The organism is Klebsiella sp. GW_Kp182 (assembly GCF_040062275.1).
Taxonomy (GTDB): domain Bacteria; phylum Pseudomonadota; class Gammaproteobacteria; order Enterobacterales; family Enterobacteriaceae; genus Klebsiella; species Klebsiella michiganensis.
This window is the reverse complement of record NZ_JBEAFQ010000010.1, coordinates 57,672-115,342: the sequence shown is the minus strand read 5'-3', so window position 1 is coordinate 115,342 and position 57,671 is coordinate 57,672. Positions and strand designations below refer to the sequence as shown.

42 protein-coding genes, 1 tRNA gene and 3 pseudogenes (2 of these 46 cut by a window edge) are annotated in these 57,671 nt (G+C 50.3%); 31 read left to right on the top strand and 15 right to left on the bottom strand.

The window, feature by feature from the left end; genetic code table 11:
- The 3 genes and pseudogenes from ABLU88_RS12410 to arsH form a co-directional block, all read right to left on the bottom strand.
- Positions 1–147: the 5' portion of a DUF3916 domain-containing protein gene (locus tag ABLU88_RS12410; RefSeq protein ID WP_348836638.1), read on the bottom strand. Its footprint begins 396 nt before the window's first position; the window shows 147 of its 543 coding nt (coding positions 1–147); the start codon lies at positions 145–147; the stop codon falls past the left edge of the window.
- 348 nt (positions 148–495) lie between these two features.
- Positions 496–714, bottom strand: a complete 219-nt coding sequence (locus tag ABLU88_RS12405) for a hypothetical protein (protein ID WP_023329307.1) — start codon at positions 712–714, stop codon at positions 496–498.
- Positions 715–1,014: 300 nt separating this feature from the next.
- Positions 1,015–1,714 (bottom strand): annotated as a pseudogene (gene arsH / locus ABLU88_RS12400) (arsenical resistance protein ArsH).
- A gap of 85 nt (positions 1,715–1,799) precedes the next feature.
- Between arsH and ABLU88_RS12395 the strand changes: the two are divergent.
- Genes ABLU88_RS12395 through arsC form a run of 3 tightly spaced genes read left to right on the top strand, consistent with a single transcriptional unit; the run spans position 1,800 to position 3,892 of the window.
- Positions 1,800–2,120 (top strand): metalloregulator ArsR/SmtB family transcription factor, encoded by a 321-nt coding sequence (locus ABLU88_RS12395; protein WP_032938043.1) that lies wholly within the window; start codon positions 1,800–1,802, stop codon positions 2,118–2,120.
- A 44-nt stretch (positions 2,121–2,164) separates the two neighbouring features.
- Positions 2,165–3,454: an arsenic transporter gene (locus ABLU88_RS12390; protein WP_024274589.1), complete on the top strand. Its 1,290-nt coding sequence runs from the start codon at positions 2,165–2,167 to the stop codon at positions 3,452–3,454.
- A gap of 12 nt (positions 3,455–3,466) precedes the next feature.
- On the top strand, positions 3,467–3,892 hold the full coding sequence (gene arsC, locus ABLU88_RS12385) for a glutaredoxin-dependent arsenate reductase (RefSeq protein WP_024274588.1): 426 nt from the start codon (positions 3,467–3,469) through the stop codon (positions 3,890–3,892).
- A gap of 303 nt (positions 3,893–4,195) precedes the next feature.
- Here the strand turns inward: arsC and ABLU88_RS12380 are convergent, their stop codons facing one another.
- The 3 genes from ABLU88_RS12380 to ABLU88_RS12370 form a co-directional block, all read right to left on the bottom strand.
- Positions 4,196–4,600 carry an H-NS family nucleoid-associated regulatory protein gene (locus ABLU88_RS12380; RefSeq protein WP_024274587.1) on the bottom strand — a complete coding sequence of 135 codons (405 nt, stop codon included), beginning with the start codon at positions 4,598–4,600 and terminating at the stop codon, positions 4,196–4,198.
- Positions 4,601–5,163: 563 nt separating this feature from the next.
- Entirely contained in the window at positions 5,164–5,391 is a 228-nt protein-coding gene (locus tag ABLU88_RS12375) for a hypothetical protein (RefSeq protein ID WP_010434226.1), read from the bottom strand.
- Between the two features lie 268 nt (positions 5,392–5,659).
- Positions 5,660–5,878, bottom strand: a complete 219-nt coding sequence (locus ABLU88_RS12370; RefSeq protein WP_012543040.1) for a cold-shock protein — start codon at positions 5,876–5,878, stop codon at positions 5,660–5,662.
- 278 nt (positions 5,879–6,156) lie between these two features.
- On the opposite strand from ABLU88_RS12370, the pseudogene cspF reads away from it, so the two are divergent.
- From cspF to ABLU88_RS12355, 3 genes and pseudogenes are all read left to right on the top strand, one after another.
- Positions 6,157–6,369, top strand: a pseudogene (gene cspF, locus ABLU88_RS12365) (cold shock-like protein CspF).
- Positions 6,370–6,444: 75 nt separating this feature from the next.
- Entirely contained in the window at positions 6,445–6,615 is a 171-nt protein-coding gene (locus ABLU88_RS12360; protein ID WP_305955329.1) for a YnfU family zinc-binding protein, read from the top strand.
- A 155-nt stretch (positions 6,616–6,770) separates the two neighbouring features.
- Positions 6,771–15,353, top strand: a complete 8,583-nt coding sequence (locus tag ABLU88_RS12355; RefSeq protein WP_348836635.1) for a glucoamylase family protein — start codon at positions 6,771–6,773, stop codon at positions 15,351–15,353.
- A gap of 19 nt (positions 15,354–15,372) precedes the next feature.
- Here the strand turns inward: ABLU88_RS12355 and ABLU88_RS12350 are convergent, their stop codons facing one another.
- Positions 15,373–15,606 (bottom strand): hypothetical protein, encoded by a 234-nt coding sequence (locus tag ABLU88_RS12350; RefSeq protein WP_004132711.1) that lies wholly within the window; start codon positions 15,604–15,606, stop codon positions 15,373–15,375.
- 409 nt (positions 15,607–16,015) lie between these two features.
- On the opposite strand from ABLU88_RS12350, the gene ABLU88_RS12345 reads away from it, so the two are divergent.
- Together ABLU88_RS12345 and lpxP are read left to right on the top strand one after the other, a co-directional pair.
- Positions 16,016–16,288, top strand: a complete 273-nt coding sequence (locus ABLU88_RS12345) for a hypothetical protein (protein ID WP_016247220.1) — start codon at positions 16,016–16,018, stop codon at positions 16,286–16,288.
- A gap of 202 nt (positions 16,289–16,490) precedes the next feature.
- Positions 16,491–17,399: a kdo(2)-lipid IV(A) palmitoleoyltransferase gene (gene lpxP / locus ABLU88_RS12340; RefSeq protein WP_348836634.1), complete on the top strand. Its 909-nt coding sequence runs from the start codon at positions 16,491–16,493 to the stop codon at positions 17,397–17,399.
- A 362-nt stretch (positions 17,400–17,761) separates the two neighbouring features.
- On the opposite strand, the gene ABLU88_RS12335 is transcribed toward lpxP, so the two are convergent.
- Positions 17,762–18,679: a hypothetical protein gene (locus ABLU88_RS12335; RefSeq protein ID WP_319840794.1), complete on the bottom strand. Its 918-nt coding sequence runs from the start codon at positions 18,677–18,679 to the stop codon at positions 17,762–17,764.
- 415 nt (positions 18,680–19,094) lie between these two features.
- Between ABLU88_RS12335 and ABLU88_RS12330 the strand changes: the two genes are divergently transcribed.
- The 15 genes and pseudogenes from ABLU88_RS12330 to brxL all read left to right on the top strand — a co-directional run bounded on the left by ABLU88_RS12330 (position 19,095) and on the right by brxL (position 41,906).
- Entirely contained in the window at positions 19,095–19,673 is a 579-nt protein-coding gene (locus ABLU88_RS12330; RefSeq protein WP_348836633.1) for an inovirus-type Gp2 protein, read from the top strand.
- Between the two features lie 107 nt (positions 19,674–19,780).
- Positions 19,781–19,987: an AlpA family transcriptional regulator gene (locus tag ABLU88_RS12325; protein ID WP_348836656.1), complete on the top strand. Its 207-nt coding sequence runs from the start codon at positions 19,781–19,783 to the stop codon at positions 19,985–19,987.
- A 95-nt stretch (positions 19,988–20,082) separates the two neighbouring features.
- Positions 20,083–20,676, top strand: coding sequence for a hypothetical protein (locus tag ABLU88_RS12320; protein ID WP_348836631.1), 594 nt, complete (start codon positions 20,083–20,085; stop codon positions 20,674–20,676).
- 565 nt (positions 20,677–21,241) lie between these two features.
- A complete protein-coding gene (locus tag ABLU88_RS12315) occupies positions 21,242–21,811 on the top strand; it encodes an inovirus-type Gp2 protein (protein ID WP_062933987.1) in 570 nt (189 codons plus the stop codon).
- Positions 21,812–21,950: 139 nt separating this feature from the next.
- A pseudogene (locus ABLU88_RS12310) lies at positions 21,951–22,163 on the top strand (hypothetical protein); the annotation flags it as partial.
- A 386-nt stretch (positions 22,164–22,549) separates the two neighbouring features.
- On the top strand, positions 22,550–23,149 hold the full coding sequence (locus ABLU88_RS12305; RefSeq protein ID WP_062933985.1) for a DUF1819 family protein: 600 nt from the start codon (positions 22,550–22,552) through the stop codon (positions 23,147–23,149).
- On the top strand, positions 23,146–23,760 hold the full coding sequence (locus tag ABLU88_RS12300) for a DUF1788 domain-containing protein (protein WP_001201808.1): 615 nt from the start codon (positions 23,146–23,148) through the stop codon (positions 23,758–23,760). Before ABLU88_RS12305 ends, ABLU88_RS12300 begins: the two co-directional genes overlap by 4 nt.
- A 101-nt stretch (positions 23,761–23,861) precedes the next feature.
- A complete protein-coding gene (gene brxC / locus ABLU88_RS12295; RefSeq protein WP_348836628.1) occupies positions 23,862–27,581 on the top strand; it encodes a BREX system P-loop protein BrxC in 3,720 nt (1,239 codons plus the stop codon).
- A gap of 101 nt (positions 27,582–27,682) precedes the next feature.
- Entirely contained in the window at positions 27,683–29,437 is a 1,755-nt protein-coding gene (locus ABLU88_RS12290) for a DUF262 domain-containing protein (RefSeq protein ID WP_348836627.1), read from the top strand.
- An 85-nt stretch (positions 29,438–29,522) separates the two neighbouring features.
- A complete protein-coding gene (pglX, locus tag ABLU88_RS12285) occupies positions 29,523–31,496 on the top strand; it encodes a BREX-1 system adenine-specific DNA-methyltransferase PglX (RefSeq protein ID WP_348836625.1) in 1,974 nt (657 codons plus the stop codon).
- Positions 31,497–31,529: 33 nt separating this feature from the next.
- The gene (locus tag ABLU88_RS12280; protein ID WP_085831733.1) at positions 31,530–32,018 is read left to right on the top strand and encodes a hypothetical protein; all 489 of its coding nucleotides are present in this window, start codon (positions 31,530–31,532) and stop codon (positions 32,016–32,018) included.
- Positions 32,015–35,017, top strand: coding sequence for a reverse transcriptase domain-containing protein (locus tag ABLU88_RS12275; protein WP_348836624.1), 3,003 nt, complete (start codon positions 32,015–32,017; stop codon positions 35,015–35,017). The genes ABLU88_RS12280 and ABLU88_RS12275 overlap by 4 nt, the downstream gene beginning before the upstream one ends.
- The gene (pglX, locus tag ABLU88_RS12270; RefSeq protein WP_348836623.1) at positions 35,017–36,768 is read left to right on the top strand and encodes a BREX-1 system adenine-specific DNA-methyltransferase PglX; all 1,752 of its coding nucleotides are present in this window, start codon (positions 35,017–35,019) and stop codon (positions 36,766–36,768) included. Before ABLU88_RS12275 ends, pglX (ABLU88_RS12270) begins: the two co-directional genes overlap by 1 nt.
- A 217-nt stretch (positions 36,769–36,985) precedes the next feature.
- The gene (gene pglZ / locus ABLU88_RS12265; RefSeq protein WP_348836621.1) at positions 36,986–39,589 is read left to right on the top strand and encodes a BREX-1 system phosphatase PglZ type A; all 2,604 of its coding nucleotides are present in this window, start codon (positions 36,986–36,988) and stop codon (positions 39,587–39,589) included.
- Between the two features lie 256 nt (positions 39,590–39,845).
- Positions 39,846–41,906, top strand: a complete 2,061-nt coding sequence (brxL, locus tag ABLU88_RS12260) for a protease Lon-related BREX system protein BrxL (protein WP_348836655.1) — start codon at positions 39,846–39,848, stop codon at positions 41,904–41,906.
- 109 nt (positions 41,907–42,015) lie between these two features.
- On the opposite strand, the gene ABLU88_RS12255 is transcribed toward brxL, so the two are convergent.
- Entirely contained in the window at positions 42,016–43,266 is a 1,251-nt protein-coding gene (locus ABLU88_RS12255; RefSeq protein ID WP_348836620.1) for an integrase arm-type DNA-binding domain-containing protein, read from the bottom strand.
- Positions 43,267–43,464: 198 nt separating this feature from the next.
- Positions 43,465–43,549, bottom strand: a tRNA-Leu gene (locus ABLU88_RS12250).
- A gap of 307 nt (positions 43,550–43,856) precedes the next feature.
- On the opposite strand from ABLU88_RS12250, the gene ABLU88_RS12245 reads away from it, so the two are divergent.
- The 8 genes from ABLU88_RS12245 (at position 43,857) to ABLU88_RS12210 (ending at position 51,754) form a co-directional block, all read left to right on the top strand.
- Positions 43,857–44,870 (top strand): HNH endonuclease domain-containing protein, encoded by a 1,014-nt coding sequence (locus ABLU88_RS12245; protein ID WP_348836619.1) that lies wholly within the window; start codon positions 43,857–43,859, stop codon positions 44,868–44,870.
- Positions 44,870–45,448 (top strand): class I SAM-dependent methyltransferase, encoded by a 579-nt coding sequence (locus ABLU88_RS12240; RefSeq protein WP_348836618.1) that lies wholly within the window; start codon positions 44,870–44,872, stop codon positions 45,446–45,448. Before ABLU88_RS12245 ends, ABLU88_RS12240 begins: the two co-directional genes overlap by 1 nt.
- 129 nt (positions 45,449–45,577) lie before the next feature.
- Entirely contained in the window at positions 45,578–46,597 is a 1,020-nt protein-coding gene (locus tag ABLU88_RS12235) for an NAD(P)-dependent alcohol dehydrogenase (protein WP_004128305.1), read from the top strand.
- 190 nt (positions 46,598–46,787) lie between these two features.
- Positions 46,788–47,660 carry a sugar ABC transporter permease gene (locus tag ABLU88_RS12230; RefSeq protein WP_025107468.1) on the top strand — a complete coding sequence of 291 codons (873 nt, stop codon included), beginning with the start codon at positions 46,788–46,790 and terminating at the stop codon, positions 47,658–47,660.
- Positions 47,650–48,537, top strand: coding sequence for a carbohydrate ABC transporter permease (locus ABLU88_RS12225; protein WP_348836616.1), 888 nt, complete (start codon positions 47,650–47,652; stop codon positions 48,535–48,537). Before ABLU88_RS12230 ends, ABLU88_RS12225 begins: the two co-directional genes overlap by 11 nt.
- Positions 48,538–48,547: 10 nt before the next feature.
- Complete coding sequence (locus ABLU88_RS12220; protein ID WP_219677756.1) at positions 48,548–49,372, top strand: phosphodiesterase; 825 nt, start codon at positions 48,548–48,550, stop codon at positions 49,370–49,372.
- A 5-nt stretch (positions 49,373–49,377) separates the two neighbouring features.
- Positions 49,378–50,451 carry an ABC transporter ATP-binding protein gene (locus tag ABLU88_RS12215; RefSeq protein WP_224266027.1) on the top strand — a complete coding sequence of 358 codons (1,074 nt, stop codon included), beginning with the start codon at positions 49,378–49,380 and terminating at the stop codon, positions 50,449–50,451.
- The gene (locus ABLU88_RS12210) at positions 50,444–51,754 is read left to right on the top strand and encodes an ABC transporter substrate-binding protein (RefSeq protein WP_279908820.1); all 1,311 of its coding nucleotides are present in this window, start codon (positions 50,444–50,446) and stop codon (positions 51,752–51,754) included. Before ABLU88_RS12215 ends, ABLU88_RS12210 begins: the two co-directional genes overlap by 8 nt.
- Positions 51,755–51,930: 176 nt before the next feature.
- Here ABLU88_RS12210 and ABLU88_RS12205 read toward each other — a convergent pair whose 3' ends face one another.
- The 5 genes from ABLU88_RS12205 to iolD all read right to left on the bottom strand — a co-directional run.
- The gene (locus ABLU88_RS12205) at positions 51,931–53,430 is read right to left on the bottom strand and encodes a sugar porter family MFS transporter (protein ID WP_014837228.1); all 1,500 of its coding nucleotides are present in this window, start codon (positions 53,428–53,430) and stop codon (positions 51,931–51,933) included.
- A gap of 168 nt (positions 53,431–53,598) precedes the next feature.
- Complete coding sequence (gene iolE / locus ABLU88_RS12200) at positions 53,599–54,498, bottom strand: myo-inosose-2 dehydratase (protein WP_004098147.1); 900 nt, start codon at positions 54,496–54,498, stop codon at positions 53,599–53,601.
- 25 nt (positions 54,499–54,523) lie between these two features.
- Positions 54,524–55,408 (bottom strand): sugar phosphate isomerase/epimerase, encoded by an 885-nt coding sequence (locus tag ABLU88_RS12195; RefSeq protein WP_004098146.1) that lies wholly within the window; start codon positions 55,406–55,408, stop codon positions 54,524–54,526.
- Between the two features lie 41 nt (positions 55,409–55,449).
- The gene (locus tag ABLU88_RS12190) at positions 55,450–56,463 is read right to left on the bottom strand and encodes a Gfo/Idh/MocA family oxidoreductase (RefSeq protein ID WP_004098145.1); all 1,014 of its coding nucleotides are present in this window, start codon (positions 56,461–56,463) and stop codon (positions 55,450–55,452) included.
- A gap of 48 nt (positions 56,464–56,511) precedes the next feature.
- Positions 56,512–57,671: the 3' portion of a 3D-(3,5/4)-trihydroxycyclohexane-1,2-dione acylhydrolase (decyclizing) gene (iolD, locus tag ABLU88_RS12185; RefSeq protein WP_014227682.1), read on the bottom strand. It continues 781 nt past the right edge of the window; the window shows 1,160 of its 1,941 coding nt (coding positions 782–1,941); its start codon lies off the right edge, out of view; it ends in the stop codon at positions 56,512–56,514.

Genomic DNA, 57,671 nt, shown 5'->3' with positions numbered 1-57,671 from the left:
GATTTTGAAATTCCAGTAATGCTCATCCTTTGAAAACACGCTTCGTTGAGGGTTATGAAATGTACCAGCCCAACGGTTAAGAGCTTTCAAGCGGCGTGGAATATTTCTGACTTTGGTTCGATGATCTCTGTTAAGCCGTCTGCTCATGATTATTTTAATTTTCACCCTTTTAAATGATTTAGGCTGTGTACAGCTAATCGTTAAGCATTAATGTAACTCACCTTTCTCGATTTGAAACGCCTTATGGCCGCTCCTCGCTCATAGCGGACAGTTTCATCCCTCTGTGCTCCCATTAGCCTTCATTGGCTCATATGTGGCTTTCGAGAGCTCCGCTGGTGCCGGCCTGTCAGCGATACTTGCGCAGCAAACGCGCCGCGCATATACGGTTTGGGCTTACCTTTTATCAAACGCTTAGACTACTATTCGCCTGCGAAATTTTTTGGATAAAAGTCATCATCACCAATGCAACATAGAAAAATGCTTAATTAAAAGTGCTCACGCCTGCATCCCCTTACCCCGTGCCAGGTTAATTCTTTCAACGCATTCCTTAAACGCTTTGAGTTGCTCCGTAGAGAGTTCAGATTCATCGATTTTGACCAGAAGAACGTTGAGAGAGCGTTCAATATCATTTTTAATTAACCGTAAGCAGATAACCTTAACCCAACGTGGAGAGAACTTACTGAGGCCAATTGCTCTTGTGATTTGAAATTTCATGCGATGCCTCTCAAGCGCCAGTGTGCCGGTTTTCAACCTCGGTTATAACACGCAATGGACAGGACGTCTGTTATTCCTTCGCCTAAAATTTAGCATGAAGCGCTTAGCTTGGGTGCAACCAGGATTTCATTAAACATCAAAATTAGTTTCGCATCATGACGCGCAAGCGCCACGTCATAAACAGAGTTACTAGCTCACCTTAAGGTAGTTTTTCATATTCTGACACAGGATGGGATATCTCCTTTATGCCATAGCGGATGTTATTAATCTCATGCAGAATGGATTCATGAAAAACATACGTTAAATTTTGTCCTGATTGACACGGGATGAAAGCTCCTGATAGCTCTCTTTTCTCTCGCTGTAACGATCTGCAAGATAACCAGTTTGTCCCTTAAGCAGCACAGTGATTTTAAACAGCTCCTCGGCTAGATCGACGATACGGTCATACCATGACGAAGGTTTCATTCGGCCGTTTTCGTCGAACTCTTGCCATGCCTTAGCAATGGATGACTGGTTGGGGATAGTGAACATCCTCATCCATCGGCCCAGAATGCGCATTTGGTTCACCGCATTAAAGGACTGCGAACCACCGCAGACCTGCATCACTGCAAGTGTTTTGCCCTGTGAAGGACGAACCGCGCCTTCACTTAAGGGTATCCAGTCGATCTGCGCCTTCATAACTGCGCTCATAGCCCCGTGCCGTTCCGGAGAACTCCACACCATCCCGTCACACCATCTGACCAGACCGCGTAGCTCGGTGACTTTAGGATGCGTGTCCGGAGCATCATCCGGCAGGGGTAAACCGGAGGGGTTAAAAGAGTTTTACCTCCGCGCCCATCGCCGTCAGCAGGCGACCAGCTTCTTCCGCGGCAAAGCGGCTGTACGAACGCTCTCTTACTGAGCCATACAGGATTAGAATCCGTGGCGGCTCCTGCAGGTGCAGGCGTTCAGCGATGTGTAGATCAAAGCATTCGGTGTTCAGGGCAGGAAATTGTTCCATTTTTCTCCTTCGGAGAGAACAGATGATTTCAAAGTCAATATATATGATTTAACATATGTATATTCTAAAGGGAATGGAGTGATAAATGCTACAACCTGTTCAGCTTTTCAAAATCCTGTCGGATGAAACTCGGCTCGCCATCGTCATGATTCTCCGGGAGTCAGGAGAACTGTGCGTTTGTGATATCTGCGCAGCCATTTCCGAATCACAACCCAAAGTCTCGCGACATATGGCTATCCTTCGTGAGGCCGGGCTGGTTCTGGACCGTCGTGAAGGCAAATGGATCCACTATCGTCTGTCACCCCACATACCGGCATGGGCAGCTGAGACAATCACGACGTCCTGGCAGTGTATGCGGGAGGATTTGTGTAAATGGCTGGATAAATCAGCCTGCACCTCCTGCTGAGAAAAGAAAACAAATTCACATAATCATATATAACGGAGTCTGAGATGCTTTTGGCGGGGAGTATATTTTTACTGACGTTGATACTGGTGATCTGGCAACCCGGAGGCCTGAGTATTGGCTGGAGTGCGAGTATCGGGGCTGTGCTGGCGCTGGTAACTGGAGTCATCCATATCGCTGATATTCCCGTTGTCTGGAATATCGTCTGGAACGCGACAGCGGCATTTATTGCGGTCATCATCATCAGCCTGCTGCTCGATGAGTCCGGCTTCTTTGAATGGGCCGCACTGCACGTCTCCCGCTGGGGTAACGGACGTGGCCGCCTTTTGTTTAGCTGGATAGTCTTGCTTGGGGCTGCTGTTGCTACACTGTTTGCCAATGACGGAGCCGCACTGATCCTGACGCCGATCGTAATTGCGATGCTGCTCGCACTGGGATTCAGTCAGGGCACGACACTGGCCTTTGTCATGGCCGCAGGATTTATTGCAGATACGGCCAGCCTGCCGCTCATTGTTTCTAACCTGGTGAATATCGTCTCGGCGGACTTTTTCGGTCTGGGCTTTACGCAGTATGCCTCCGTGATGATCCCCGTAGATGTGGCCGCGATTACGGCCACGCTGGTCATGCTGCATCTCTTCTTCCGCAGGGATATTCCGGTGACGTATGACGTTTCGCTGCTGAAGACGCCTGCCAGTGTGATAAAGGATCCGGCAACGTTCAGGGCGGGCTGGATTGTCCTGTTTTTGCTGCTTGTCGGTTTCTTTGTTCTGGAACCTCTTGGGATCCCGATAAGTGCGATAGCCGCTACTGGCGCAGCAGTACTGTTCATAGTGGCGAAAAGAGGTCACGCCATCAACACAGGAAAAGTCCTGCGCGATGCACCATGGCAGATAGTTATTTTTTCACTGGGCATGTACCTGGTGGTCTATGGCCTGCGCAATGCAGGGCTCACGGAGTCTCTGTCTGACGTGCTAAACCTGCTGGCAGAAAAGGGGTTATGGGCAGCAACGTTCGGCACCGGCTTCCTGACCGCGTTCCTGTCGTCGGTAATGAATAACATGCCGACGGTGCTGATTGGTGCGCTGTCGATTGACGGAAGTACGGCGACAGGCGTCGTCAAAGAGGCAATGATTTATGCCAACGTGATTGGCTGCGATTTAGGCCCGAAAATCACTCCGATTGGCAGTCTGGCAACCCTGCTGTGGCTACATGTGCTGGCACAGAAAAACATGACCATCACCTGGGGATATTACTTCCGCACCGGCATAATCATGACCCTGCCCGTGCTTTTCGTCACTCTGGCTGTGCTGGCGTGGCGGCTCTCTGTCACCTTGTAGCGAGATATTGATATGAGCAATATTACCATCTATCACAACCCGGCCTGTGGCACCTCACGTAACACGCTGGAGATGATCCGCAACAGCGGCAACGAACCGACAATAATTTATTATCTCGATACTCCCCCGACCCGTGATGAGCTTATTAAACTTATTTCAGATATGGGGATTACAGTGCGCGCCTTGCTGCGTAAAAACGCTGAACCTTATGAACGCCTGGGTCTTGATGAAGAGAAATTTAGTGATGAGCAGTTGATTGATTTCATGCTTCAAGATCCAATCCTGATTAATCGGCCGGTAGTCGTTACGCCGCTCGGTACTCGTCTTTGCCGCCCTTCGGAAATAGTGCTGGATATTCTTCCGGAAGGTCAGAAAGGAGCGTTTACCAAAGAGGATGGCGAGAAGGTCATTGACGAAACGGGAAAGCGGGTTAGGTAATCTGTCCACTTCAAGATATCGGACGCCTGTTTAATCTACGAGGGCGTCCGCTTGCCGTTCACTAAAGACCTCCAGCCTACTAACCCCGTCCGCATTATGCTATGAGAGGAAAAACTGTGGTGTTGGCTGCATTACAACTGCGTAATGTCACCATTAATACCTTCTTTACCCAGTTTATAGCGCAACATAATCTCTTCATGAAACACCTTGTTGAAGCCGGTTACGAACCAGATGCTTCTCGACGATCCTCTAAGGATGGTTGTGGGCTATCCGTAAAAAGAGCCGGGTATGCCCGGCTCTTTTTTAGCTGATTTCGAAATCTTTTAATTCTCCACCTTCAGCAATCAGATTTGAGATCCGCTTCGGCATTCGCCCCTGACCTGACCATGTTTTTGACTCTCCAGTTTCGTCAGTATATCGATACTTCGCGGGGCGGGGGGAGCGCGTCCTTTTAGCCTTACCCGGAGAGCCAATAGCAGCTAAAAGTTCGGAGGGGTCGATACCCTCATCAAGCATCATCTGACGAAGTGTTTCCAGTTTATCGCGGCGCTGACTTTCATTTGCAAGACGTAATGTCTCTTCTTCTCGTCGTTCTATAAGAATAATTTTAAACTTTTCCAGAACATCTTCCAGTACATCTAATGACATTTCACGAGTCTGAGAACGTAAGGTACGGATATTGTTTAACTGTGTAAGAGCATCTGACATAAAGAGACCTTATAAAGTTTTTTCGTTGTTCAGCAAATACCAATGTCGACGGTTGCTCATCAATCCGATTTTTCTTACTGAGCATTTTAATCCGATTGGTACATATTGTTATTAACGAGGTTTAGACTACTTATATAAATCTCTTATCGCAAGACAAAATTAAGAAGAATGTGCAAGAACTAAATTACAACTCCTACGAAATGTCCATGCATTTTTGAAGGTACTTAAAACTATGATGCCAGGAGTCATCCGGAGAGCCTTTTTATACCCTCATAACTTATTGCTTCAGTCACACCTGATGAGATTTAAAATGAGGAGAGACAGCGCCGCCACTTAGCAAGGTTTTCACAAATGGCAAGATGGCACGCAGGGGGGAGACACCTGCATTTTGTCAGAGGGTAGCGAATTACTCTCTCTTTATAGAGACGTTTCTAAAAAAGTGTAATGTAAAAAAAAAGCCTGCTGTTAGCAGGCCATAAATGCTTTTAACTCATTTTTTGTTCGATTCTGATAAATAGGGTAAGCATGCAATTAAACGTGGAGCAGAGAGCATGACAAAAATTCTATAAATATTTCCTGGCCGCATCAAGTATCTCCTGTGACGTTAACTCCCTGTCAGTAGCCACGTAAACAATACCATGATCGCCAGTTAAGGAAGGAAAACCTGCAGACATAATCCGAAGATGTGTTTCTTCACCGTTTGGATATTCCTGCCTGATAGAGGATATACCTTCCAGAACGGTCATGACTTTACAGGATTCAGCATTAAAGAAAACAAGGACTTTAATCATATTCTATTACCCTGTTCTCTCGTGGATATTAACTGGCAGATGCCATTAAGGTCAAAGCCATTACGCACTTCTTATTTAACATGTGGTTAGCTTGTGCTTTTAGACTTTTTATGCAGTAGTACTGCACTTCATCACATCGCTTAGCATACTCATAATTTTGAAAAATATGCTGATCAGATATTAAGAATAAACGACTTTCATCTGATTTAAGTTATGGATCTGTCTACTCAGGAATAATCCTTCATCGTTATCGCAGGCCCACAATGATTTATTTATCGCAAAGTGTTACATTTGCAGCAGCAGGACCCTTGTCTCCGCGGTGAATGGCGAATTCAACTTTCTGACCTTCAAATAAAGTTTTAAAGTTGTCGCCATTAAGTGCAGACAAATGGACAAAGATATCTTTGCTGCCATCAAGAGGAGAGATGAAGCCAAAACCTTTGTCTTCGTTAAACCATTTAACCAGGCCCATAATTCTCGAGGTCATACTGACTCCGTTATACATGATTGTATTGATAGTAAACGTATAAGATTAAACGTATGGACTCAAAAGAGGGGATATCAACGATAGCGCCTGGTAATGAGAACTGCCCGGAAAATTTCTAACTTTCATTAGTACATCGAACTGATGGGATTCATTAAGACACAGGGAATCGATATAAGCAAATTATCTTTTAGCCGTCCAGAGGTCCTGTAGGGAAAATAAAAGTGGCTGAATGCCATTTTCAATGTATAGTCTTTACGTGTTTTCAATAAGGAATTGACTTGTCCCATAAAATGACAGGAATTGTCAAAAGCTTTGATATTCTTAGTGGTAAAGGCCTCATCATCCCATCTGATGGACGAAAAGACGTTCTGCTTCACATTTCAGCCGTTAACTCTCGCTAATCAGAATTACTCATCCCTGGAAGCCGCATAGAGTCTTGCCGGATAAACGGTCTCAGGGGGCCTGTGGCTGCGAACATTTATCTTTCCTGATTTTCAGTATGTCAAAATAGATAGATTAAAACTTAACCACATGTGGTACGGTGAAGCTCATTCATTGAAAGGTTAATGGTTATGTCTGTTATCAATTACGCAATGAAATTCTTCAGCAGTGCGTCTACTGCCACTGCTGCCTGTCCTGTTTGTGGCTTAAAATCAGTACAACCGTTGTCAAAAATCCGGCTCAACCAAACCATGCTTTGCCCCGGATGTAAGGCTCTGTTTATCTCCCGACGCTAGCTCGACCAAAATCGCAGAACAGAGCTCATGTCCTATACTTATGTTAGATTCCGGCAGCTGTTAAATCCCTGATGCCTGACGCCCATCCTGAGAGAACGTTTCTGAACTGATTTCGCAACTGCTCCTGCGCGCTAACGTCGCATCAGAGCAATGCTATGAAAATGATCCCCAGAGCGTGGTTTAACCGCTCCCGTATTCTGATGAATGCTGCCGAAAACATAACGTTTTCGGCGAACGATCCTGCCGGTGAAAGCTCACCGCGGTCAGAACTCTTTTCGACCGTCCAGATGGAACGCTACGGCCAGAAGCTGGCGCGGACTCATAAAGTATCACCGGATAGGCATCCTTATTATCTTCTGAAACGGCTTGGCGACAATGAGGCCGTCATTACCCAAAACTGCTATGAGCTTAACGCGGGTAAAAAGACCAGTATCATGCCCGCCGGTGAATGGCTGCTGGACAATTATTATCTGATTGAGGAACAAATCCGCACTGTCCGCCAGCATCTGCCGAAAAGCTTTGGCAAAGGTCTTCCGTCGCTGGTATCGCCGTTGAATTGCCCACGAATTTATCATATCGCATCAGAGGCCATTGCTCACGGCGATGGCCGCTGGGATGCCGCCAGCCTGACCAGCTATCTCACTGCCTATCAGCAGGTGACGCCGCTGACGCTGGGTGAAGTCTGGGCGTTACCGGGAATGCTGCGCCTTGCGCTGATTGAAAATCTTCGTCGTATCAGTATGGAAGTGATAAAAGCGCAGCAGGACAGAAACCTTGCTGATACGTGGATAACAAGGATTGTCGAATGTGCAGAGAGTGCGCCTGGTGATTTAATCATGGTGGTTGCCGATATGGCGCGCTCCCGACCTCCGTTAACCAGTGCGTTTGTCGCAGAGCTGGTGCGGCGCCTGCAGGGGCATGGCAACGCGCTGTCGTTACCTCTGACCTGGGTTGATCAGTGCCTTCGGGAACAGGGGATCACCACTGACGTTCTCATACATAGTTTCAATCAGCAGCTTGCCGCCAGCCAGCTGTCCGTCAGTAACAGCATCGCGGGCCTGCGTTTATTGAGTGAAACGGACTGGGCTGATTTCGCCGAAACGATAAGCGTTGTCGAACAGGCATTACGCAATGATCCTGCCGGCATCTATCCCCGGATGCATTTCAATACCCGGGATCATTACCGGCACGTAGTTGAGGTTCTGGCCAGAGACAGCGGTCTCAGCGAGCCTGAGGTTGCTGAGAAGGCGCTGGCGTTTTCAGAGGAAAAAGCGCCTGATACACCGGAACATCATGTTGGTTATTATCTTGCGGGCGAAGGTCGACAGGCGCTGGATATTCATCTCCTGGCAGACGCCTCAAGGCTCATACGCTTGCGGCACAGTTTCAACAGAATAACCCTGCTGTCATGGCTTGGAAGCCTGGCGTTGCTGACAACCGCAGCGACCGCAGCAATATTGCACGAAACCGCCATGCAGGGCGCAGACTGGCTATTGATCGCGGTGATATTACCTCTGATTATCGCATTAACTCAGTTAATGAGCGATTTGCTCAGTGATGCAACCACCCGTTTTCGCGTTCCTCGACCCTTGCCGGGGATGGATTTTTCAGCCGGTATTCCCGCTGACAGTGCCACCATGTTAGTCATTCCCTGCATGTTGACCAGCCACGAAAGTTTCAGCCAGCTCCTCACCAGTCTTGAAGTCTGCTGGTTGGGGAATGAAAACGAAAATCTCAGGTTCGCGCTGCTCACTGATTTTGCTGATTCTGAAAATGAACCCTCGCCGGAAAGTCACGCACTGCTCAGACAGGCTATCGCCGATACGCAGGCGCTTAATCGCCGCTACCCCTCCGGCCGACCACGTTTTTATCTGTTACATCGCCAGCCTGAATGGAACCCCTCGGAAGGCGCGTGGATGGGCTATGAACGCAAGCGGGGAAAACTGGCGTTACTGAACAGCTGGTTGCGCCATCCCGGAACGCAATTCGTCAGCGTTGCAGAGATGCCTGCCCACCTTTTACCGGGTCACATAAAATACGTCATTACCCTGGACAGCGATACGGTGCTCCCGCGCGATACGGCACACAAACTCGTCGCGACGATGGCGCATCCGCTGAATACGCCTGAGTATGATCCGGTACGCCAGAGGGTTGTCAAAGGATTCGGTATTTTACAGCCCGGTCTTGCGGAGGAGATACCACGCAACGGTCAGGGGCGTTACGCAGCCCTGCGCAGCAGCGTACCGGGCAATAACCCTTATTCGATGATGTCTTCGGATATTTATCAGGATCTCTTTGGGGAAGGCTCGTTTGTGGGCAAAGGGATTTACGATGTTGATATTTTTATGCAGGCCACTACGAACATCTGCCCGGAAAATCTGGTACTCAGCCACGATCTGCTTGAAGGATGCTATGCACGTTCGGGTCTGCTGAGCGAGGTGTTACTGTACGAACAGTACCCTAATAATTATCTGTCGGATGTTGCACGACGTTCACGCTGGATCCGGGGTGACTGGCAACTGCTTAACTGGCTAAAACCACGCGTCAGAAAAGCCGATGGAACCCGGGTCAGGAATCCGCTGACCGCGCTTTCTTACTGGAAATTACTCGATAATCTACGTCGCAGTCTGGTCGCCCCCTCCTTACTGATATTGCTGTTCTTCACTCTGCTTTGGGTACCCAATCCGGTTTACTGGCTGGGCATACTGTTGCTGATATGGTTGTTGCCAGCCATCCTCTGCATTAGCCACGACCTTCTGCATAAACCTCTGCGTCGCCGCGTGAAGTCGCATCTGTTACTGGTGGGGGCGGGCGCGCTAAAGCGTCTGTCAGGTATCAGCCTTAATTTTGCGATACTGCCGCACGAAGCCGGATATTCGCTGAAAGCGATCGCCGTGACGCTATGGCGACTGGGGATAAGCAGGCGTCACCTCAGCCAGTGGGTCAGCCACAGCCAGGACAGCAGTCAGGCCAGACCCACTGTTGCACGTTTTTATCAGGCGATGTGGCTGAACGCTGCCGGTGGCGTGGCGCTGACAATACTGACCGGACAATTTGCCCCACAGCTGCTGGGGATTGCGTTACCGATCGGTTTGGTATGGTGTGTGGCACCGCTGCTGATGAGCTGGCTGAGTCGCCAGCCCGTGCGAAAGGTTTTTTCGCCTAATCAGGAACAAAAACAGCTGTTACGCCAGACAAGCCGTGAAATCTGGGCTTTTTTTGAAACATTTGCCACAGCAAAAGAGAACTGGCTTCCGCCTGATAATTATCAGGAAATACCACAACCGACGGTGGCACACCGAACTTCTCCTACCAATATTGGTCTTTCACTTATGGCTAACCTGACGGCATGGGACTTTGGCTACCTGCCTGGCGGAGAGGTGCTCCGGCGCGTGTCGCTCACGCTCGACACGATGGATAAAATGGAACACTACCGGGGCCATCTCTACAACTGGTATGACACCCGTTCGCTGGTCCCCCTCAGTCCACGCTATATCTCCAGCGTCGACAGCGGCAATATGGCCGGGCATTTATTGACCCTGCGTGCAGGCCTGTCCGCCATGCGTCATCAGCCTGTTTTAAGCAACCAACAGATACTGGCAGGACTGAACGATACGCTGGATATTCTGGAAAAACAGTGGGGTAAGAACCCACCTGACAGCCTGAGACTGCTGCGCAAGCATTGCCTGAACGCGGTGTCGCTCTCTCCGCAGGCGCTTTTCAGCGAACTGAAAAGCATGCGCACCCAGTGCAACCATCTGACCAGCGCATGTCATCAGGGATCTCCTCTTCAGATGCGCTGGGCTGGACATCTGGAGCATCAACTGGTTCAGCTTTGCCATGAGTGGTCTCTGTTGCTTGGCTGGTTGCCTGCATCCTGGAATGAACAGACGCTGCCGACGCTGAGCGAGCTTGCCCGTCCGACATTAACCGGTACAGGAACGCCTCCGGCGTCAGTGGCGGAGCAGGCCCGAATGCGACTCAATATTATCACCGAGCTGGAACAGCGGCTGGATGAGCATGCCCGGATGGATTTCGCCTTTCTGTACAGTGAAGCAACCAGTCTGCTCAGCGTCGGTTATAACTGTGACACCAATATGCCTGACAAGAGCCACTACGATCTCCTGCCGTCTGAAATCCGCCTGACCAGTTTTCTTGCCATTGCGACTAATCAGCTGCCTCTTAAAAGCTGGTACGCGCTGGGTCGATTGTTTACCACGATTGATAATGAAACTGCCCTGATGTCATGGAGCGGATCCATGTTTGAATATCTGATGCCGAATCTGGTGATGCCCACCTGGCCCGGCAGCCTGCTCGATGAAATGAGTCAGTCGGCGGTTATGCGCCAGATTCACTGGGGGAAAGAACGCGGGGTACCATGGGGTGTTTCAGAGTCTGGCTATCATGCTTTTGATGTTCAGCATAATTATCAGTATCAGGCATTTGGCGTACCGGGGCTCGGTCTACGCAGGGGACTTGCCGATGACATGGTTGTCGCTCCTTACGCCACGCTGCTGGCGCTGATGGTTTCCCCGCAGAAAGCTTGTGAGAACCTGTTCAGGCTGCAAAAAAATGGTGCACGCGGAGAATACGGTTTTTATGAAGCGCTGGACTATACCCCCTCACGTCTTGCAACCGGTCAGCTCTATGCGGTGGTACAGTCCTGGATGGCGCATCACCAGGGTATGGCATTTCAGGCGCTGGCTCATGTGCTGCTTGATGCCCCCATGACTGAACGCTTTATGTCCAGTACGGTATTCCGGTCAGCGAGTCTGCTGTTACAGGAGCGCGTGCCGGATGCGGTCGATCTGTACAGTCCGCGCCGTCATTTTGAATCTCATGAGGGCATGGTCAAACCCGTTCGCTATGAACCCCGTATTTTCTATAGCGTGGATACCCCCGCCCCGGATATTCAACTCCTGTCCAACGGCCATTATCATCTGATGTTGACCGCGGGCGGCGGCGGTTACAGTCGCTGGAATGATATTGCACTAACGCGCTGGCGCAGTGATACCACCCGTGATAACTGGGGAGCATTCTGCTACATCCGCGATACCCAGACGGGAGATGTGTGGAGCAATACCTGGCAACCAACAGGCTACACCAGCGGACAAGACGAGGAAGTGTTGTTCACCGATGCGGGGGCAGAATTCAGACGCAGCTTAGGGGGACTCAGCGTCAAAACTCAGGTGGTGATCTCTCCGGAGGATGATGTTGAATTGCGACGGCTCACACTGATTCATCGTGGTCGCAAGCCTCGCTCTCTGGAGCTGACAACCTATGCTGAAGTGGTACTGGCACCTGATGCCAGCGATCTGGCACACCCGGCATTCAGCAATTTGTTTATTCAGACTGAGCTGGCTCCTGAGCGTGACGCTATTCTTTGCCACCGGCGCCCGCGCTCACCGGATGAACCGGGCCCTTGCCTGTTTCACATGATGGTGGTGCACGGCGATAACCGACATAACGTGTCGTTTGAAACGGACAGGGCAAGGTTTATTGGACGTGGCAGAAACCCTGCGAATGCACAGGCAATAGAGACGGGAGGGATGCTAGGCAACACGTCGGGCTCGGTGCTGGATCCGATACTGGCAATTCGCAACGTCCTCATTCTGCAGCCGGGGCAGCCGGTTACGATTGATATCATTTATGGCATCAGCGAGACCCGTCAGCAGAGCCTGGCGTTGCTGGAGAAATATCGCGATTACCCTATCGCCGATCGCGTCTTTGAACTGGCCAGGTCTCACAGTCTGGTGGTATTGCGCCAGATGAACGCCAGTGAAGATGATGCCACGTTGTTCAATAGTCTCGCCAGCGCTGTGCTTTACCCTGTCCAGGAGCTGCGCGCCGAAGGCCAGGCGATCGGCCGCAACCGGCGTGGCCAGTCCGGACTGTGGGGCTGGGCAATTTCAGGGGATCTGCCGATAGTGCTGCTGAGTATAACCAGCGAGGAAAGTATCACCTCAGTGACCACACTGATTCAGGCACACCGTTACTGGAGACAGAAAGGGCTGGATGTTGATTTAGTTATCCTGAATAACAGCCCCGGCGGCTACCAGCAGGGATTACAAAATCAGATTATGGAGTTAATTTATGCCGGGTCTGAAGCCAGTCTGCTGGATAAAAAGGGCGGGCTTTTTGTCCGCAACGGTGAGCATCTCTCCGCTGAGGATAAGTTGCTTTTGATGAGCGTGGCCTGTCTTTATCTTGATGACCGCGCAGGGGGGATTAATGAGCAGCTTAACCAGCGTATTCATACCCTGAAATCGCCGGCAAGGGCATTCATTCCGCGTGCTGTGCGCGAGCGTAATCAACATACGGACTGGAGCCTTGATACCAGTCAGTTATGCCATTTCAATGGGTACGGTGGATTTTCTCAGGATGGGCGGGAGTATCAGATCGTCCTTCGTGAAAATGCGCTTACACCGGCTCCCTGGTCGAACATACTGGCAAATTCTCGTTTTGGCAGTGTGATCTCAGAGGCAGGGCAGGCCTATACCTGGTATGAGAATGCCCATGAATACCGGTTGACGCCGTGGGAGAACGATCCGGTGAGCGATCGCAGCGGCGAGGCATTTTACCTGCGCGATGAAGAGAGCGGGGAGTGCTGGTCGCCGACGGCTTTACCTGTTCGCGGACACGGTGATTACCTGACCCGCCATGGTTTTGGCTACAGCGTTTTTGCCCATCGTGAGAGTGGTATAGACAGCGAGTTGACGGTCCTGGTTGCTGAAGAAGATCCGGTTAAACTGGTGCTCCTGACGCTCAGTAACTCTTCGGGACGGACACGTCAACTTTCCGTCACAGGCTATGTAGAGTGGACGCTCGGAGAAACACGAACGCGCTCAGCCCCTCACATTGTGACACATGTGGCCAGAACGCCCGGCGGCTGCGGGGTGCTTGCGAATAACTTTTATGGTGATAATGGTGGCGGCCGAACTGCATTTTTTGCCGTCAGCGGTAATGACTGTTCTCTGACAGGGGATCGCCGGGAGTTTATTGGCCGTAATGGTTCCCTTCACGCCCCTTCGGCCATGAAACTGCAAAAGCTTTCTGGTAAGACGGGGGCCGGTCTGGATCCCTGCGGAGCGGTGCAATCGGCGGTTACATTAATTGACGGGGACCAGAGGACGTTTATTTTTATCCTCGGCGCAGAGGAGAATGATGTTTGTGCTCAGGAGACGCTGGCCCGCTACATGAACGAGGATACGGTCCGCCAGGAGCTGAACCGGATTCATAATCACTGGCACAATGTTCTCGATAAAATCGTAGTTAACACCCCCGACACGTCCGTAAATTTACTGGTTAATGGCTGGCTGTTGTATCAGACGGTCGCCTGCCGTCTTATGGCCCGGAGTGGCTACTATCAGTCTGGCGGTGCATTTGGTTTTCGCGATCAGCTGCAGGATACGCTGGCTCTGAGCCACGCTGCTCCGGACCGGATGCGTGAACAGATAATACTCTGTGCATCACGGCAGTTTATCGAGGGGGATGTGCAGCACTGGTGGCACCCGCCACACGGCAACGGTGTGCGTACCCGCTGTTCCGATGACTATCTTTGGCTGCCGCTTGCTGTTTGCCACTATGTTGAAACGACGGGGGATATGGATGCACTGGAAATACGCATTCCTTATCTGGAGGGACGCTCGCTTCAGCCTGGTGAAGAGTCTGTCTATGACACGCCGGTCATCAGCGGCACCGAAGAGACACTCTGGTTACACTGCGTCAAAGCTATTCACTATGGACTTCGCTTCGGTGAGCATGGCCTGCCGCTGATGGGGGCTGGTGACTGGAATGACGGGATGAACCGGGTGGGTATCGGAGGCAAAGGTGAAAGCGTCTGGCTGGGCTTCTTCCTGTACGACATTTTGCAGCGGTTTGCAGCGCTGGCGGAGCGCAGGCTGGATGAAAGCGTCGCCGCGATGTGCCGTTCACAGGCTCTGCGCCTGCAAAGTAATCTCGAAGCCCACGCCTGGGATGGGGAATGGTACCGGCGCGGGTATTTTGACGATGGTACTCCCCTGGGATCGAAAACCTCACAGGACTGCCGGATTGATGCGATTGCGCAGAGCTGGTCTGTATTGTCCGGCGCCGCGAGCCCGGGACGGTGCGCAAAGGCCATGCAGGCGCTGGATAAGCACCTTGTGGATAACGAAGGAGGGCTGATCAAACTGTTAACGCCTCCTTTCGACGGACACGGTCCAAATCCGGGCTACATACAGGGGTACCTGCCCGGCGTGCGGGAAAACGGAGGGCAGTATACGCATGGCGCCATCTGGGCAGTGATGGCCTTTGCCCGAATGGGGAATGCCGGACGAGCCTGGCAACTCTGGTCAATGCTCAACCCTATAAATCATACCCTGAATGCGGACTCTGTCGGGATTTATAAAGCTGAGCCTTATGTCATGAGTGCTGATGTCTACAGCGTCGCTCCCCATACCGGACGTGCAGGGTGGAGCTGGTATACCGGTTCAGCAGCCTGGGCCTGGCGTTTACTTACCGAAGAATTACTGGGGATAAAACGTTCCGGCACTGACTTTAGTGTTCATGCCAGGTTACCGGATGAGTGGTCGTCTTTTTCTATGGCATATCAATATGGTGAAAGCCATTATCAGATTAGTGTTTCACGCGGCGATGCAGAATATTGCGTGACGCTGGATGGTGTTCTCCTCCCTGATGACAGAATACCGCTGAAGGATGATGGACAAAACCATACGGTTGAGATCATTCAGAACTGACACTGATCCCGGAGGTGCATTAACGTCTGCCGTTAATGCGCTGATTATCCCTGAGAACATCAATCGCAGTCTGCATGGCGATTTTGTCATCCCGCCTTTTTTGTTTGTCCTGCATGACCTGAAGGTATTCCAGCAAGGTGCGGGTATTAATCGGTCGGCCCTGTTTACCCACAGCCAGCACGGCTTCTCCAAGAATAATTTTCACAGGCGGTAATTGTGCCGGATACCAGTCAAGGGTGTCTTCTGATTTCATCTTAAATTTCTCACGGAAGGGTAGTGTATCATAAATAAGACGTTCAATTTTCAATATCTGATATCCTGATTCAGACACAACTTAACATAACTTATGCCAGTTATTTTTATATTAAAGCGTATAATAATCACTCTATTCCTCAGAGAATTATTTATGTCTTATACAAATGGGCTCAGGTATTTTAAAGAAAGACCGGTTCATGTTGCCTGCCCGGTATGTGCACACAGAGCCGATCAGAAAGCAGGTAAACTAAGAAAAGATGCGGTTCTTGAGTGCCCTGCCTGCGGACTGTTGTTCAGACCTTCAGAATGCTGGTGTATCGGCGGCTGATCAGCTTCTGCCACTTAACGTCAGTGATGTCGGAAAATGACAACATTCCTCCTGTACTGCTGTTGTCGAGGGTATGATAATGAAATCTAAAAAATCTGTTTTTATTGAAGGGCATATCATGTCGAACAGCTGTCACGGACAGCCTGGCCAACCTTTCTGTATTCACCGGGTCAGGTTTAGTAATGGTAAATATGCGATTATTCGGGTGGCATCCGGGATATGTTTCAAACCAGGCGAAATTATTCAACGAAACGATTGTGAGTGGTTTTATAAACTTACCAAAATTCGGCTTCTTTCTTTTGAGTACCTTGATGATGATGAATCAAGAAGACAATTTCTTGAGTATCAATGATAAAACATGGATTTATAACAGAATAACTTTGCTGGCTTTCAATTCATTCCTGACTCTTTAAATTCTTTACCAGTCATTGCAAAGCTATTTTTTTCTGAATTTAGATGACTTTAAATTGTCTAAAACAAAATGTATCGCTAAAGACGAATTGCTTCATTGTTTTCCTTTTGCATTATAACCTTCATTAGCATTAAGGAAATTTATGGCACAGACTTTTACTCATAATTTACTTCATCCTCGCCACTGGCTTACCTGGTTTGGTTTGGGTCTGCTGTGGCTTCTCGTTCAACTTCCTTACCCGGTTTTACATACTCTGGGCTCTGGCCTTGGAAAAATATCCAGACCCTTTCTGAAACGCCGGGAAGGAATTGCGATTAGAAATATCGAACTGTGCTTTCCCGAGATGACACCGTTTGCCCGGAGCCAGATGGTCAATAAAAACTTTGTTTCTCTCGGGCTGGGCCTGATGGAAACAGGAATGGCCTGGTTCTGGAGCGATGCGAGAGTCAAAAAATGGTTTGATGTCGAAGGGCTTGAAAACCTGACCGGCGCGACAAAAGGAGTAATGGTTGTCGGGATTCATTTTATGTCCCTTGAGTTGTGTGGAAGAGTAATGGGGTTATGCCATCCTATGATGGCAACGTATCGCCCACACAATGATCCATTAATGGAATGGGTACAGACAAAAGGGCGTATGCGTTCAAATAAGGCTATGATTAATCGACGTAATTTATCAGGTTTTGTTCATGCGCTAAAAGCAGGTGAAGCCGTTTGGTTTGCACCAGACCAGGATTATGGGTCTAAGGGAAGCGTTTTTGCACCTTTTTTCTCGGTAAAAAAAGCAGCCACGACGAACGGAACGTATGCTCTGTCAAAACTCGCTGGTGCACACTTGATAACACTTAGCATGGTTCGACGTAGCGATAAAAAAGGTTATCACATGTATATCAGCAATCCGTTGGCAGGTTATCCAGGGGAAGATAAGGTCGCCGCAGCGGCTTATATGAACAAGATTATCGAGCGTGAAATTCTCCGTGCTCCTGAGCAATACCTGTGGATGCATCGCAGGTTCAAAACGCGTCCTGAAGGCGAAGTCTCTTTATACAAATGAACAACTCTACTTGTCATGAGCCAGAATCTATCTTTCTTGCCACTGCGTTTTTGTAAAAAATGGGGCTGGGGATTATTCGATCGGCTTCATGTTAACGATGGCGTAACTGACAACCAAGGTTAATCAATTGAACCTGTTCGGATTTGAAGGTCCGCTTCTCGCTCATAGCGGACCTTCAGATCAGCTAGCTTGCACGCTTCGAGCCAGAAGTAAACGTTCTAATTTTCATACCTCGACTATGTGCTCTGTACGTAACGGGACAAGGAGGAGATAGTGAGAGGACCCTGGATCGACTCAAAGGGTCGACTCAGATTCATCACTACAATGAGAAATCAGACGCAGAAACCACTGGGATCACAACGCTATTTAGCAGATCGCCGATAAGATTTCGCCGCTTGCCAGGCATGTTTCATCTTCTCAATAAACTCCAGTTTCTCTTCAGGTTGGATGTTCCACACATCCATAGCCGCAATAATCATGTCATAACGCATAGACGTATTATAAGGGCGAAGATAGCCCGCTATTCGTCCTTTTCCTTTGAGATAGTCCCAGAGATAAACTAACTGAGTTTCATCATCACGTGAAATCCAGTCAAAATCTGTCAGAAAAAAATCATATTGCTCAAGCCAACGATCATGCAGTTTTCTGAAATAAGAGATCTTATCTCCAAGTGAGCATGGAGCTTCATCAATGTATCTCATCACACCGTTGATCAGTTCACGCTCAGTTACCGGAGTGGGGTTGTACAGATCGGTACTTGCTCCCGCGTTCAGATAAAATCGAGAGAAAAGACGTTTCGTTTTTTTCGAAGCAGTCGCCTGTGGATTAGTTATCAAGTCCCAATCAATATCGTCCAAATCGATATTCAAATTAGAGAAATCAATATTGGTGAAGATATTATCGTCCATTAAAAGGGAATTAAAATCACTAGAACAACCGACGTCATTCCCCAACCCACCAAGCGTCAACCCTGCAGATTTTACTGGGTATTCAAAAATGTAATGGTGAGCAAACCACGATGCTCTTGGTGTACCTTTGAAACATTCAAAATAGTCTTTATCAATCAGTTGCAGGTCAGCCCATTCTTTAAGAGTTTTCCGGCCAACTTTGATACTGTCCTGATCGCCCAAGAAATACCGCTCAAGGATCTGAGAGATCAAACGTCGAAACTGATCCGGCGTTTCATAAGTACTGCACAGTAACGAGTGATCTGAATCGAAAAACCTATCCAACATTTTAAGGTACATTATCTCGTAACGGATCATATCGTAATGCAACATCGTCTCTTCCCTCTAACTCTGGCTCCTGAACACAGATTAGCATGAGCATCTTTTAGGTAGAGGGAGGCGGGTCACAGGCTGAGGAATGGCTGATTTTTTACTGATATCCTACTGATTTTATTGTGATAAAAGCCTGACATTTTACTGCATTATTCCTGTTATTTTCACTCTATGACCCTCCTCTTTTCACCTCATTAGAATCGTTCAACAGCAGATATGAACATTTGGGTTTTTAGTATAATTAAGGGGCACTCCCTGTTTCTATACCACCCTGTTCACAGCTCCTTCCCCCAATCATTAACCCTGCCTGTATTCCCCTGGATACATAGTTCCCTGTATCTGCCGTATCCCTGCTTCTCTTAAAAATTACATCTTATCCCAATCCTTTGTACTCCACCTGACAAAGGATAAATCAATGCACACACCTTACCCTTTCAATTCCAGATACACGATGAACTGGTTTCTACTGTCTCTACTCAATGACCACCTGAATCAGCTACTGAACCGATACTCGCGAATACAGGCACTCAGACTCGACCTGTTCTATCAGAAAGGTACAGAGCGTTATAAACGTCATTCATGGAATGAAACCGAGCGAGAAGTGCGCATGCTGGTTGAACGTACCCTGCAGCACACAAATCTGGCTGGGTATTTCTGGGTACTCGAGAATTCTGTAGACCACGGCTGCCATGCCCATATCGTGTTCTATCTCGACAGGCACCTTAATCAGGCTATCTACCCAATAGCTGAGAGAGTTGGAACAATATGGAGGGGAATAACGCAACGAGAAGGCTATTACAACCGCTGCGAATACAAGTCCACTTATGAAGTCAGTATTGATAGGCCGGTGAACTACGGTGATACCGAAGCCATCGATAACCTGCGCTACATCATCAGCTATCTCGCCAAAGAAGAGCAAAAGCACGGTCACTATCACTACGGAGCCAGTGAGGTACAGTCCCCCAGTGGACTGGGGCGTCCTCGCACTTTGTAACTTACGTTCTGCATTTTTTTACGTATCAATCCATTGATGTGGAAGGGCTGGTAGTAACGAGCAATCAACCACCAGCTCAGGATAATCCCACAATGGAAGAAAACATCATGACAGAACAAATTTCTTTGCTTGATGACCAACTGGTGGATATGCGGTTCATCACGAAGCTTACAGGGCTTACGGACAAGTGGTTCTACAAACTGATAAAAGATGGCCTGTTCCCGAGACCAATTAAGTTGGGCCGAAGCTCCCGATGGTTAAAAAGCGAAGTCGAAAACTGGCTACAGGAACGAATCGATCAGTCCCGTAAATAACCGCCCACCAGACTAAACCCTCAGCAGAATAATGACTATCCGGTTGCTCCGGAGGTTTTCTGCTGTCTGTCATTTAAGCCAGAAGGAATATGAACATGAAAGATTACAAGCCTCGTTACGAAGAACTTTATAAATGTTACCAGACCTGGCTGACCGATTTTACGAAGCTGACGGTCAGATCGGGTATGTGCCACCAGAATATATATCATCACCATACCCTGACGGTTGGTAGCCTTAAGTTTCCGGGAGAGGAAGAGGTTATTGCTGTTGTTCCCCAGTGTCTGCACCGGATTATTTATGGCAGAGCAGCAGCCCCACTGACTGTTAATGATGACCTGAGCGTCAGTTTATTTACTCAGGAACATCTGCTGGCTCACCATCCCATGCTGGAAGGTATTCTGCTGTCTGAGTGCGTGCGGTTAAAACAGCGTCCTGTGGCAAATAAACTCATCAGTTTGTTTCGGCAGTTCAGCGGTAGCGAGCTGCGTCTGAAGCTGGTCTGGCTGTGCTGGTACGATTTGATGCTGGGGAATAGTCTGGATGACTGGACTGACAATCTCAGATTCATAAAAGACCAGGAAATGGAGCTCTGGATCAATAACCGGCAGGAAGAAAACCCTGCGCTAACGAGTATGATGGACGAGTACGTCTGCTTTGCGTGGCGAACGACAGCTGAACCACTAAATTAAACTCCGATAGCTGACAGTAAATCCGGCTTCTGCAGGGTAAAACAATAGTCATTTCTGCAGAAGCTACCTTTGGAGTGGTTTTTGTTCAAAAAACACTCTGCGAAGCTGCATGCAACAAGGCTTTGTCAGTCGTTAGTGATGCTGGCTTAAGCATCAGCTGATGTCATCAGAAATGAATAATTAAGGTTAATTAATATTATTTATAGAAGTCAGTAAGTTATGTCTGTCTTATGTCTCACTGCATACCTGTTTCACTGTACAGCTCATTGATGTAGTTCCGTCAGCCCGGTAGTCGTGATCCAGCCAGTCACCATTGTAGCTGTCTGATAACAACCCGCTCATATCAAGAAGCCACTCCTGCTCTGTGAATGCTGCTGCCAGCGTATTTGCACGAGATAGCTCACCCATCTGTGAAAACGTGATTAACAACGGGCCGGGATACGTTGTCCCCATATGTCCTCTGTGGCGTGATTTCCGCTGTTGTTACCACCCGATACACCTGCACCGTGGGCTGTTCATAAATTACGTCACACCCATTTCCTTTGACTCAACACGAGGAATTCCAATGAAGCCTTACAACGCCAATCCTAACTACTTAATGAACAGTCAGATCCTGGAGGACATAAACGCCCACATGGAAGCGATGTTTCAGCGTTTCGCTAAGCTGTTACCCTTCCGGATTGATTTTGCTTACCGGAGAAACACTGCCAGTTTCGGGCATGCCTGTAAACACACTATGTGTACAGAAATCCGTCACCTGCTTGCCGAAACAGAAAACGCTCTGGCAGGTTTTTACTGGGTGATGGAATACACGCCGAAGAAAGGTCTGCATATCCATTTACTCGGTTATCTGAACGGGCAATATCACCAGAACCCTTACCTGCTCTCCCGAACGATGGGGGATATCTGGAAAAGGGCAACCGAAGGAGACGGATACCACTACCTGTGCCGTAAGAAAGAGAATTACCCGGTCCGGATCGACCAGGTTATCCACTATACCGATACCCCAGCAATTAAAGCCCTGCGCTATGCCATCAGCTATCTCGCGAAAGTTAAACAGAAAGAGAATGGCATGATTCTGGGGCGAAGTACGGTACCGGAGAAAAGTAACAGGGGCAGGCCGCGACAAGGCTGAATGACCGGGATTTACCCGTACCCGCTCAGCAACGCCACCGGAACGATGGTTGACTGCTCTGTCAGAGCTATACCACGGTATACCAGCGACAGGATCACAGCCATCCGGCAAGGGATCTTCTGCTGTTGATGGACAGCCCAATGGCTGGTTGCACCGGCGTGAGTTTAAAGAGCATTACGAGGTCAATATCAACATTCCGGTACGTTACAGCGACCCGGACAGTATCGACAACATCCGTCAGGTACTGGCGTATATGACCAAAATTCAACAAAAAGAGGGGCTGCCGTTGTTTGGTTGCAATGAGGTCCCTGAGCGACCAGCAACCGGACGACCACGTAAGACTGACTTCTGAGTAAGGCAGTTTTTTACGCCAGCAATTCATAGTGTGACAACCACACCGCTATTTCCCCCGCAACACCTTTAAACCTTCCAACCGCATGGCTTATGTCCGCCCTTCAGGGATGGCTTATGCCTGCGTGTTGGCTGGATCCAACAATATGTTTGCCAAATCCTTTCTCGCTCTCGAAGGTAACGGTGGTCTGAGCGATGCCCTTACAGCCCCTTATGATCGCTACACCTGCAAGTGTGCGGCAATATCCGTGGCAATTTATATTGCGCCTCTGAAGCGGAAAAATCACGCTGGTCGATAGCAAAGGCAAAATGTGTTTTGTCATAAGGCCATATGCTCCAATTTCGCGTATCATAACGGAGTTTTTAAACCCTGACCGTGGAGCCATTATGACCGCCAAAGAATATCTGGGTGACATCATTGGTGGCAGCCTGATGTTGCGTGAGAGCAGAGTCATCGCGGAGCTGCTGATATCCTCACCAAATGATGATCAATGGCATAATGCTATTGTAAATGACAATGTGCTGCAGAAGACCTCAGTGCACAGTGTTAAACGCATGGCTTCAACCCTGCGTAAAAGAATTCAACCGATGGGTGAGGCATTCTGGACTGAGCTACTAAAGGCCCCTGATGATGCAGCCAGACAAATGTTGCTAATGGCGACAATGTGCCAATCCCCAGTGCTGACCGATTTCATGGCAACGACACTGTCTGATGCCCGACAGATGTTTCGTGAATCATTGCGCAGCGAAGACTGGCAGGAATTTATTCTATCCCGCCAGCGTGCCATTGTCGGCTTGGATCAATATTCCGAAAGCTCAATCCAGAAAATGGGCAACAATGTATTTAAAATCCTCGCAGATAGCGGGTATCTGGAATCAGGCCGCAGTAAAAAGCTGAAAAATGTCTTCCTACTACCCCAGATAAGAGAGTGGGCAAACAGTCTCGACTGCCAAAAAGTCTACGATGTGATGGAGTCAGTCAGATGAGAGCGAAACTGGACAGTAAGCCGCAATTGTCAGCTCGTCTGGAACAAATCGAAGACCGGCTTAAAAGTGAAGGCTTCCTGAAGAACCAAGAGCTCGGTGGTGAGATCGGTTTTTATATCTTTGATTACCCACCTCAATTTGAACTTACCGTACGGGAATATCTGAGATTGACTCTGCCTCGCCTAGCTCGGCAGGGGCTGAATTTCGCTCATCTCAATCTGTTCGAAGAGGTACTGGCAATTTTGCAAGAGCGTAAATTGTTAGATAAAGCTTTTGATCTGGAACGCAAAAAAGGTACCGATGAGCTAGCCAAAGCACTTAAAGGACCTCTTGAACAAGGTCGAATTGCTAAGCATCTGATAGATAAAGTGCTTCCGGCCTCGCCTCAATTTGTATTGTTATCAGGTCTTGGCCAATGCTGGCCATTGCTACGTGGCCATAGTTTGCTTAATGCATTACATGCCCATATGGGGGCAATACCATTGGTATTGTTTTATCCGGGCAGTTACAACGGCCTCGAACTTTATCCTTTTGATCTGGACAGCGCAGAAGTGGCAACAGCCAACTACTACCGAGCTTTCCAACTGGTGCCTCACGCATCTAAGTACTGAAATTTAAACTGCTGCCGTAGCTTGTTTTTTGAGAGAATTCAAACCACTAACTTGGCCGCGAAAGAGTCATCACGTTATAGCGAGCAGAAGAGTCTCGCTGAATGATAGAGACGGAATTTTTAATGCAGATAAGAGAGCTGTTTACCAAACAACTGGATCGCCCAATCAATGGTGTGGTGAAAGCCGAGCAGCTGGATGAGCAAATCATCTGGACTGAGCTTGACGAGTATGTGGTGACCCGTGAACTTGACCGCCACCTTCGTCACTTTTTTGAGACCTACCTGCCTGGTGTCAGCCATCCAGATGATCCTAGTGTGGCGGGTAAAATTGGGATTTGGGTATCGGGTTATTTCGGTTCCGGTAAATCTCACTTTATAAAGATCCTCTCTTACCTGCTAGGTAACAAGAAAGCTGTTAACAATGGCCAAACAAAAGCTGCCATCGAGTTTTTCAAAGAGAAAATCAGCGATCCCCTTCTTTACGGTGATATCCACGCTGCAGTTAACCGCAATACTGAAGTAATTCTCTTTAATATCGACAGCCGCGCAGATACTGAAGACAAAGAAGATGCCATTCTCAAAGTTTTCTTGCGCGTCTTCAATGAGCGCCTGGGATATTGCGCTGACCATCCTCATATCGCACACTTGGAACGTGAGTTAGATTCCCGTGGCCAATACGAGCCATTCAAAGCAAAATTTGCTGAACTCACGGGCTCAAGCTGGGAAGAACAGCGTGATGCCTATGGTTTCTGTCGTGATGAAATGGCAAAAGCCTGGGCCTATGCTACCGGCCAGTCAGATGCCTCATCGGTGCAGAGTATGGAAAATCTCGAATCCATGTTTACTCTCGACATTGCCAACTTCTGTAAATGGGTGCGGGAGTATCTCGATCGTAGCGATCCATCTGGCGACAGTAAACGCATGGTCTTTCTGGTAGATGAGGTCGGACAGTTTATCGGCAACAACACCCAGATGATGCTCAAACTGCAGACGATAACAGAAAATATCGGTACCGCTTGTGGAGGCAGAGCTTGGGTAATCGTCACTTCACAAGAAGATATCGATGCCGTACTAGGAGATCTTAGCGCTAAAAAAGGCCAAGACTTCTCCAAGATCCAAGGGCGTTTTCACACAAGGATTTCCCTCTCCTCGTCCAATACCAATGAGGTAATACAGAAACGTCTGCTCGAAAAAAGTGAAAACGCTAAAAACTGCCTGGCAGAATTGTTCAGTCAAAAAGGCGACATTCTTCGCAACCAGTTGACCTTTGATACCAGCACTACAGCTGAGCTTGCTAACTACAGTGATAATGTTGAGTTTGTTGATCACTACCCTTTTATTCCCTATCAGTATCTGCTGGTACAAAAGGTCTTCGAAGCAATCCGCAAAGTGGGGGCTACCGGTAAACATCTCTCCCGTGGTGAACGTTCTCTGCTGGATGCATTCCAGAATGCCGCACGCCAGCAGATGAACAAAGATATCGGTGTATTGGTGCCTTTCCATGCCTTTTATCCGGCAATCGAATCTTTCCTCGATACCAACGTTAAACGCATCTTCGAACAAGCGGCTGAGAAAGCAAGCCTCGATCCTTACGACATTAATATTCTTAAATCGCTGTTTTTGATCCGCTATGTCGATCTGGTCAAATCCACCATTGATAATCTGGTCACACTCTCTATTGAAGAAATAGATACCGATAAAGTGGCACTGAAAAGCCGAATCGTAGCCAGTCTACAGCGTCTTGAAAACCAGCTATTGATTGTCAGAAATGGCGATGAATACGTATTCCTGACTAACGAAGAAAAAGAAGTCGAGCAGGAGATCAAACACACTCAGGTTGAAGCAACTGAAGAGAACCGGCAACTGGCCCGGTTGGTGTTTGAAGAGGTAATGGGCAATCGCCGTCAGTATCGCTATCCGGTAAACAAGCAGGATTACCCTCTGACTCGCTTTTGTAACGGCCACTCTATAGACGGCAGCCAACAAACAGATCTGGTGCTCAAAGTCATTTCCCCACTGGATGCCAATTTTGACAGTTATAACGAACAATCCTACAAGGCACTGAGCCAAGAAGGGAATGGTTGTATTCTGGTACGCCTGTCGAGTGAGAAGCGGATCTGGGCTGAATTTGATACGTGGTTGAAAACCGAGAAATTCCTAGCAGGGATACGAGGTAAACGACCTGAGCAAGAGAAATTGCTAGCAGAAAAAGCACTCGAAAACACCCAGCGTCGCAGCCGTCTGAAATTACTATTCGATGATCTGGTGAAACAAGCACAGATATTCGCACTCGGTAATGAGCTGCAAAGTAAATCGGCTAGTGTCAGCAATATGCTTGATGAAGCTTGTGCCTACGTAATCGAAAACTCATTCCAAAAGCTCTCTTTACTACAAAGCTGTGGTAACAACCCGGTGCAAGAGCTGAAGTCGGTGATCATGGCCGATGACATGGCACAGCTAAATGTAAATCTCGGTGAACAAGACCCCAATGCTGCTGCAAAAAAGGAGATTGAACTCTTTTTAAATGTCGCAGATGAAAAAAATCAGCCGGTCTACCTTAAAGAATTGTTAGAGCGATTCAGTGCTCGTCCCTTCGGCTGGAACCGTGACGAAGTAATGCTACAGGTGACTCATCTGGTCTTGCTTGGTAAGGCTGCGCTATCTACACCGAATGGTGATTTGCCCCTCAAACGCAGCTACGAACATTTTACCTCGGTACGTAGCCACAGCACACTGCGTATTCGTCGAGTACGTCAGCATACAGAACAGCAAGTAGCTAAAGCGGCTAAACTGGCGAAAGATATTTTTAATAAACCCTTCGAGAGCAGCGAAAAAGAGCTGGCGAATAAGCTTCTTGACGTACTAGGCGAGTGGCAGCGGTTAATTAAAGAATTTGATTTTAAAGCTAAAGATGGGAATTGCCCTGGCAAAAGCACCCTGCTTACCGGCAGTCGATTAATCGCCAGCCTGCTTGAGCTGGGCAACAACAGTTATGCCCTAATCGATGGACTCTGCCAGCAGAGCAACGAATGGCAAGATTTTGCCGAAGATTTTGAAGAGGTCGAGGAGTTTTTCACTCGTCAGTTTGATATCTGGCAACAGTTGCGTCGAGCCCTCAACGATCAATTCAAATCCAATCGCCATGCACTGGAGCAAAACCCAGAAGCGGCTAAAGCATTAGCTGCATTGCAGGCTATCTACGATAACAAATCCCCGTATAGCAAACTGCGCCAGGTGGGATCGTTAATTGATCAACTCATCGCCATTAACCTGCAACTGGTAGAACAGAAACGTGCCACAGCTTTGGAAGCGATCAATGCGACCCAGCAAGGGGTTGCACCGCTGGTTGCTGACTTACCAGCTGAGTTACAAAACCAGGCAATGCGTCCCTTTAACCTGTTAAAAGAACGGGTCAGTAACAGCTTATCCTTACATGAGATTGTTAGCCTGCAACAAGAGGCTGATGATGAAGAAGATAAGGTCTTAGAACTGATCAACCGCTATAGCGCCGAACTTCAAGCTCGTCTGGAAGCGGAGCAAGCCGCACGGAAAAAAGCGGCTGAACCGCCTAATAGCGATGCTGGTACTTTGCGAGAACCGGATCCATCAGACTCGCCAACTACTATTGCGAATAACTCTGCTGCGACAGTGGTTAGCCACAAACTAATACCTAAACCTATCGAACTGGTTTCACCCGCAGAATTACTCGGTGCCAGCCATATCTTTATAGAAACGGAGCAGGATATCGACACCTATCTCGCGACACTTCGCAGCCGTTTACAACAGGCAATAGGTCAGGGTAAACGAGTGCGGATCAAATAGTGTTGCGCCCAAAAGCAAGGATGTAAAACGCTCGGCCCCTTTTCTCATCAAAAGGGGCGTAAAGAGTGCTTCGAACACAACCATACGGGAAGAGATAAAACATGTACCAAACCGGTGGCACCATCGAAACGCTGCTGAACAAAGTTGAACAGCATGAATATATTTTGCCTGCAATCCAGAGAGAATTTGTCTGGCGGCCAGATCAAATCTGCCAGCTGTTTGACTCTCTACTACAAGGCTACCCGTTTGGTACCTTCCTGTTTTGGAAAATTAAAACTGAGAATCTGCGTCAGTATCAATTTTATGATTTTATGCGTGACTACCACCAGCGTGATCAAGTCCACTGTAAAAAACTAGATATCATCGGTGAAAATGATCGCATCGCGGTTCTAGATGGCCAGCAGCGAATGACGGCACTAAACATCGGGTTACGCGGTTCCTATAGTTGGAAAACTCAGGGTAAATGGTGGTCCAGTGCAGACGCCTTTATCGAACGTCGCCTCTATCTCAATCTTTTTGAATGCACAGACCCTGACAGCGGAACTCGTTATGAGTTCGAGTTCTTGAGTGAGGATGAGGCAAGCCACTACGATGACCAACACCATTGGTTTTTAGTCTCCCGTATTCTCGGTATGAATGCCTATGACGTAATGATGTCAGTCATGGAAATGAAAATGCCTGATGAACGCAAACCAGCAGCAGGTAAAGTGATTTCCCGTTTTCATGACATCATTCACAATAAACCTTTGATCAGTTACTACCTGGAAGAAGGTCAGGAGCTATCCAAGGTTCTCAATATCTTTATCCGTATGAATAGTGGCGGAACAACACTCTCCTATTCAGATCTACTGCTCTCCATCGCCGTAACGCAATGGAGCACGCTGGATGCGCGTGATGAGATTCACAAGCTAGTAGATGAAATGAACCAAATAGGTAATGGTTTTTCCTTTAGCAAGGACCTGGTGCTCAAAGCAGGTCTGATGCTGAGTGATATCGGCAACGTTGGGTTTAAAGTCGAGAACTTTAGCAAAGAGAACATGCGCAAACTGGAAGATAATTGGGAATGCATCCGTAAAGCTTTACTTCTTGCAGTCAATTTACTCAGCAGTTTCGGCTTCAACAGTTACAATCTGGGAGCAGACAGTGCCCTACTCCCCATAGCCTATTACCTCTACCATCGAGATCTGGATAACCGCTACCTATCCCGTAGCGAGTATGCTGCTGATAGGCAGGGGATCAGAGGTTGGCTAATTCGCTCTATCCTTAAACAATCCGGTATTTGGGGAAGTGGTCTTGATACGCTTCTAACTAGCTTGCGAAGCAAGATCAAGGAACATGGTCAGCAAGAGTTTCCTTTGATAGAAATGTCCATCGCGATGACAGAACGCGGTAAGAGCTTACGCTTTGAAGAAGAAGAGCTACAGTCTTTGGTTGAACTCGACTATGGTAACCGCCGCACTTTTGCCTTGTTATCTCTGCTATTTCCGGGACATGACTTCTCCCACCACTTCCATGTAGATCACATATTCCCTAAAGCCCGCTTTACCAAAAAACAATTGAAAAAGGCAGGGGTCACTGATGACACACAAGCTGAAGAGTGGATTGTCATGGCCAACCGACTACCTAACCTGCAAATGTTGGAAGGAAGCCAGAACAATGAAAAACGTGAGAAATTACCCCATGAATGGTACGAAATGATGTGGCCAGAGCCAACTGCCCGTACTAATCATCTTCACTTACAGGCAATCGACTCACTACCCGAGACTTTGGTTGATTTTGGGGGATTCTATCACCAGCGTCGTGAAATATTATTGGCGCGTTTGCGTCACATTTTGAGTGAACCTATTACTGCATAATTTCTGTTTCAGGTGAGTTTCAGCCATCTGACAATGCATTCTGAAGGGCGGAATTCCGCCCGGACAAAACAATTTGTGAGCCTTAATGAACACTGCCAATCTAAAAAGAATTGCCCCTCGGGCCCGTACTGCATTTATTACAGCTATCAAAGCACGTGCTGCTGAATTTGGTATCACTGCCAAAGGCCATGCAGAGCCAGTAGTTAGTGGTGAAGTTTTACAAGTCGCTGGATTCACCCATCCAGCCAGCAGTGCTTCTGCCCTCAAGCGCCTTCAGCAACGTCTTACAAACGATGGTTATGAAACTCTAATAGAGCATATGGCATACACCTGGTTTAACCGCTTCTGTGCCATCCGTTTTATGGAGCTGAAAAGCGAAGAAGGTTATTTGGAACACGGCGTGCGTCTGCTATCACATCCATCTCAGCCACAAGGCTTTGAGGTGCTGGATCGCGCCCCTGAGGTGATCGATTCCCTGATAGCTGAGGGTGTAGCTCTGGATAAGCCCGCTCTGTTGGATCTGTTACTGGCAGGTAATGAGCAAGAGGCACTCTTTCGTGAGCTGCTACTCGGCCAATGCCACCGACTGCATCGGGCAATGCCATTTTTGTTTGAAGCCATTGATGATGAAACTGAACTGCTTTTACCTACCGGTCTTATACGTACCGATGCCTTTTGGCGCGAATTGGTGGATGAGATTCCGGAACCAGACTGGCAACAAGTAGAGGTAATCGGCTGGCTGTATCAGTTTTATATCTTGGATGAAAAAGAGAGAGTCGATAAAAAAGTTAAAACAGGCAAAGCGGTTGATAGTTCTGAAATTCCAGCCAAAACCCAACTGTTTACCCCTAACTGGATCGTACAATATCTGGTGCAAAACTCGGTTGGGCGTCACTGGCTGCAAACCTACCCTGAATCCGCGATCAAAAGCGCCATGCCCTACTATATTGAACCTGGTGAACAGGCTCCTGAAGTGATTTCACAACTGTCTGAACTAACCCCTACCAGCATTGAGCCAGAATCAATCCGTGTGCTCGATCCCGCATGTGGCTCAGGCCATATATTGGTGGAAGCCTATAATTTGCTCTATCGTATCTATGAAGAACGTGGTTATCGCAGCCGCGAGATCCCGGAGCTGATCCTCAGACACAATCTGTTTGGTCTCGATATCGATGACCGCGCCGCACAGCTGGCAGGTTTTGCCCTGCTGATGCGTGCCCGTCAGGATGATCGCCGACTGTTTTCTCGTGGTGTGAACCTGAATATTCACTCCTTGCAGGAAAGCCGTCACCTCAATATTCCTAAACTCTGGCAAGCACTTAATCTCAATGCCGATGCTAATCATGGCCAGATTCAGGATATGTTTGCGAAAGCACCTGAGACGTTAGTCTCTAATGACCCACACCAGACTCTACTGGCCGACCTACGCCAGAGTTTTCTTAATGCCAAGACCTTAGGTTCCCTGATTGACGTGCCTGCTGAGCAAGCTTCTGCTATTGATGATCTTTATTCCACGCTGCTGGAATTAAACGATCAGGGCGATGCCATGCAGAAACTCGCTTCCAAGGAACTTTTACCGCTGCTGGCACAAGCCCGACTATTGGCTAAACGCTATGATACGGTGGTTGCTAATCCGCCATATATGGGTAGTAAAGGGATGAATGCGGATCTGAAAGAGTTTGCCAAAAAACAGTTCCCGGATAGTAAATCAGACCTGTTTGCCATGTTCATGGAAAGTGGTTTTAACCTGCTGAAGGTGAACGGTTTTCACGCCATGGTTACAATGCAGAGCTGGATGTTTTTATCCTCCTACGAAAATCTTAGATTAAAAATTTTGAACCACTCATCTATTGAATGCATGGCCCATATGGCAAATATGGTGATGGGAATCGCGTTTGGTACTGCTGCAACCGTATGTAGAAATCATGGCCACATGCTAACCCGTGGAGCTTTTTGCTATGTTGAGAATGAAGATATTGGCAGTGATGGAGCACCCACTCAGTTTCCACCGCTAAACGAACGCAACCTCAAGGCTGCCAAGCAATCTGGGAATGAGTAATAGCTAACTGTTTGAATCGACGAGAAAGTGACTATGCCTAATTCAAACCCCAGCAAATTGACTCGTGCCGAGTTGGCTGATATCTATGAAAAATTGGTGCTCTATTACGAGCAGCACCAGGGGCTAACATCTGAGCTGTTATCAACTCAGGTTAAAGGGTATCGCAAGTTAAAGAGTGGACTTAGTCTACAAATCCAGCCTTTCTCGACTGAAAGAGAACTGGCGACATCAACCCTACCTACTGCAGATAACAAGCAAAATCTGATCTGGTTTCATAACGCGAAGGGTAACATTTTAAAAAGTATTTTTTACCACTTGCGTAATGCGGCTGCTCACGCCGATATTGAGCGAATTGAAGGAAAACCGATCTGGTACCGTATTGAACATCGTTATAAAAACCAGCTCAAACTCATCTGTCAGATGAAAAAGACTGACTTCTGGTGCTTTGTTGATGCAGCTAAAAATCTGAAAAAAACAAAAAGCAGTAGCAAAACAAAAACAGGGAAAGGAGCCGCGGTATGAGTTTCACATTAGAAGATCTAGGGCTCGCCTATCGTAAGGCTAAAGTAGACCTCTATTACTCAACAACTCCGTCGCTATTTGCCATTGCTGACTACGAGGATAAGCTGCAGGTTAACCTCACTGATTTGCAAGAACGAATCAATGGAGAAGCCCAAGATTGGATACACAACCCAGATTTCCTGGGAGTTTGGTCTCTGGTCCCTAAAGCCATTAAAACGAAGAAAACAGATGACGGCACAGGACTAATTTTCGCGTCACCTGATGATGAATGGCAGGAGATAATAGAAGCTGGAAAAGAAGTCACAGCAGAATTCCGTTTGATGGCCTGCTGCTGTTTGGACTTCCATGTCCTTTCAGCTCTTTGGATGCTCAAGGTGGGTTCCCTTTTTGATAAAAAACTAAGTAGCAATGTCCATGGCAGCCGATTACGTCGTAATCGCCATGATCAAATTAACGAACTAGCACTGGGATCATTTACTCCTTACCTCAAACCTTTTCGCGACTGGCGTGATGGTGGCATCAACGCTATGCGTTCAGCACTGCAAGATAAAAAAGAGGTCTTAGCTCTTACAGCTGATGTGAGCAGTTTTTTCCATGAACTAAATCCTGGCTTTATGCAAGATCCGGCCTTTTTACAACTGATCGGCGTCGAATTGGATCAGAGTCAGACGAAACTGCATCAATTGTTTATTACTGCACTTGAAGCTTGGGCAAAATTAACACCACTCGGAAAAGGCTTACCCGTTGGTTTGCCAGCCTCTGCTGTTGTTGCCAATGCCGCACTCTTTAAGCTCGATCAGTTTATCGAACAGCAGGTTGTTCCGCTCTACTATGGTCGCTATGTGGATGACATCCTGTTGGTGATGGAAAATACCAGTAAGATAAAAAATACGCATCAGTTTTGGGATTGGATCTTTAATCGGGATGGCGGCAAAGAGCTATTTAAGTGGGAACATTCTGATAGCTCAAAAGAACAGGCTATTCTTTTCAAGCCTGATTACCTTGAAACATGCTCCAGTCGTATCGCGTTTACAAACAACAAAAATAAATTATTCGTTCTGTCTGGCGCGGCTGGTATTGCTTTAGTAAATGCTATCACTGAGCAGATTAATCAACGAGCAAGCGAATGGCGCTCGTTACCCAACCTTCCTGATTCAGCTGAATCAGTGGCAACCGATCTGCTTAAAGCAACCAGCCATATTGGTGAACAAGCCGATAATCTTCGTAAAACTGATGCTTTGACACTGCATCGCGCCAGCTTCGCTCTCAATCTGCGTGACTATGAAGCTTATGAGCGCGATCTTCCGCCTGATTCCTGGAAAGAACACCGCCATGCTTTTTTTGATGCGGTAACAGGTCATTTGCTTACACCGATAAAATTCTTCGAACTGGCTCAATACCTGCCACGTATCATTCGCATGGCTGTCGCTTGTGAAGATTTTAGCTATCTTGGGAAAATGATTAAGGCTCTTAATAAGCTAACGGAAACGGTCAAAGATCATTGTACTATATCGATTAAGGCTCTGCAGTCTTCTCTTCAATATCAACAACATGAGTGGTGGAAAACACTTTACGATTCTGTTGCTGAAAGCATTATTTCATCTTTTCCACACAAGCTATGTGGTGAAGGAGAGAATGCTTGGGATGAATTCTGTAATACCTTACAGTTTAAAAAACACTTAGAATCTAGTCTGCTAAAACTTGTCGGCCGCAGTGGTTTACAGGGAGCTCATACCCGGCTATTCAGTTACGATCTAGCTCATATTCCACTTCGTTTCATCGGCCTGCCCAAAGAGATGGTGAGTCAGCGAGGTATCGTTGCACGCAGCAAATTAATCACCTCAGATGCACATGAGTTACTTCATGGCGACATAGTGGAAGGTATCCGTATTCTCGTCCATTGGCTTAGATTTAAAAGAGGGATTCCAGCAGGTCTAAATTTTGCTACTCGCCCTTTTAGCCTTAATGAGTTGTATTTGATAGCACCAGACCCGTTTAATTCGCTTCACTGCGCTAAGCTGAGCCAGGTGATGCAGGCACTACGTGGTTTTGAGCTGACCAAGTACAAAATGCCGCATTGGGATAAAAGTAAGAGAGTACTTCAGATTCCTGATGGGGAACCTAAGCCTAAGCATACTATCGCGGTATCTAGCTGGGAAACTAGTGGGCCGAGTTTTGTCGCAGCGGTGATGAACAAACCCGATCCTGATAGTCGTCGCCGTTATCAGCGACTTAGTCGTCTGATCAACGAACTGATCTCCAGACCTGATAATAGTGGATATCTCATTTTACCGGAACTGGCTTTACCGCCACAGTGGTTTATCCGTATAGCCCACAAACTTAAGGGGCGTGGTATTTCATTCATCAGTGGTGTGGAATATCTGCATGCTCCGAAAAAGCGCGTACGCAATCAGGTTTGGGCCTCACTGAGTCATGATGGTCTGGGCTTCCCATCTCTGATGCTCTACCGACAAGATAAACAGCGACCTGCATTACATGAAGAACAAGAACTGTTCCAACTTGCAGGTCTTGAATTAATTCCCGCAACACAATGGACGCAACCCCCGGTTGTGCAACATGGCGATTTTCGTTTTGCAATGATGATCTGCAGTGAATTGACCAATATTCGCTACCGGGCCGATCTGCGCGGTAAAGTCGATGCGTTATTTGTACCAGAATGGAACCCTGATACCGACACGTTTAATGCATTGGTGGAGTCCGCTGCACTTGATATCCATGCCTACATCATCCAGTGTAATAATCGCCTTTATGGAGATAGCCGTATTCGTGCACCTTACAAAGAACGCTACCAACGCGACTTAATGCGCGTGAAAGGTGGGAATCATGATTACTGCATCACCGGTGAAATTGACATCACGGCCTTGCGTCAGTTTCAATCCAGTCACCGCTCACCGGGAAAACCTTTTAAACCAGTCCCGGACGGATTTTCCCAAGATATGGTCCATAGCAGAAAAGAATTACCGAAAGGAGACTCGTAATGAGCCAGCAAGAAAATAACAATATGGAAAAGCATTTTTATCGCGCCTCAGCGGCGGATTTTAATAAAATCCCGGGTAGCCCGATAGCTTACTGGGTCAGCCAAAATTTATTTAATATTTTTAAAAAAAGACAAGGATTGGTTTCTGATTTATCAAAGTCAGAAGGGAAAAATGTAACAACTAATAATGCTAAGTTTGTGAAGTTTTTCTGGGAAGTCAATTGCACTGACATTGGATCTTTCGATAAAAATTGGTTACCCTGTGCCATGGGAGGGGATTATAGGAAATGGTATGGGAATATTATCCATGTAATTGATTGGTCACCCAACGCAAGGAGTTTCTATCGTTCAGCACCTGCAGGTAGGATAATTCGCAAGGAGTTTTGGACATTACCAGGAATTACATGGGGGAAAATAGGTTCAGCCGCCGCTAGCTTCCGCTTCCTCTCGAAAGATGAAATGTATCAAGAAACTGCGATATTACAAAATACAGAAAGCGATTCTATATTTTTACTTGCATTATTAAATTCAAAAGTCACCAATCATTTTCTGAAATTTCTAAGCCCAACTGTTAACTTCCAGCTGGAAGATATTTATGCGATTCCAACAATTGAGATTAATCAGTTAAAAAAAATAACCGAGGAAAACATTACCAAAGCCATAAATATTGCAAAAAAAGATTGGGGCTCTAGCGAACAAACACGCGATTTCACAATTTTTCAATTATTAGATGATAGGGTAAAAGATCCTTTATTAAAAATATCGTTTCAAAAACTTCGCTCCCAATGGAGTACTGTTACCCTAGAACTAAAAAAAATTGAAGAGGAAAATAATCTCATCTTTATCAATGCCTATAATCTCAAAGAAGAACTATCTACTGAAGTACCGCTAAGCGAGATTACCCTTATCTGCAACCCTCATTATCGATACGGTAGCAACAAAACAGAAGAGGAACTTGATGCCATGCTGCAAGGCGATACTATGGCAGAGCTAATTTCCTACACCATCGGCTGCATGATGGGACGCTATTCACTGGATCGTGAAGGGGTGGTTTACGCCCATGGTAACAACGAAGGTTTTAAAACACTAACCGAAGAAGGGGCTTATACCAGTTTCCCTGCCGATAGTGATGGTATTCTGCCACTGACCTCAGAGGCCTGGTTTGAAGATGATATTGTCACTCGGGTTGAAGAGTTTGTCCGCACTGTCTGGGATGCAGAGCATCTGGAAGAGAATCTACAATTTATTGCCGACAGCCTTTGCTTAGCTGCGATCAAGCCAGTGAAAAAAGGAGGGGAAACCTCCCGTGAGACTATTCGCCGCTACCTCTCGACTCAGTTCTTTAAAGATCACTTGAAGACCTACAAAAAACGCCCAATTTACTGGCTATTCAGTTCTGGTAAAGAGAAAGCCTTTGAATGCTTGGTCTACTTGCATCGCTACAATGAGACAACTCTCCCGCGCATGCGCACCGAGTATGTCACTCCTCTGCTCGGCCAAATGGACAGCCGTATTGAGCGCCTGCGCCTGCAGCAGAATGAAGCAGAAACAGCCGAAGCCAAACGCATCGGTAAAGAGATCGATAGCCTGACCAAACAGCTTACCGAGCTGCGTTCTTTTGACGACCAGCTCAAACACTATGCTGATATGAAGATCCAGCTCGATCTCGACGATGGTGTTAAGGTCAACTACGGCAAGTTCGGTACTTTATTAGCTGAAGTGAAAGCTATCACTGGCGATAAAGCCGAGTAAGTTCAAAAAGATAAAGCGGGGACATTTATGTCTCCGCTTTATCACCTTGTTCTCACTATCCACTTGTACAAATTAGTTAGATTAGCTATCGAATCTTTAGCATGTGGGATTCAGTCACTAATCAACGTTCAGAGTTGGTATAATCATCTTCAACATTACACACTACCGCCGATTCACAGCCATGGTGCTGATGGCTTAATTATTCCGAGACGTACTGATGGATATCACTCAGCTTCAAACCGGGCTAAACAACAAATTCACCGCAGATCGGATTGTTTTCTGGCACGACCCAGAACAGAGCTTTACTGCACAGCTTACAGAGCTCGCCATACTGTGGAACGGGTTGCCAGTAACAGTGCTCAATATGGCAGAGCAGTCACAGCTTCAAACTCGCAAACGCATTGAAATCGATGAACCCATGCAGGGATTCCTTCTCTACTGGCCCAGTTCAGAACCATCACCAGCTAAAGACTGGTTGCTCGATATACGTCGTTATAGCACCACGTTTTATGCTGATGCAGCCTCAATTCTGCTTAATGACCTCGGCCTCGCCAATATGGCGCTGCGCGACCACATCGCGTCACGTAAAAGCTTTTTCGCCAATAAGGAGCGTACTGCAGCCTTTAAACGTCGCCTGGACGGCCGTGGCGGCATAGAAGATCCGCTATCACTTGATATGAAAATGATAAGTGTCGTGCTGACCTGTCATGCTCAGATTGCCGAAATAATGAAAAGCATTGGCGATCGGTTACTTGAAAATGCTGAAACCGCTCTTGTTCCGCTAGAACAGCATGGATTACTGCCTGCATTTTGGCATTTAATGAACCGTGAATATGGATACCATATAGCTGAAGGGACAGAACCATCACTACGCGAACTGATTCGTAAGTTACTGGTGAGCGAATGCTACGAACAGCTTGATTCCAAAGAACGTCCTGTCTGGCTACAGTCACAACTATTAGCCACCCCTACCGGGCGCGCGAATGCCATGGCTCTGCTATCTGGCTGGCGTGATTCTAATCAGTACAGTAGCCATTTTGCCGAAATCTCTGCACAGGTAGCAGAGCAGCTCGAACTTGCTTCACGCCTGACAACGCAAGATATCTGGCTCTGGGGAGAGGTCGAAGGTTTTGAAGCGGTCGAGCAAGGTTTGATCCGTGAGCTGATATCTGGATTAAACAACGGCGATCTGAGCCTGAATAGAGTAGAGTTTACCCAACTGATATCTCGCCGTCGACATGGGTTCTGGGCCAGAACTGTACCTAAATATGCTTATATTTATCACGCGCTGCAACAAGCCGAATTGCTGCTGGAACTACGTCGTTCCAAACCGGATGGTTTTCATTACTCCTCGGCGCAAGAAATGTATCTGGCCTATGAAGCTGAATTGTTCCAGTTTGATGCAGCCTATCGCCTGTTTAATGAAGCACTATTGCACCTACAGGGACAATCGGTCGAAGTGCTGGCTGTACTGGCCAGTAAAATCGAAGATCTGTATGTAAACTGGTATCTCTATCAGCTTGGGCTAACATGGGATGGTTTGTTAGCTAAAGAGCAGCTACTTGATAACTGGCAGTTGGGTCTCCCTTCGCAGCATCGCTTCTATGATACTGTCATCAAACAACGCTTTACCCAGAGCGGGGTCAAGCGCCAGTTTGTGATTATCAGTGATGCCTTACGCTATGAAGTGGCTCATGAGCTCCAGGGACAGATAAATGAAGCCAAACGCTTCTCTGCACAGCTCAAGAGCCAACTTGGGGTACTACCTAGCTATACGCAACTTGGCATGGCCGCCCTACTCCCACATCAGCAACTAGACTATGCCGCTACCAGCTCAACAGTATTAGTTGATGGACAGAGCAGCTCGGGTTTAGAAAATCGCAGCACTATTCTCAGTAAGGTGGGTGGTATAGCGATTTCGGCCAAAAGTCTGCTGAGCTGGACCCGGGCAGAAGCTAACGAGGCGGTTGGTGACGCAAAGGTAATCTACGTCTATCACGATGTCATCGATGCTCAGAGTGAATCTCAGAAAAGTGAGCTCAAGACATTCATTCATGCCCGCCAGGCTATAGACGAACTGAATGGACTCATCAACAAAATTATCAATGGGTTTGGCGTTACTCGCGTAGTTATCACAGCCGATCATGGATTCTTATTCCAACAGGCCTCAGTTGAAAACGGGGTAAAATCGCCTCTGAAACACGAACCATCTGGAACTCTGGAAGCTTCAAAACGCTATCTCCTTGCTCGCAATTTACCAACAAACGAAGATGTCTGGCATGGGCAATTACGTAATATTGTTGGTGGTAACTCTGATGTGGAATTCTGGCTTCCGAAAGGAGTGAGCCGTTTCCATTTTGTTGGTGGAGCCCGCTTCGTCCATGGTGGTGCAATGTTGCAAGAGGTCTGTGTTCCAATACTTGAAGTACAAGAGCTGCGTGGCAAGAAACAAACTCTACATGAAAAAACCAAAGTCGACATAGTTCCGGCATACCAACCCATTAAGCTGGTAAATGTGATCGATAAAATCCGCTTCCTGCAGACCGATGCCGTCGATGAACGTCATAAATCAAGAATGGTTCGTTTCTCGGTGGTAGATAGTTCAGAACAAACCGTGTCAGCTATTGAGAAGCTACTCTTTGAAGCGACTTCAAGTAATCTCGATCAGCGCCAGCAAGACGTGCGTTTAAAACTGACCGGTGCTCAATTTGACCGCAAGGCGCAGTATCAATTGCTGCTCGTTGATGATGAGGATGGTATTGAAATGGCACGCTATCCAGTCACTATTGATTTGGCAATCCCGGATGAATTCGGTTTTTAATGGTCGCAAAATAGCGATCCTGCGGATGTGATAAGTAAATTCTAATGTTGGGTGCCAGCTAATCAGTACCCGGGAGCAATACCAGATGCCACATGATGAGATAAATCCTACTGAAGGTGAGTTTGTAGGAAAGGAAACCGCACAAGAGCCAGCGGTGAATGTCACACATATCACGAACAATGTAGTAATCCAGCAGATGGACGTTTACACGGAGAAGCTTGCCCAGCCGAGCGGAACTACTGTTGATGAGGCTTCTATGCTCAGCATTGACGATGAGTTATCTCAGCATGCCAGCATGGATCTTGATGCCCGTCTGAATCGTTACTTTAAGGGTAAAGTTGTCCGTAAGGATTTGACCAAACAGCTAAAAGAAGGGGCTAATGTCCCTGTCTATGTACTGGAATATCTGCTCGGTATGTACTGTGCTTCAGACGATGATGAAGTGGTACGCGAAGGTCTGGAAAACGTCAAAAAAATCCTCGCTGAGAACTATGTTCGCCCGGATGAGGCTGAGAAAGTAAAATCTCTGATTCGTGAGCGTGGTAGCTTTAAAGTGATCGATAAGATCGGAGTAAAGCTCAACCAGAAGAAAGATGTATACGAGGCTCAGCTTTCGAACCTAGGTATCAAAGATGCCGTGATCCCCGCCAACATTGTTAAAGCTAACGAGAAGCTGCTCACCGGGGGGATCTGGTGTATCGTTACTCTTAACTATTTTTATGAAGAAGGGCAAAGAATTTCGCCCTTCTCAATTTTCAACCTTAAGCCTATCCAGATGCCCTCCATGGATATGGAAGAGCTTTTTGCCGCCCGGGCTAATTTCTCAACAGACCAATGGCTGGATGCCCTGATCCGCTCTATAGGCATGGAGCCAACCAATCTGAAGCAACGGGTGAAATGGCACCTGTTGACGCGGATGATCCCCTTTGTTGAGAACAACTATAACGTCTGCGAACTCGGCCCACGTGGTACCGGTAAAAGCCACGTCTATAAAGAGTGCTCGCCTAATTCATTATTAGTCTCAGGTGGCCAGACGACAGTCGCCAATCTGTTTTACAACATGAGTTCCCGGCAGGTTGGGCTGGTAGGCATGTGGGATGTGGTAGCTTTTGACGAAGTGGCTGGTATTACCTTCAAAGATAAAGATGGTGTCCAGATCATGAAGGATTACATGGCATCGGGCTCTTTTTCCCGTGGCCGTGATTCTATCGAAGCCAAAGCATCCATGGTATTTGTCGGCAACATAAACCAAAGCGTAGAAACGTTAGTCAAAACCAGTCACCTGCTGGCACCTTTCCCGGAAGCGATGATCGATACAGCCTTCTTTGACCGTTTCCATGCCTATATCCCAGGCTGGGATATCCCTAAGATGCGGCCTGAATTTTTTACCAATAACTACGGTCTGATCACCGACTATCTGGCCGAATATATGCGAGAAATGCGCAAGCGTAGCTTCTCTGATGCTATTGACCGCTTCTTTAAACTCGGGAACAACCTCAACCAACGTGACGTAATCGCAGTACGCCGCACGGTCTCAGGTTTGCTCAAATTACTGTATCCTCATGGTGTGTTTGGTAAAGAGGAGGTACGTCCTTGTCTCACCTACGCATTAGAGTTACGTCGTAGAATCAAAGAGCAGTTGAAAAAACTAGGCGGCATGGAGTTTTTTGATGTGCATTTCAGCTATCTCGACAACGAAACTCTTGAAGAGTTTTTCGTCAATGTACCTGAGCAAGGCGGGAGCCAGTTGATCCCCGAAGGTCTGGGTAAACCGGGAGTTGTGCACATGGTTACCAAGGGTGTCACAGGCCAACTGGGCCTGTATCGCTTCGAGACTCAGATGACCCCCGGTAATGGTAAACACACGACATCTGGCCTAGGCTCCAATACACCAGCAAAAGAAGCAATCCGTATAGGTTTTGATTATTTCAAAGGCAACCTAAATCGCATCAGTGCTACCGCAAAATTTTCCGAGCATGAATACCATCTACATGCCGTTGAGTTACATAACTCAGGCCCTAGTACCAAAACCAGCCTTGCCGCCTTGGTAGCCTTCTGTTCCATTTTGATGGGCAAACCAGTGCAAGAACAGATGGTCGTGCTCGGAGATATGACACTTGGTGGTGTGGTGAATCCGGTCGAAGATCTGGCGGGTAGTTTGCAACTGGCAATGGATAGTGGGGGCAAACGTGTGCTGCTGCCGATGGCATCGGCTTCTGATATCCCGACAGTGCCTGCTGAAATTTTTTCCAAATTCCAAATCAGTTTCTATGCAGATCCGGTGGATGCTGTGTATAAAGCACTAGGTGTTCAATAGCTTATAATTCGTCATCATCAGAAACAAATAATGGGCAAAATGCCCATTATTTGTTTGAAAAATAGGGAGTTCAGATAGAACTACTTAATTCTCAATGGCGTTACTTTTTTTATTTTTTCGCAAAATCAAACGGACTGACCACCTTCTTCCGATTAGCATCCAGATAGTCCGCCCACCACTGCAGCATCAGTCTCCTCTCTCCCAGATGCTCCGCCTTATGGATATAAGCCGCACGCACAGAATTACGCTCCTGATGGCTCATCTGCCGCTCCACTGCATCCCTCGACCACAATCCTGATTCAATAAGTGAACTACACGCCATCGTCCTGAAACCATGCCCACAGACTTCCGTTTTGGTGTCATAGCCCATAACTCGCAAAGCCTTGTTCACCGTGTTCTCACTCATGGGTTTACGCGGATCATGATCACCAACAAAGATCAGCTCTCGATTTCCATTCATGCTTTTAATCTTTTCCAGAATAGTTAAGGCTTGCCGCGACAAAGGAACAAGATGAGGAGTCCGCATCTTTGAACCACGCTGAGAATGTTTAACACCTTCCAGTGGTTCACGCTCACCTGGAATCGTCCACATGGCCGTTTCAAAATCCACTTCTGACCAACGGGCAAAACGCAGTTCGCTTGAACGGATGAAAACTAACAACGTGAGTTCAACAGCCAGTCGAGTTAACGGCCTGCCAGAGTAATGATCAATGCGGTGTAGTAATTCAGGGATGCGGTTAAGCTCCAGAGCCGCACGATGCTGTCTTTTCGCCGTAGCAACCGCACCAGCAATCTCTTGCGCGGGGTTGTAATCGATTAAGCCACTCTGCACAGCAAAGCGCATAATCGCGGTAGTACGCTGCTGTAAACGGGCGGCGACTTCGAGACGCCCTGATGACTCTACGGCTTTGATGGGTACAAGTAGGTCTCGCGTTTTCAGTTCTGCAATGTTCCGCTTACCGATGGCAGAAAAGAGATTATCTTCGAGGCTTTTCAAAACACGAGCGCTATGCGATGCAGACCATTTCTGATTGCTGGCATGCCAGTCTCTGGCGACCACTTCAAACGTTATCGCCTCTTGCTCCTGCTCTACCTTAACGGCTTTCTTGTTCTCACTTGGATCGACACCATTAGCTAACAGCTTACGGGCTTCATCCCGGCGTGCCCTGGCATCCGCCAACGAAACCTCAGGGTATTTCCCCAACGCCAGCATCTTTTCTTTGCCGCCAAGGCGATAACGCAGTCGCCAATATTTGGAACCGTTAGGGTGAACCAGCAAAACCATGCCTTCACCGTCAGCTAGTTTATAGGCTTTTGCTTCAGGCTTAGCCGAACGAACCTTCACATCACTCAGAGCCATGATGAGTATCCTTTCAAGGGTTCTGTGTGGGTACAAACATAATCGAACCGGGATATACCCGCAGTTGTACCCGCATCAGTAAGTTGATGTTGATTGAATCAGGTTGACTTAGGTAGAGTGAAAAAGCGAGGAAAGCCTTGCGGATACTGGATTTCAGGCACAAAAAAAGACGTCCGTTGACGTCTATTGATGTTCCGATGGTGCCGAAGGCCGGACTCGAACCGGCACGTATTTCTACGGTTGATTTTGAATCAACTGCGTCTACCGATTTCGCCACTCCGGCACGGAAAGGATACGGAAAACGTTCTGGATTATACCTGTCACTGGCTGCTGCGCAAGCGGCAGAGTGCGATCGCCGCGCTAAGTGTTGAAAAAAACAGCGCAAGCCGCATTTCGGCCAACATTCAATACGTTCCGCAAGTAAACCCCTCGTTCTCACCTTTCCCACTCGCGGTTTCCTCTTTCTCCGAGCCTGCTCGCAAAATCCTGCAAACGGCTCAATTCGGTTTACATTTTCGGCAATTTGTTATCAGATCCTGTTATTAGTACGCGTAATAACGCCGGTACTTTCCCAAAACAGGATTTCCGCAATGCGCTTCTATCAGATCGAACCGACGCTGGAGAACTACTGGCGCGGCATTATTCTTTTTGGCAAAAACGTCGCCTCCTATAAGTTTGCGCTGGCGCATGCGCTGTACGATATCCGCCGCGACGGTAGCGATCTGATACGCCTCGAGGAGCTGGCGGTGCCGTTCAGCCAGCATCTGTGTCGCCATCTTGAGCACGCCCCCAAACAGATCACGTCGCCAAAAAGCCAGTTTCTCAACGCCTGTAGCCGCTTCAATCGCCAGGAGATAACCCAGGATCAGCTCATCGCGGCAACGGTTAAGCTCGGCTTTAGCGTGGTGCTGGATAAATTTCATAACGTGAATCAGGGCGAAATCGCCAGGCGCTTTTTTATCGACGAGCGTAAAACGCATCAGGGTATCCGTCTGACCGACGACTTTTATTCTCTGACGGAGCGCCAGCAGTACCAAAACCTGATCCACGAAACGGACGCCCGCTGGCGTCTGGTGGAGCAGGCGTGGGCGATGAACATCGCCAGCAGCCTGATTGCCGTGGAATATGATGCCGCCGAACAGCAGCTCTTCAGCACCCTGAATACCCGACGAGTTGCCATCTCCAGCTGTCGCGACAGCCTGAACGGCTACCAAAAAGGCCGCTGCTTTTACTGCTATGCGCCGATCAGTCTCGAAAGCGGGGATGAGAACCTGGCCGACGTTGACCACTTTATCCCGTGGGCGGCGCGCGGCGAAGTGGCGAATATCAACGGCGTCTGGAACCTGGTTCTCGCCTGCAAGAGCTGCAACCGCGGGGAGAAGGGCAAGTTTATGCGGGTACCGTCGGCAAAATTGCTGCGCCGCCTGCGCGACAGAAACGAATATTTTATTACCAGCCACCTTCCCTTGCGTGAAACCTTAATCCGTCAGACCGGCAACACGACCGCCCGCCGCGATGACTTCCTCGCCAAAATCTGGAACACTGCGCGCATTACGCTCCTTCATGAATGGGAACCTCAGGCCGCCGGAACGGATATATTCTGATGACAATCAACTACTACCAGCAGAACGCTGACAGCTTTGTGGCTTCAACCGTCGCTGTCGATATGACCTCTCTGTACGCGCCTTTTATCGGGGCGATTGAACCGAACGGGCTGATCCTCGATGCGGGATGCGGCTCCGGACGCGATGCCAAAGCCTTTGCCGATATGGGCTACCGGGTCGAGGCGTTTGACGCCTCACCGGCCATGGTCGAGCGGGCTGCGCAACACAGCGGGCTGGCCGTGCGTCAGGCGACCTTTCAAAGTATCAGCGAAAGCGCGCGGTATGACGGCATCTGGTGCTGCGCTTCGCTGCTGCACGTTCCCGCCGCGGAGCTGCCGGGAGTGATGCACAAACTGGCTATGGCCCTCAAACCTGGCGGCGTCTGGTACGTCTCATTTAAATACGGTTCAGGCGAGCGAGAAAAAGAGGGGCGGCGGTTTACCGATCTCGATGAAGCAGGGCTGACGGCGCTGATCGAACCGCTGGCTGATATCCGTCTCGCCAACATGTGGCAGACGGTGGATAAGCGCCCGGAGCGGAGCGAAATCTGGCTCAACGCGCTGTTACTCAAAAGCTGAACTGTCGCGATGGCTTCTCTCTCGCAGAGAAGCCGGCTTGCGCAAGCTTCCCCCCTCCTTCTGCCAAGCGTCCCCTCGCCCCATGCTCTACACTTCCTTCTTAACTACGCCAAACCCAAGGAAACTGTCATGAGCACTATTAAAAGTTACGCCGCCAAAGAAGCGGGCGCCGATCTGTCGCTGTGGGAATACGATGCCGGCGACCTTAAGCCGGAAGATGTCGAAGTGCAGGTGGAGTACTGCGGGATCTGCCACTCCGACCTGTCGATGATCGACAACGAATGGGGCATGTCGAGCTATCCGCTGGTGGCCGGTCACGAGGTGATTGGCCGGGTGGCGGCGCTGGGCAGCGCGGCGCAGGATAAAGGGCTGAAGGTTGGCCAGAAGGTCGGCATTGGCTGGACGGCGCGCAGCTGCGGCCACTGCGACGCCTGTATCAGCGGCAACCACGTGAACTGTCTGGAAGGCTCGGTGCCCACCATCATCAACCGCGGCGGCTTCGCCGATAAGCTGCGCGCCGACTGGCAATGGGTGATCCCGCTGCCGGAAAACGTCGATCTCGAATCTGCCGGGCCGATGCTCTGCGGCGGCATTACCGTCTTCAAACCGCTGCTGATGCATCACGTCACGGCCAACAGCCGCGTCGGCGTCATCGGCATTGGCGGCCTCGGCCATATCGCCATCAAGCTGCTGCACGCGATGGGCGCGGAAGTCACCGCCTTTAGCTCCAATCCGGCGAAAGAGCAGGAAGTGCTGGCAATGGGCGCCGATCGCGTGGTGAACAGCCGCGATCCCGAAGCCTTAAAGGCGCTGGCTGGCCAGTTCGACCTGATTATCAACACCGTCGCCGTCGACCTCGACTGGCAGCCGTACTTTGAAGCGCTGGCGTACGGCGGCAACTTCCACACCGTCGGCGCGGTGATGAAGCCGTTCCCGGTCCCCGCTTTTACCCTGATTGGCGGCGACCGCAGCATCTCCGGTTCGGCCACCGGCAACCCGGCCGAGCTGCGCAAGCTGATGAAATTTGCCGGACGCAGCAAAGTCGCGCCGACCACCGAGCTGTTCCCGATGTCGCAGATCAACGAGGCGCTGAAGCACGTTCGCGAGGGCAAGGCCCGCTACCGTGTGGTGCTGAAAGCCGACTTCTGATCGTTTCTCGTCATGCTTCAGGCCGCAGCCGCGCGGCCTGAACGCCACTGACCGGGGTGATGCCGGGCGGCCCGTCTGCCCGGCGCTTGTATCCCTGGTCATTAAACCGTCATCTCCTCGCCATACGTTTGCAGTCAATCCTTCTCACAATCCGGGCTTCTACAAACGCCTGAATGAGACGTCCGCCACCATGAGAAAAACCTGGCTCCCCTGGCTGATACTGTCGCCTTCCCTGCTGTTTTTATTACTGTTTACCTGGTTTCCCCTCGGGCGATCGATTTATGACAGCCTGTTTGATACCCGCATGGTCAGCGACGGCGGCCAGTATGTCGGGCTGGAGAACTTCAGTCGTCTGTTCGCCGACGGCGTCTTCTGGCAGTCGCTGGTGAATAACCTGCTTTATATCCTGCTGACGGTGGTACCGGGCGTGACGCTCGCCCTGCTGCTGGCGGTCGCCCTGACCGAGAATCACCGCGTCAACCGCTGGCTGCGCACCGCCTTCTTCTTCCCGATGATTATCCCGATGGTCAGCGCCGCCGCGCTGTGGCTGTTTATCTTTATGCCCGGCCTTGGCCTGCTCGACCACTATCTGGCGAAGCTGTTTGGCCCGATGAACAACAACTGGCTGGGGCGCAGCAACAGCGCGCTGCTGGCGCTGGCGCTGATTGGGGTGTGGAAGTTCGCCGGTTACTACATGCTGTTTTTCCTCGCCGGGCTGCAAAGCATTCCGGCCTCCACGCGCGAAGCGGCGATCGTGGAAGGCGCCACCCGCACGCAGGTGTTCTTTAAGGTCACGCTGCCGCTGCTGCGCCCGACCCTGAGCTTCGTGATAACCACGGCGCTGATCTACTCCATCACCCAGATCGACCACGTGGCGGTGATGACCCGCGGCGGGCCGGATAACGCCACTACCGTGCTGCTCTACTACATCCAGAACCTCGCCTGGGACACCCATGATTTAGGTAAAGCTTCCGCCGCCACCTTCCTGACGCTGGCCGGGCTGTTTGCCTTCTCGCTGATTAACCTCAAACTGCTGGAGAAAGGAGCGCACTATGAGCGCTGAAATCTCGCCGCTGGCGCTGCGATCGCACAGCGCATCGCGCCCGCTCTGGCTGCGCCTGCGCCGCTCGCAGCCCTTTACGCTCACGGTATTAATGTGCTGCCTGGCGCTGCTGTGGATGAGCCCGTTTTTATGGATGCTGGCGACCTCGTTTAGCGCCACGACCTTCGGCGAGGATATGGCCTCGCTGCTGCCCCGTATGCCGCTGACGCTGGATAACTTCCGCGATGCCTGGGCCAGCGCCGACTGGCTGAGCCTCTACGCCAATACCCTTATCTTCACCTTCGGCACCTTCTTCGTGCAGCTGTTGACCATCACCACCGCCGGCTACGTCTTCGCCTGCCACGAGTTCCGCGGCAAGAAGACGCTGTTCCTGATGTTCCTCGTCCAGCTGATGATCATGCCGGTGGTGATGATGGTGCCGAACATGCTGACCCTGAAAACCTTCGGCCTGCTCAACACCCTCACCGGGGTAATGATGCCCTACTTCACCTCGGCGTTCGGCGTGTTCCTGATGCGTCAGGCGTTTCTGGCCATCCCCAAAGAGCTGGAAGAGGCGGCGCTGATGGAGGGCTGTCGCTGGTGGCAGGTGCTGTTCCGCGTGCTGCTGCCGATGTCCTGGCCGTCGGTGCTGGCCTTCGCCACCGTCAGCATTACCTACCACTGGAACGAGTATCTGTGGCCGCTGATGATGCTGAACGACCCGGACAAACAGGTGCTGACCGTGGGGCTGGTCTCGTTCGCCATGGGCGCAGAATCCGGCGGTCAGTGGGGCATCATCGGCGCCGGCACGCTGATGGTCTGCCTGCCGCTGATGCTGGCGTTCATCTTCTTCCAGAAACAGTTCCTGCGAAGCTTCGGCTTCTCCGGGATAAAATAAGGAGCTCTTCATGCTGTTAGCGCAAATTTCCGATACCCATTTCCGCAGCCGCGGCCAGAAGCTGTACGGCTTTATTGACGTCAACGCCGCCAATGCCGACGTCGTCTCCCAGCTGAATGCCCTGCAGGAGCGTCCGGACGCGGTGGTGGTGAGCGGCGATATCGTCAACTGCGGCCGCCCGGAAGAGTATGAGGTCGCCCGCCAGATCCTCGGCAGCCTGAACTATCCGCTGTATCTCATTCCCGGCAACCACGACGATAAAGCGCTGTTTCTGGAATACCTGAATCCGCTGTGCCCGCAGCTCGGCCGCGACGCGCAAAACATGCACTACGCGGTAGACGATTTTGCCACTCGCCTGCTGTTTATCGACTCCAGCCGGGCGGGTACGTCGAAAGGCTGGCTGACCGAGGAAACCATCAAGTGGCTGGAAGCCCAGCTGTTTGATGGCGGCGATAAACCGGCGACGGTGTTTATGCATCATCCGCCGCTGCCGCTGGGCAACGCGCAGATGGACCCTATCGCCTGCGAAAACGGCCATCGTCTGCTGGCGCTGGTTGAGCGTTTCCCGTCGCTGACGCGCATTTTCTGCGGCCATAACCACAGCCTGACCATGACCCAGTATCGCCAGGCCATCATCTCCACCATCCCGGGAACCGTCCACCAGGTGCCCTACTTTCATGAAGATACTCGTCCGTATTACGACCTCTCTCCGGCGTCGTGCCTGATGCATCGCCAGGTCGACGAGCAGTGGGTGAGCTATCAGCACCCTCTGACCCACTACGCCGGACCGTGGATGTACGACGAAAATATCAGCTGCCCAACGGAAGATTGCTAAACGCCATGCTTAGTCTGCAAAACATCAGTAAACAGTTTGACGGTAAACCGGCCCTCAGCGCCCTGTCGCTGGATATTCGCGAAGGGGAATTCGTGGTGCTGGTGGGCCCATCCGGCTGCGGTAAAAGCACCCTGCTGCGCCTGCTCGCCGGGCTGGAGCCGGTCAGCGAGGGGGAGATCTGGCTGCACGATGAGAACATCACCGAAATGTCGCCCAGAGAGCGCAACTTCGCGATGATCTTCCAGAACTATGCGCTGTTTCCGCACCTGTCGGTGCGCGACAACATCACCTTCGGTATGAAGGTGCGCAAAGAGGAGAAGACCAGCTGGCAGCCGCGGGTGGATAAAGTCGCGCAGATGCTGCAGCTGGATACCCTGCTCGATCGCAAACCGGCGAAGCTCTCCGGTGGCCAGCGGCAGCGGGTGGCGATGGCGCGGGCGATTGTGCGCAATCCGCGCCTGTTCCTGATGGATGAGCCGCTCTCCAACCTCGACGCCCGCCTGCGTAGCGAAGTGCGCGACAGCATTATGGATCTCCACCAGCAGCTCAGAACCAGCACCGTCTACGTCACCCATGACCAGACGGAAGCGATGTCGATGGCCGACCGCATCGTGGTGATGAACGGCGGCCACGTACAGCAGGTCGGGCGACCGGAGTATCTGTACGCCAACCCGGCCAACCTGTTTGTCGCCGGGTTTATCGGATCTCCGGCGATGAATCTGCTCTCGCTGCCCTGCGCTGATGGTGAGGTATTACTGGGTGAGCTGCGCTATCCGCTGCCGCCGCGCTACCGTGAAGAATCCCGGGTGTGGTTAGGCATTCGCCCGGAACATATCAGCGACCGCGTGGAGGAGAGCCATCTGCGCCTGCCCGCCACCGTGCTGCAACGAGAACTGATGGGAGCCGATTATCTGCTCCAAGTCAGCACCCCCATCGGCACCCTACGCTTTAGCCGTCGCCATCGCGGCGCGGTGCCGGAGAAAGGCGATTCGCTGATCCTCGGCTTTTCACCTGCCGATGTGCATCTTTTTCATGCTGAGAAACAGCATAATTTACTGATGGAGACAGACCATGTTTAAACCTCTCACCGCTCTCACGGTTGGGCTCAGCCTTGCCCTGAGCGGCGCGGCGCTGGCGAAAGAGAAGATCGACTTCATGTTTCCGGCGCCGGTGGACGGCAAGCTGACCATGGAGATGACCCGCGTCATTAAGCAATTCAACGAGTCGCAGCAGGATGTCGAAGTACGCGGGATCTTTACCGGCAACTACGACACCACCAAGATCAAAGCCGAATCGGCGCAGAAGGCCGGGCAGCCGCCCGCGCTGGTGATTATGTCCGCTAACTTCACCACCGATCTGGCGCTGAAGGGTGAGATCCTGCCGATGGACGAGCTGTTCCAGTATGGCGATCAAAAAGCGGGGGATTTTCTGGTGAAGGCGTTCTGGCCCGCAATGCATAAAAACGCCCAGGTGATGGGCACCACCTATGCGATCCCGTTCCATAACTCGACGCCGATCCTCTACTACAACAAAACGATGTTCGATCGGGCCGGGATCAAACAGCCGCCGCAAACCTGGGCCGAGCTGCTGGCGGACGCCAGAAAGCTGACCGACGAAAGCAAAGGCCAGTGGGGGATCATGCTGCCGTCGACCAACGATGATTACGGCGGCTGGATCTTCTCGGCGCTGGTGCGCGCCAACGGCGGGAAATACTTTAACGAGGACTATCCGGGCGAAGTCTATTACAACACGCCAACCACCATCGGCGCCCTGCGCTTCTGGCAGAACCTGGTCTATAAAGACAAAGTCATGCCTTCCGGCGTGCTGAATTCGAAACAGATCGGCGCCAGCTTCTTCTCCGGCAAAGTCGGAATGGCGATGCTGAGCACCGGCGCGCTGGGCTTTATGCGCGAGAACAGCAAAGATTTTGAGCTGGGCGTGGCGATGCTGCCGGCCAAAGAGCAGCGCGCGGTGCCGATCGGCGGCGCCAGCCTGGTGAGCTTCAAGGGCATCAACGACGCGCAGAAAAAAGCGGCGTATCAGTTCCTGACGTATCTGGTGAGCCCGCAGGTTAACGGCGCCTGGAGCCGCTTTACCGGCTACTTCTCCCCGCGTAAGGCCGCCTACGATACGCCGGAAATGAAGGCGTATCTGCAGCAGGATCCGCGCGCGGCTATCGCCCTCGAACAGCTGAAGTATGCCCATCCGTGGTACTCCACCTGGGAGACCGTTGCCGTGCGTAAAGCGATGGAAAACCAGCTGGCCGCGGTGGTCAACGATGCCAAAATCACCCCGGAAGCCGCGGTGCAGGCGGCACAGAAGGAGGCCGATGCGCTGATGAAGCCCTACGTCGATAAGACCGCGCTGGCGGAAGTGAAGTAGGCCTTTCCCTCACTATCCCCGCAGATAGCTGAGGTATCTTCTGCAATACCGTACGGAAGCAGTGTGCCCCCTCCCCCTTTTCAAGGGGAGGGGATCGTTCGATACGGCTCGTTAGCCCGGTCCGTGCAGACCGCTGAGCACCGCTCCAGCATTGCAGATACCGTTGGCAATCAGCCTTACACTTTATCCGCCTGCGATTCAGCCACTATTCGCCGGGCCCTGGCGGCCTGCCCTTCTTCACTGGTGTCCAGCTTATCCCGCAGATAGTGCTCAATTTGTTCAAGACTACGGTGGCGGGTTTCCGGTACGCATTTAATCACGAATATCGCACCGAATACGCCAATACCGGCGAAGATAAAGAAGGTGCCTGAAAGCCCTAACCACGCCAGCAGTATCGGGAAGAACAGGGAGATCAGGAAGTTGGCAATCCACATTGAAAATACCGCCCCCCCCATAAAAATACCGCGCAGGCGAGTTGGAAATATTTCCGACATGAGCAGCCAGGTCACTGGCGATAGCGCCCCCTGCTGAAAGCTCAGAAACAGTAACATCCCTGCCAGAACCATATAGGCGCGCAGCGCATCAGGCTGGCCGTTAACCGTCTCCGGCAACAGATAGCTGACCGCACCGATAAAAACCAGGCAGGCGGTGCAGCCGAACTGACCAATCATGGTCATCGGGCGACGGCCAATTTTGCCAAGCATCCAGATGCCAACGAATGTCATCAATACTGAGACTACGCCATTGGCGATAGTGGCAAACAGCGCGGCATTATCAGTCATACCAACCGAGGTCAGTACCGTGGGGGCATAGTACATAATGGTATTTACACCGGTAAGCTGTTGGATAACCGCTATACCAATACCGATCATAAACAGCTTGAACAACCACGGGGTCATAATCTCGCTGAACCGGGGCTTACCGAGATTGCGCTGCTCATCCAGCGTTTCGGTGATCTCCAGCAGCTCCCACTCAACATCATCTTTATGCCGGGTGCGCTCAAGCACGCGACGGGCTTCCGCCAGGCGCCCTTTCATCGCGTACCAGCGCGGTGAATCCGGCATAAACATCATGCCAAACCAGAGCAGCACGGCGGGTAGCGTCGCCACCGCCAGCATCCAGCGCCAGGTGCTTTCCCCGCCCCAGACTTCATGGAACGTGGCATTAGAAATATAGGCCAGCAGCTGACCGGATACGATCATCAGCTCCTGCAAAGTAACCAGCTGTCCGCGCTTATTCGCGGGAGCTATCTCGGCAATATAGACCGGTACGGTGGCCGCCGCCCCGCCGACCGCCACGCCGAGAATAAGGCGAAAGAAAATCATCCAGTTAACGTCCGGCGCCATAGAAGTGCCTATCGCGCCGATGGCAAAAAGCACCGCCAGCCACAGAATAATTTTCTTTCTGCCCGCCGCATTCGCCAGATTGCCAGAAAGCAGCGCGCCAAAGGCGGCGCCGAATAGCAGCGAGCTGGTGACCAGACCGGTGGTAAAGGGAGTAAGATGAAGCTCGGTGCCCATAAAGAGTAAGGCACCGGAAATCACCCCGGTATCATAGCCAAAAAGTAAACCGCCAAGCGTCGCGATCAGGGCGACAACTTTTACAAAGGGCGTTGTCGGGGTCTCGCTATTCGGTCCCGACGCTTTATTGAGTGTAAGATATTGTTCCTTAGACATAATAGACTCCAGTAACCCGCCTTGTTTGAGGGAAGATTTGCTCTAGTCTGAATGCAGAGGCCGAGGCCTCACCGACGTGTTGTTTTCGTTCTACGTCTTGAGCTACTGCTGAGTGATGGGGTAAAAAAAGCAGGCCATACGACGTATGGCCTGAAAATAAAACAACGATTAGATTCCTGCCGTCTCGCGGATATACTTGCGCGCTTTTACGGCGTATTCGAATGGGTTGGCCAGCGCCGGATCCTGCTCGGCCTCAACCACCATCCAGCCTTTATAGCCATGCTCGTCCAGCAGCTTGAACACCGGACGGAAATCAATGACGCCGTCGCCCGGCACGGTGAAGGTCCCCTTCTTCACGCCGTCCAGGAAGGAGAGCCCTTCGCGACGCACCTGCTCGATCACCGGCGGACGCACGTCTTTCAGGTGCACGTGGTTAATGCGCGGCAGATATTTTTTCAGAATCGCCAGCATCGGCTCTTCGCCGCCTTCGGAATACCAGGCGTGTCCGGTGTCGTAGAGCAGGAAGACTTTGTCATCCACCAGCGACATAAACTTGTCGATCTCTGCCGTCGTCTGGATACCGGTGCCCATATGATGGTGCAGACAAACCTGCATGCCCTTTTCCGCCGCCAGACGACCGAGGGTGTTATAGCCTTCCGCCACCCGCTGCCACTCTTCTTCGCTAAAGCACGGTTTCGCATTCTCCAGAATGGGCTTTTCCAGCCCCTGGATGCTGCCGCTCTGCTCAGAGCAGCCGATCACTTTCGCGCCCATAGCATGCAGGAAATTCATGTGGTTAACGAATTCATCAATGGTCTTTTCCCGCTGGCCGTTAGCAAAAAAGGTGCTGAACCAGGCGTTGCAAATCTGAATGCCGCGGATATCCAGCATCGGCTTGAGAACCGCCGGATCGCGTGGATATTTGCTGCCGACTTCGCTGCCGGTAAAGCCCGCCAGCGCCATTTCGCTGACGATTTGCTGGAAAGTATTCTCGCTGCCCAGCTCCGGCATATCGTCGTTAGTCCAGCCAATCGGGGCGATAGCCAGTTTTACGTTATCTTTGTTCATAGTAGGGGGCTCCTGCCGCTGCGCCTTACCGGCGCAGCAATTCACGTTCGATGAGTTCACGGGTTTCCACTGCCTGGTATTTCATCTTTTCCGGGTAGCCGAACAGCGAGGTGGCCACAATCGGCTCACCGCCGACCTTGAAGGTCTGCTCGGCAAATTTCATATCGCGCAGGGTGCGGAACAGCGCGTCGAAATCAACATCCCCTTCTCCGACGCCCACGTGCTGGTGAACGACGGCATCTACGCCCGGTGGGTTAACGATATAGCGGCAGTGTTTTGTATGGTTGCGGGTATCCGCGATCAGCACATGGGAGAGATCGCTTCCCGCGTAGCGCAGCATCTTCTCAACGTCGCCCACGCCTTTGTCATAGAAAAAGGTATGCGGGACGCTGTAAACGTACTTAACGTTATCGCTGCGGAACGACTTCACGATATCGACGGTTTCATTGTTCTCTTCGCAGAAGTCCCACGGATGTGCCTGAATTTCAACGCGGATGCCTTCGCGCTCAAAAATCGGCAGCAGCTCTTCCATGGAGCGATAGAACATCTCATCGCAAATCTCCGGCTGGTTAGGATCGCCGGAGAACTCGGTGTTGATCACCTGAACACCCATTTCAACCGCGATTTCGATCAGCCGTTTCCAGTTTTTCACTGCCGCCTGACGGCGCAGCTCATCCGGACCGGACCAGCGGTAGACGCAGATAAACGAGGAGAGTTCCACGCCGGTATCGCGCAGCGCCTGCTTGTACTCAGCCATAATTTCCCGGCTGGCGCGCGGGTGCTTGTAGAACGGGTTGATCTGCGGGTGCGGCGATTGCTCAATGTACTTGTAGCCCCACTCCGCCACCTGATGGACCATTCGGGTTACCCCGAGGTCTTTAATGACATCAACGTCAAAAGCAATTTTCATCGTCGTTACCTGTGCAAAGAAGTTCCGTCAGCAAAGCGGGATTAGCGTTTGTAGAATGCCGGGCATTCCGGCAGCGTCACCTCAACCGGCTCGCTGGTTTCCTGGGCTTTGATACAGGCGTCGGCAGCAACGGACGCCGCGTAGCCATCCCACGCCGATGGGCCGTGCAGCTGGCCGGCCTGAACATCATTGATAAAGGCCTGTAGTTCAACGTCATACGCTTTGATAAAGCGATCCTTCCAGTCGGTCAGGATAGCGGTCGACAGGTTAGCGGCTTTGCGCATCTGCACAGCCGACGGCTCAGGCAGGCGGGCAATCCCGGTTTCCCCTACCACTTCACACTGGATGTCGTAGCCGTACTGGCAGTTCACGAAGACTTCCACGTCGATCAGCGTGCCTTTTTTGGTTTCAAACGACACGATCTGCGGGTCTTTCAGGCGCGCGTGGGTGTGGGACGTGGAGCGCGGGAAGCGCACCTGTACGGAAACATAGTCGTCATTCAGCAGCCAGCGCAGAACGTCCAGCTCGTGAATCAGGGTGTTGGTGATCGCCATGTTGGTGATGTAATCCTCGCCCACCGACTGGTTGCGGTGCGCGCAGCGCAGCATCAGCGGCGCGCCGATGTCGCCGTCATCGATCACTTTTTTCAGCGCCAGATAGCCTTCGTCGTAAGGGCGCATAAATCCAACCTGCACCAGGCGGCGACCGGCTTTCATTTCCGCATCAACGATGCGGCGGCAGCCTTCCGCGCTCATCGCCAGCGGCTTCTCGCAGAACACCGGCTTCCCGGCGGCGATGGCGGCCAGGGTGTACTCTTCGTGGGTGGGATCCCATGAGGTGACCAGAATAGCGTCCACGTCGCTGGCCTTAATCACGTCATGACCGTCGGCGTACACTTCGGCATGCACGCCCGGCAGCGCAACCGCGGCGCGGGCGTTCTCTTCGTTGATATCCGAAACCGCCACTACCGTGGCTCCCTGCAGTACCTGAGTGCAACGACGGATATGCTCTTTACCGATAGCGCCGGCACCGATGACACCTAATTTGAGTGACATAGTTGGTTTTCTCCCGAGATTTGTAGGGTTCAGGGTTTGTGTTCTGTTTTAGTAATCCCGCGCCTGAGCGCGTTTTTCATTGATCATTTGCGCCACCTTGCGGATCCGCTCGGAGAGCGCAGACTGCGCGACGCCGACGTTCCACCAGCTGCCGTATTTGTGCACCATGGTTTTCGGCAGCACTTTAATGTCTATCAGGGTGCTGACGGTTTCGCGGCGCGCGGCGTCCAGCGCGTGGCGTAGTTCTTCTAGCGTCGTGACGCGCCAGGTTTTGCAGCCGTAGCCGGCAGCGACGGTGGCGAAATCTACCGGCACCAGGCCGCCCTGCAACTGGCCCGATTCGGCGCAGCGGAAGCGGAACTCGGTGCCGAAGCTGTCCATACCGTGCTCCATTTGCAGGTTGTTAATGCAGCCGTTGGCCATGTTGTCGAGCAGCACGATGTTGATCTTCGCGCGCTCCTGCAGGGAGGTCACCAGCTCGGAGTGCAGCATCATGAACGAGCCGTCGCCGACCAGCGAATAGACCTCGCTTTGCGGTTGGGCTAACTTCACGCCCAGCGCGGCGCTGACTTCGTACCCCATGCAGGAGTAGCCGTATTCCACGTGATAGGTGTTGGTGGCCCGGTTGCGCCAGACGCGCTGCAGGTCTCCCGGCAGGCTCCCCGCCGCCGCCACAATCACCGCATCCGCCGGCAGCGTTTCGTTGAGTACGCCAAGGACGCTGCTTTGCGTCAGGGTGGAGTCGGTTATCTGGCGAAATTCGCGATACACCGATTCCCGATCCAGATGGTCGTCGATTTCCGGGACGAAAGCGGTTTCCTGCCAGACCGCCTGGTAAACGCGCTGGGTCTCTTTCAGCTGGCGGCTCTGCACGCTTTCAATCTGCTCGCCCCAGCCAGCCTGCCAGGATTCGCCGGACAGGGCGTCGTCCAGGGCAGTGAGGGCTTCGCGAGCATCCGCCAGCATCGGGATGCCATCCAGCTTCCAGGCGTCGAAGTTGCTGACGTTAATATTGAGGAAGCGCACGCCCGGGTGCTGGAAAATCCATTTTGACGAGGTGGTGAAATCGCTGAAACGCGTGCCGAGACCGATGACCAGATCCGCCTCTTTCGCCAGCAGGTTCGCCGCCAGGCAGCCGGTTTCGCCGACGCCGCCCACGTTATACGGATGCGAAGAGACAACGCTGCCTTTACCCGCCTGGGTTTCGG

Coding starts and splice junctions, on each gene's coding strand:
- ABLU88_RS12405 (WP_023329307.1), bottom strand. CDS start 714: ATGAAATTTCAAATCACAAGAGCAATTGGCCTCAGTAAGTTCTCTCCA.
- ABLU88_RS12395 (WP_032938043.1), top strand. CDS start 1,800: ATGCTACAACCTGTTCAGCTTTTCAAAATCCTGTCGGATGAAACTCGG.
- ABLU88_RS12390 (WP_024274589.1), top strand. CDS start 2,165: ATGCTTTTGGCGGGGAGTATATTTTTACTGACGTTGATACTGGTGATC.
- arsC (WP_024274588.1), top strand. CDS start 3,467: ATGAGCAATATTACCATCTATCACAACCCGGCCTGTGGCACCTCACGT.
- ABLU88_RS12380 (WP_024274587.1), bottom strand. CDS start 4,600: ATGTCAGATGCTCTTACACAGTTAAACAATATCCGTACCTTACGTTCT.
- ABLU88_RS12375 (WP_010434226.1), bottom strand. CDS start 5,391: ATGATTAAAGTCCTTGTTTTCTTTAATGCTGAATCCTGTAAAGTCATG.
- ABLU88_RS12370 (WP_012543040.1), bottom strand. CDS start 5,878: ATGACCTCGAGAATTATGGGCCTGGTTAAATGGTTTAACGAAGACAAA.
- ABLU88_RS12360 (WP_305955329.1), top strand. CDS start 6,445: ATGGTTATGTCTGTTATCAATTACGCAATGAAATTCTTCAGCAGTGCG.
- ABLU88_RS12355 (WP_348836635.1), top strand. CDS start 6,771: ATGAAAATGATCCCCAGAGCGTGGTTTAACCGCTCCCGTATTCTGATG.
- ABLU88_RS12350 (WP_004132711.1), bottom strand. CDS start 15,606: ATGAAATCAGAAGACACCCTTGACTGGTATCCGGCACAATTACCGCCT.
- ABLU88_RS12345 (WP_016247220.1), top strand. CDS start 16,016: ATGAAATCTAAAAAATCTGTTTTTATTGAAGGGCATATCATGTCGAAC.
- lpxP (WP_348836634.1), top strand. CDS start 16,491: ATGGCACAGACTTTTACTCATAATTTACTTCATCCTCGCCACTGGCTT.
- ABLU88_RS12335 (WP_319840794.1), bottom strand. CDS start 18,679: ATGTTGCATTACGATATGATCCGTTACGAGATAATGTACCTTAAAATG.
- ABLU88_RS12330 (WP_348836633.1), top strand. CDS start 19,095: ATGCACACACCTTACCCTTTCAATTCCAGATACACGATGAACTGGTTT.
- ABLU88_RS12325 (WP_348836656.1), top strand. CDS start 19,781: ATGACAGAACAAATTTCTTTGCTTGATGACCAACTGGTGGATATGCGG.
- ABLU88_RS12320 (WP_348836631.1), top strand. CDS start 20,083: ATGAAAGATTACAAGCCTCGTTACGAAGAACTTTATAAATGTTACCAG.
- ABLU88_RS12315 (WP_062933987.1), top strand. CDS start 21,242: ATGAAGCCTTACAACGCCAATCCTAACTACTTAATGAACAGTCAGATC.
- ABLU88_RS12305 (WP_062933985.1), top strand. CDS start 22,550: ATGACCGCCAAAGAATATCTGGGTGACATCATTGGTGGCAGCCTGATG.
- ABLU88_RS12300 (WP_001201808.1), top strand. CDS start 23,146: ATGAGAGCGAAACTGGACAGTAAGCCGCAATTGTCAGCTCGTCTGGAA.
- brxC (WP_348836628.1), top strand. CDS start 23,862: ATGATAGAGACGGAATTTTTAATGCAGATAAGAGAGCTGTTTACCAAA.
- ABLU88_RS12290 (WP_348836627.1), top strand. CDS start 27,683: ATGTACCAAACCGGTGGCACCATCGAAACGCTGCTGAACAAAGTTGAA.
- pglX (WP_348836625.1), top strand. CDS start 29,523: ATGAACACTGCCAATCTAAAAAGAATTGCCCCTCGGGCCCGTACTGCA.
- ABLU88_RS12280 (WP_085831733.1), top strand. CDS start 31,530: ATGCCTAATTCAAACCCCAGCAAATTGACTCGTGCCGAGTTGGCTGAT.
- ABLU88_RS12275 (WP_348836624.1), top strand. CDS start 32,015: ATGAGTTTCACATTAGAAGATCTAGGGCTCGCCTATCGTAAGGCTAAA.
- pglX (WP_348836623.1), top strand. CDS start 35,017: ATGAGCCAGCAAGAAAATAACAATATGGAAAAGCATTTTTATCGCGCC.
- pglZ (WP_348836621.1), top strand. CDS start 36,986: ATGGATATCACTCAGCTTCAAACCGGGCTAAACAACAAATTCACCGCA.
- brxL (WP_348836655.1), top strand. CDS start 39,846: ATGCTCAGCATTGACGATGAGTTATCTCAGCATGCCAGCATGGATCTT.
- ABLU88_RS12255 (WP_348836620.1), bottom strand. CDS start 43,266: ATGGCTCTGAGTGATGTGAAGGTTCGTTCGGCTAAGCCTGAAGCAAAA.
- ABLU88_RS12245 (WP_348836619.1), top strand. CDS start 43,857: ATGCGCTTCTATCAGATCGAACCGACGCTGGAGAACTACTGGCGCGGC.
- ABLU88_RS12240 (WP_348836618.1), top strand. CDS start 44,870: ATGACAATCAACTACTACCAGCAGAACGCTGACAGCTTTGTGGCTTCA.
- ABLU88_RS12235 (WP_004128305.1), top strand. CDS start 45,578: ATGAGCACTATTAAAAGTTACGCCGCCAAAGAAGCGGGCGCCGATCTG.
- ABLU88_RS12230 (WP_025107468.1), top strand. CDS start 46,788: ATGAGAAAAACCTGGCTCCCCTGGCTGATACTGTCGCCTTCCCTGCTG.
- ABLU88_RS12225 (WP_348836616.1), top strand. CDS start 47,650: ATGAGCGCTGAAATCTCGCCGCTGGCGCTGCGATCGCACAGCGCATCG.
- ABLU88_RS12220 (WP_219677756.1), top strand. CDS start 48,548: ATGCTGTTAGCGCAAATTTCCGATACCCATTTCCGCAGCCGCGGCCAG.
- ABLU88_RS12215 (WP_224266027.1), top strand. CDS start 49,378: ATGCTTAGTCTGCAAAACATCAGTAAACAGTTTGACGGTAAACCGGCC.
- ABLU88_RS12210 (WP_279908820.1), top strand. CDS start 50,444: ATGTTTAAACCTCTCACCGCTCTCACGGTTGGGCTCAGCCTTGCCCTG.
- ABLU88_RS12205 (WP_014837228.1), bottom strand. CDS start 53,430: ATGTCTAAGGAACAATATCTTACACTCAATAAAGCGTCGGGACCGAAT.
- iolE (WP_004098147.1), bottom strand. CDS start 54,498: ATGAACAAAGATAACGTAAAACTGGCTATCGCCCCGATTGGCTGGACT.
- ABLU88_RS12195 (WP_004098146.1), bottom strand. CDS start 55,408: ATGAAAATTGCTTTTGACGTTGATGTCATTAAAGACCTCGGGGTAACC.
- ABLU88_RS12190 (WP_004098145.1), bottom strand. CDS start 56,463: ATGTCACTCAAATTAGGTGTCATCGGTGCCGGCGCTATCGGTAAAGAG.